This window comes from Micropepsis pineolensis (assembly GCF_055392125.1).
In genome coordinates, this window is sequence record NZ_AP042408.1 from 2,013,442 (window position 1) to 2,071,112 (window position 57,671).

Genomic DNA, 57,671 nt, shown 5'->3' on the forward strand with positions numbered 1-57,671 from the left:
CATCAGCTTGCGCAGGCTACCTAGCGCACGGTCAGCCATCACCGGCCCGCCGATTAGTCGCCCATCTTTGGTTTTGAAGCGCTTTTCCTCAATGTCATCCATCATTTTTGCGATGTCGCGGCGCTTGATCTCAGCTATCGGTCGGGGGCCGAAGCGGGGAATCAGATACTGCTGGACAATGCGTTCGGCCTCTGGGCTGCGCGCGTTCTTGCGAACATAGCGCTCCAGAAAATTTTCGGCGATTGTCTCGAATGTATCCGAGGTGGTGCCCAATGCTCGGGCGGCCTCAAGCTGCGCATGCGGGGCGGTGATGATTTCCAGTAATTCTCTCGCACGTTGCCGGGCTTGGGCCAGTGTCATTGCTGGGTAGGTGCCAAGGATGTGGCGTGGGTTGTTGCTGGCGTGTTTATCTTGTCGCTTGCGAACTAAAAATGTTTTGGTTCCCCGATCTGTAATACGTACGCCAAAATTCGGCAGCAGCGCATCCCAGACCATGATACGTTTCCCTGCTGGGGCGTTTTTGAGGCCTTTAATCACTCTATCGTTGAGAAGTGTTTTTTCTGACATTTGTCGATTAATGTTTTGGGGCCCCGGTAGGGCCCCAAAATAAGCTGCTTAATAGGTGTTGCCAAGCGTTATCTCATGAAAACTAAAATTGGCATAATATGTTGATTATAAATGATATTATTTGGGCGTGGTGTTGTCTCTGGTAGTCGTTTGTATTTTGTTTGAACAAAACTTCTAAGCAGGTTGTTGCGTGTTCGAGCCACGCCGGGGTCACCAATAAAATCAATGGGTTGCATTATATTTAGTGCAATGGTCTCCCCACCAGTTTACGTTTGGGGCACCTGAAAACGCCTCCCCCTGCCGCGCCAGCACTTTTGAGGCACGCCCTATGAAACGCACCCTTATGATTCTGACGGCTATTCTTGCCGTGCTCATGTCGTCCTGCAGCTGGGCCGACAGTCAGTACAGGGTGTTGGTGCTGGCCGTGCCGAGCAAGTATCACTACGAATTTGTTCCGGTTGCACATGACAGCATGGCCCGTCTGGCGAAGCTGCATGCGTTCGATATGATCTGGGCCACATCGACCAAGGCGCTGGATCAGGATCTGCACCCATATGCTGCCATTGTGCTGCTGAACACCCCGACCGAGGAGATGAGCCCGTCGCAGCGGGCCAATTTCGAGGCCTATATGCGCAGCGGCGGCAATGCGGTGGTGGTGCATCGTGCGGCGATCCTGTTACCTGTGGGCAGTTGGCCCTGGTACGAAAAGCTGGTCGGGCGAACCGTCGGCACGCATCCGATGCTACAGACCGGAGTGGTGACGGTGGTGGACACGGATTTTCCCGCCACCTTTGGTGTTCCCCCCCGTTGGGTGTGGAGCGATGAATTCTATCCCTTATCCAACCCGTATAGCATCCGCATTACCCCGGTGCTGAATGTCGACGAGACGAGCTATGATCCGACCAAAATCTGGCCCGGTCAGGTCACCAAAGGGATGGGCAAGGATCATCCGGTTGCCTGGTATCATCGCGTTGAGAAGGGGCGGGTCTTTGTCACCACGCTTGGGCATACCGACGAGATGTATCGTGACCCGCATTATCTGGATCACCTCATGGGCGCTATCTATTGGGCCGCGACGGGCAGGGGGCTGCAGTGAACCGGTAAGCGTGATGGGGTGCGCCGGGGGGGGCTTAGAAATCCGGTGTTTGTGGGTTACGCTACGGCCTTTCAAGGAACGGGTGCCCTGATGGGGCTTAAATGGGAAATGTTATGAAATTAATCATATGCGTTGGTACCGCGTTGGTGTTCGCGTCCACATGCCTTGCTGCCACACTTCCATCGCCGCCGCCAGCACCGGTCGAAAACACCGTAGATGTTGTGCAGGGTGTCAAAATCGCCGATCCCTATCGCTGGCTGGAAAACTGGTCCGACGCCAAGGTGCAGGCGTGGAGCGCGGCACAGAACAGCCGCACCCGCGCGTACCTTGATGCCCTGCCCAGCCTGACGCCGGTCAAGGCCGAACTGACCAAACTGGTCTCGGCTTCCTCGCCCTCGTTCTATGGCTTTCAGCCGCGCGGGGTTGTGGTGTTCGCGACCTATTCCGATCCGAAGCTGCAACAGCCGGTGATCGTGACGCTGAACGCCAAGGCCGAACCGGCATCGAAGAAAATTCTGCTCGATCCCAACACGCTGGACCCCAGCGGCCATACCGCGATCGACTGGTACGAACCCTCGGCCGATGGCAGCAAGATCGCCGTATCGCTGTCGCAGAATGGCAGCGAGGCCGGCACCCTGCACATCTATGACGTGGCCACCGGCAAAGAAATTGAAACGCCGATCCCGCATGTGCAGTACCCCACCGCCGGGGGCAGCATGGCATGGGCCGCCGATGGCAAAGGATATTGGTATACCCGCTATCCCGGTGCCGAAGCCCCCGCCGAAGAACAGCATTTCAATATGCAGGTCTATTTCCACGAGATCGGTGCCGATGCGGCCAAAGACCCGCTGGTGCTGGGATCAAAGGACGGGCTGGAACGGATTTCCGAAATCTTCCTCGACAACACACAGAATCTGAACCGCATTCTGGTGCGGGTGCAGAAGGGCGATGGCGGGATCTGGTCTTATTACGTGCTGGAAAAGCATAAACCAGCCCTGCGTATCGGTAAGCCGGAAGACCAGATCGTCTATGCCGCCTTTGGGCCGGATGGCGGGGTCTATGGCATTTCGCGCAAAGGCACATCGAATGGCCACGTCGTCAAACTCGACACACCGGTGGCCGATGGTCTGGCCACGGCCAAAGTGCTGGTGCCGGAATCCGATGTCGCCATTGAATCGTCGGGCGGTTTGGACCTTGCCTTCTCGAAAGACCGGCTGTTCGTGCGCGACATCGTTGGCGGCCCCAATCAGGTGCGCATCTTCACCCTCGACGGCAAACTGGTGGGCAAGCTGCCACTGCCGGAAATTTCGTCGAACGGCGATATCGTCGAACTGGCCGACGGGCAGATTCTGTTCTCGGTCAGCAGCTTTCTGCGCCCGGTATATTACGATGCGTGGAACCCGAAAACCGGCGCGGTCAGCGAGACCGAACTGAAGGTCGATACCCCGGTGCATTTCGATGATGCCGAAGTAACGCGCGTTTTCGCCACCATCGAAAGATGGCACCAAAGTTCCGCTCAACATCATCATGAAGAAGGGCACCAAACTCGACGGCACCAACCCGACATTACTCTATGGCTATGGCGGCTATGGCGTGAATATGAAGCCGGGCTTTCTGGGTGCGTTCCGGCGGCTGTGGCTGGATGCCGGTGGCATCTATGTGCTGGCCAATATCCGTGGCGGCGCCGAATATGGTGAGACGTGGCATACGCAGGGCATGCTGACCAGAAAGCAGAATGTCTTCGATGATTTCCACGCTGCGGCGGCGTATCTGGCCGAACAGAAATACACCAGCCCGGCCAAACTGGCGCTGATGGGCGGTTCCAATGGCGGGCTGCTGATGGGCTCGCAGATTACCCAGCATCCGGCTTCGGCCCGCGCGGTGATCGCATCGGTCGGGATTTACGACATGATCCGGGTCGAGCTGGACCCCAACGGTGCCTTTAACACCACCGAATTCGGTACGGTGAAAAATCCGGAAGACTTCAAGGTGCTCTATGGCTATTCGCCCTATCACCATGTCGTCGCCAAAACCGCCTATCCGGCGGTGCTGATGACGACCGGGGCGACCGACGGGCGCGTCAACCCGATGCAGTCGCGCAAATTCACCGCCGCGCTGCAGGCCGCCACCAGCTCAGGCCATCCGATCCTGCTACGCACCAATATGCATGCGGGCCATGGCATCGGATCATCGATGGAAGACCGCATCGCGGAACAGACCGATATGCTGTGCTTCCTGTTCGAGCAGCTTGGCATGACATGGCATAAATAATCCAGCCGATGGGGCAGGTCTTAGGCCCGCCCCATTCGGTGGCTTTGTGCTTCAACTCATCGGCACGCTCGGAGTGAGGGATTTGAATAAGGGAGCCATCACGTAAAATTTGACCGGTCGTCGGTATTTTCGGCTAAGGTCTGGGCGCTTTATTTCCTCGTACCCGGATTATGCCTTTGCCCCCATTCACGCTGCCTCAGTTGCCCGTCACCGAATGTCTGCCGCACCTGCTTACGTCGCTGCGCGCACATCCCAACGCCGTGTTGGTCGCTCCGCCCGGCGCGGGCAAGACAACCTGCGTACCGCTTGCGCTGCTCGAGGCCGCGGGTAAAGCAAGCGGCCGCATCGTCATGCTCGAACCGCGTCGGTTGGCCACGCGGGCCGCCGCCAGCCGCATGGCCAGCCTGATTGGCGAGAAGGTGGGCCAGAGGGTTGGTTTTCGTACCCGGCTTGAAAGCGCGGTTTCAGCCGTCACTCGGATCGAGGTGGTAACAACCGGTCTGTTCCTGCGTCGCCTTGCCGGCGATCCCGGGCTGGAGGGCGTGTCTGCCGTTATCCTCGACGAAATTCACGAGCGCTCGCTGGAGGCCGATCTGGCGTTGGCGCTCAGTCTGGATGCGCAGGCAATGCTGCGACCGGATTTGCAGTTGATTGCTATGTCTGCCACGCTGGACGGTGCGCGGCTGTCCGCCATCATGAAGGCCCCCATCATCGAAAGCGCCGGGCGTATCCACCCGGTCGAGGTCCGCCATGCCCTGCGCGACATTGCCAGCCCGCGCGATCTGCCCGAAGCGATGGCACGCGCGATTATCGCCAGTCTGGCCAATGCGCCTGGCGATATCCTTGCTTTTCTGCCGGGGATGGGCGAGATACGCCGCACAGAAAGTGCATTGGATGGCATTGATGCCACGGTGTTGCCGCTGCATGGTGATTTGCCGCCCGCAGCACAGGAACTGGCGCTGACGCCAGCACAAGGCCGCCGCGTGGTGTTGGCCACCGCGATTGCCGAAACCTCGCTCACCGTACCGGGGGTGCGGATAGTTATCGACGGCGGTTTTCGTCGCGCCCCGCGGTTCGATCCGGCCAGTGGTCTGACACTGCTGACGACCGAGCGGGTCAGCCGCGCTGTGGCGGATCAGCGGACTGGCCGCGCCGGGCGCGAGGCCCCCGGTATCGCCATCCGGCTGTGGACCGCGGCGGCCGAGCGGGGCTTTCGTCCCTTTGACCGGCCGGAAATTCTGGATGCCGAACTGTCGGGGCTGGTGCTGGATTGCGCTGCCTGGGGCACGCCGCCAGGCGGTCTGGCTTTTCTTGATGCGCCACCCGAGGGCGCGCTGGCTGCGGCCCGCGCATTGCTTTGCGAGTTGGGTGCGATGGACGAGGGCGGCATCACCCCGCTTGGCGTGCGGATGAACCGCCTTGGTGCCCATCCGCGCCTTGCCGCCATGATGCTGGCGGAGGCAGAGCCATCACTGGCCGCCCGCGCCTGTGATATCGCCGCGCTTTTGGAAGGACGTGATCCGCTTAAAGCCGGACTGGATACGCCCGCTGACATCATGACGCGACTGGAAGCGATGGATGATCCTTCTGCCGCGGTGGCGCTGGGGGCCGACCGGGGTGCGCTGCACGGCATTCTTCAGGCCGCCCGGCAATATCGCACGCGGCTGGGGCTGGGCTCCACGCGTAAAGGGGCGGGCAATCCGGCCCCGCTGATTGCCGCTGCGTTTCCCGACCGGCTGGCGCAGCGCCGCAGCGAGGTGGGCAGTTTCCGCCTTTCGGGCGGCGGCGGGGCCAGGCTGGCGGTGACGGATGCGCTGGCCAAAGAAGAGTTTCTTGCCGTGGCGGCGCTTGAAATGAAAAAGACTCCACTTATTCATATGGCCGCCCCGCTCGATATCACGGCGCTGCCGCAAGCCCTTACCACGCGGATACAGCAGACGGTGGAAACCAGTCTCGATCCGGTCACCGGCAGCGTGTTGGCGCGCCGTCGTAAATGTCTGGGCGCGTTGGTGCTGGAGGAACGTTCTGCCCCGCCCGATGCAGACGAAGCTGCCGCCGCATTGCTGGCCGCCGTGGCCAGCGATCCGTCACGCCTTAACTGGACGGATGACGCGCGCAATCTGCAGGCGCGTCTGTCCCTGATGCATGGGGTAGAGGCGGATGTCTGGCCTGCTTCGGATGATGCGACCCTGATTGCAGATCTTGAGACGTGGCTGGGGCCGCATCTGCGGGGCCTGACGCGGCTTGGCGATGTTGCGGGCCTTGATATTTGTGCACTTTTGCTTGGGCGGTTGGATTGGTCGTTGCGCGCCCGGCTCGACAAGGAACTGCCGACGCATATCACGCTTACCGGCGGGCGGGCCGCGGTGGATTACACCCAGCCGGTTCCCGTCGCATCGGCACGCGCGCAAGCCTTTTATGGTTTGGCAGAAACGCCCAAGCTTGCAGGGGGGCGGGTGCCTTTACGGCTGGCGCTGCTTTCCCCGGCGGGGCGGCCGATTGCGCTTACCGCCGATATCGCAGGTTTCTGGAAGGGGGCTTGGGCAGACGCGCGCCGCGATATGCGTGGCCGCTATCCCAAACACAACTGGCCCGAGAACCCGCTGCTGCCCTGGCGGGGGGCTTGATGCTGTTTGGAGGACGGTTCTCTGGCCGTGGGGGGCATCGCAGATCGGCCCCAATTCATTCTTTGCAAAAATGTATGTTGGCATTGGCATATTGTCCCAGTCTGCACGGGTGTTGTGCCCTTTAATGCCCGAATTCCCGGGGTGGTGCCGGGTTTCCCAGATAGTGGGTTTTAGCGCTTATTGCTGTTGGTGCGGCCTAAGCCCAAATAATGTTTCGAGTTTTACCTAACTGGGCATATCTTTATACTTTCCCGGCGGCAGGGCAGGCAGATGCCGCCATCCCGCCGGCGGGGTGGGTGGGTGGCGTCTGCGGCGCGTCTTTCGTGAAACAGAAACCAAAACGCGATTGACGAAGCCGTAAAACGCTGCTTCAACCCGCCACCCATGGAGTGGGTGTCATGATTATCGGTTGCGATAGATGGTCGAATTGGTCTGGCAGCGTTGTCTGCAAGCCCAAGAAGCTGTTGTCCCCGAGGGACGAGGTCGAAGTGGCGGCAGGGCTACGCTGCGCCTGCACCGATGTGCGCGTGGCTGGCAGCGGTATGTCGTCGTCACCTTTATGCGAAACCAACGGGCTGATGCTCGACCTGGCCGCCTTTGATGGTCTGTATGGGTTTGATTTCGATGCCTCGGTGGCGACCATCGGGGCGGGCACACCGCTGTGGGATATTGCCAGTCTTCTTCACCGCGAGGGTTATGCGCTTAACAATATGGGCGATAGCGATCGTGGCACACTAGGCGGTCAGATCGCGGTTGGCTCGCATGGTTCGGGCTGGAATTTGCGTTCGCTGTCGGCCGATGTCGATAGTTTTACCCTGGTGCTGACCAGTGGTGAGGTGCTGCATTGCTCCGCCTCGGAAAATAGCAAGATTTTTACCGCTGGCCGGGTTGCGCTGGGGCTGCTCGGGGTGATGACCGAGATCGGCATGAAGGTCCGTCCGCGTTACAAGCTGGTCAAGAGCTATTTCGTGCACTCGGTGGACGAAACCTTCCGCCAGCTCGACGGTTTGGCGCAGGCTAACCGGCATTTCGAATTTTTCTGGTTTCCCCATAACGAAACCATTGTCTGCAAATCGCTCAACGAAACCACCGCACGCGCGCCTGAGCCGCGCAGCTCTGCCGCTATGCGGGCCCGTGGCGAACGGCCCAATATGAAATCCTTTGCGGTGACGGCGATCAACGAGCTGATGCGCCTTTCCCCGGTGGTTGTTAAACCTGCCCACCGCATTTTGCCGATCTTGCGTAAAAGTTTTGGCCGCGTGCGCTGGAGCAATGAAACCTTTCCCAGCCCGCGCGTTATGCGGTTCAACGAAATGGAATATGCGGTACCTTATGAAAAGGGGCCGGCCGCGGTGCGTGAAATCGCCGAGGCCATCCGCAAGAAAAAGATCGTCACCGGTCTGCCGCTGATCTACCGCATTGTCGAAGCCGACGATATCTGGATGAGCCCGTTTTACGGTCGTAAATCAGCGGTGATTTCTGTCCCGCAATATTACCGCCATGCCTCGCGTCAGCTGTTTGAGACCTGTGAAGAAATTTTCCGTCGTTATGACGGCCGTCCGCATTGGGGTAAGATCCACAGCATGACGGCTGCGGAAGCTGCCAGGCTCTATCCGCACTATGATGATTTCCGGGCGATGCGGGCCGAGCTTGATCCGGCTGGCAAGTTTCTGAACCGCCATTTGCGCGAGATTCTGCCGGTCTGAGAATCTCGGACACGACCGGTTCGGGATATTTTCTGTGTGCGGATAATCATTGAACGATTATTTCTGAGCGCCCCAGGTGGGAAGCGGCGTTTTTAGACGGTGTACGAAAATATCCGGACTTGCGACCTCTGCGCCGCTTGGTGGATACTTGTCATCATGTCTCGTTTTATGTCATTAGAGTAAAGAAGTTCGTTTTGCTCAACAGTTAATTGAGAAGTGTGCGCCGTGGCCAGACACCGTGAAAAAGATGCAGCGGCTTTTCGTGACAAGGTTTGCCTTGCTGCTATTCATCTTTTTGCCGAGCGTGGAATTGCCGGGGTGACCATGCGGGCGCTGGCCCAGGCCATGGGCACCAGCACGATGAAGACCTATCATTATTTCCAGGATAAGGATGAAATCCTGGCCGAGGTGTTGACACGCACTTTTAACCGTTTCGCGGATGTGCTGGATGGCGCTGGCGCGATCGAGGGCAGTGCCTATGAGCGGGCGCGTGCCAAACGCTACGCCTACGTCCAGTTTGCCCTGACTGAGCCGGAAAGCTACCGACTGATGTTTGAAATGCCCCATCCGCATGAACATGCGTATCCGCAGATGGCGGCGGCAATGGATCGTACACGTCAGAGTATGCGTAAAAGTATGGAAGAGCTTTTGGTTGCGGGCCTGGTGCAGGGCAATCCGGATTTCCTCGGTCACACCTTCTGGAGTTCGATGCACGGGGCCATCAGCCTTTATCTGGCGGGTAAAATGTCGCCCGGCATCAATCCGGATGATGTTGTTGATGTCGGCATTCTGGGGCTGTTCGGTTTTTTGTCGCCGCAAAATCCTCTGGCGGCGGAATATACCGAGAAATATCCAACCGCATAACTGTAAGCGCGCCATAGCCCACGTTTCAGGTTCTGCGCAGGCGCACGCCGGGCGAAGGGCGTTCGCGCAGGACTTCGCGACGAAAGCGGAACAGCTCGGCCGGGCGCCCGCGTAACGAGACGGCATATTGCCCGGTGCCTTCCACCAGGCCCTGATCTTCGACCAGCCGGCGGAAATTCTGTTTGTGCAGGCGCACGCCCGAAATAGCCTCGACCGTGCGTTGCAGATCAAGCAGGCTAAAGCAGGCGGGCATCAATTCAAATACCACCGGGCGATATTTCATCTTGCCACGCAGCCGGGCGATGGCGGTGGCCAGAATCCGGCGATGGTCAAACATCATCGGTGCCCCAAGTGGCAGGGTCCCTTGCGGTTCGGCCCGTCCGTCACGAGCGCTTTCGCGGATCAGTCCGGCCTCATAGAGCAGTTCATAGCGCTCCAGTACCTTTTCCTCGTCCCAGGCGGTGCCGTCATCGCGGCCAAAGCACAGGCGTACGCGGTCGGTGCGCAGATCCCGGCTTTGCCTGTCACCTCCTTCGGCGCACCACGCTGCCAGCCCCGGAACAATGGTGCGTTCGATAATGGCCGGTTTTTCGCCCCGCCAGTCTTCCCAGGGGAAATAGCGGTACCAGTCCTGCCACACCGTATCGGGGGCTTTGAGCGGACTGGAGCGGCGGGTCAGCGCCAGATAGCCCACCGACACGACGCGCGGGCCTTCACCCAAATTCAACGTGTGGCGACCCCGGTCGCCAAAGGTATAAAGCTGTTCGACATAACCGAGATCAAGGAAGGTCTGCTCTCCCACCCAGCCGCGTAGGCCGCTTTCCAGCGTGCGATGCTGGATCGGGTCAAATGGGCCGAAGGGCAGCGAATCCTCGCCGCTCGGCTGGCTCGATACCACCAGCACGCAGGGCCTTTCCTCGGCAACCGAAACCACGGCAGCTGACAGGCCAATCGCAACCGTAGGGGCGCTTTCGCTCATTTTCCCATTTTATCCAGTGGCAGTTCCACCCGGACTCCTTGCTCGACAAATTTCGGGCGGCCCATATCGGCCACCGCGTCGATCATCACGCCATCACGACCCAGCGCCGCGTCGGCCAGGCGGATCAGAAGGCGGTTCGGATTGGCGTGGGCGGCGCGGGCGCGTAAGTTGCGTGCGATGGCGTATTCTGCGCCTGTTCCCAGTTTCATACATAATAAAATATAGGCGGCGGCCATCGAACGGCTCACTCCGGCCCAGCAATGCACCAGAATCGGGGCGGTGCCATCCCAGTCGCGGCCAAAATCGAGCAACCGTTCAACATGTTCGATCGAGGGCACCACGCGCCCCTCTGCCGCTACGGTGATGTCCGACAGGGCAATGCGCAGATGGCGTTCGGCGGCAACACCGGCCGGGGTCTCGGGCTGGTAGGTTTCCGACAATATCGAGACCAGATGCGACGGGCGGTAGGTTTCGACCGTATCGGCCACGGCGGAAAGAGGGGTGACGAGAATCATACTCATAGAGCTATTCTTTCTGGCTGACAGTCTTTTGTCAGTATGGTGTCAGTTGACCAAAACTGTCGAGGAATGCTTGCTGCGCTGACGCGGTGGGCAGTGGTAACAGTTGCGGGGCCGTCAGGTCCCTGGGGGGGGCACCAAAAATGCTCCGGGCTTCGGCCGCGGCGAATCCCGCCAGCTGTACCGCCTCGAAATAGGCGGAGAGCCCGTCGGCCTTCTTAATCAGTCGGTGCAATTCCCCCGACACAGTAGGGGGTAAGCCAAAGCGGATATGAATTGCGGCCTGCAACTTTGCCTCGAGGCTTTTGTAATTGAACCCCACGGCGGCCTTGAACGGGCTGATCAGGTCGCCAATGACATATTCCGGCGCATCGTGCAGCAGCGCGGCAAGGCGGGCCTTATGGCCAATGCCTGGGCTAAGCGCTGCCACCAGCTGGCACACCAGTACCGAGTGTTGGGCCACAGAAAAGGCATGGTCGCCATGGGTTTGTCCGTTCCAGCGCGCCACGCGGGCCAAACCATGCGCAATATCTTCGATTTCGATATCGAGCGGTGAGGGGTCCAGTAAATCGAGCCGACGTCCGCTTAACATGCGTTGCCATGCGCGCGGTGGCTTGTTGGTCAAGATGTTCCCCCTCGTTGAAGGTTGCGTAATTTTTGTGCACGATATATAAGCGGGCACGGTCTGTGACGTAGTCATGACAGTGTCTAATTGATACTGTTGTGCAACACGGATAAGATCATTTACATCATATTAAGTGCTAATGAACGGGTAAGCTGTCCCTTATGCTGAAAAAAGTACTGAGTAAAAGCGGGGGCGTTGCCGTGCCTGTTGGTGGGCAATTGTGGCGTTTCGGGGCGGGATGCTTTGTTGCCGGTATGGCGACATCCTTCATCTTTCATCATTTAAAATTTCCGATCGCCTTTGGCTGCGTTGCTCTGGTCGTGGTGATGTTTTGGCTTGCGCCAATGTTCGGTCGCCGCGTGCTGCAGACCGATTTGCGCCTGCTGAACCGCGAGAAGAATTATCGCGATTTCTTCGCGCACGCCATTGAAGGCATTTTCCGCACCACGCCGGACGGTCACTATATTGCCGTCAACGATGCGCTGGCCCGCATCTATGGCTATGACACGCCGGATGATCTGTTGCGGGCGCTGACCAATATCGCCACGCAGCTCTATATCGACCCCTCGCGGCGCGAAGCATTCATGCGCCTGATGGCTGAAAACGATCAGGTGACCGATTTTATTTCCGAAGTCCGCCGGGCTGATGGCGCGCGGATCTGGATCACCGAAAATGCCCGCGCTGTGCGCGACTGGGCCGGTCATATCATCTGCTACGAGGGAACGGTCGAGGATATTACCGCCAAATTTGAAACAGAGCGCCGGATGCAGGAAGCCCTGCACGAGGCCGAGGCTGCCAACCGCTCCAAACGTGCCTTTCTGGCGACGATGAGCCACGAGTTGCGTACGCCGCTTAATGCCATTATCGGTTTCTCCGAAATCCTTAAGGACGAGATGCTGGGGCGCATCGCCCCGCCGTCATACCGCGATTACGCCAGCGATATTCATGTTTCGGGCGTGCGTCTTCTGGCCATCATCAACGATATTCTGGATGCCTCGCGGCTGGAAGGCGGCACGATCCAGATTGATCCGGCCCCTCATGCGGTTGCTCCGATTATTCAGGACGCGATTATTGTGGCGCGTAATCTGGCTGGTGATTGCCGGAATGTCGGCATTGAAATGGCTGACGGGGTGCCCGGCATCAATGTCGACGGCAAGCGCCTGTGCCAGTGCATTGCCAAGATCCTGACCAACGCGTTCAAATTCACCCCGGAGGACGGCGAGGTGTCGGTGCGCGCGGTGCTGGATACGGACGGGGGCTTGCGTCTTTCGGTCATTGATACCGGTATTGGCATGGACCCGAGCAAGATTGCTGCCGCGCTGCAGCCTTTCCGCCAACTTGATGGTACACTGGCGCGACGCTTTGGTGGTACCGGCTTGGGGCTGTCGATTACCAAGACCCTGGTCGAGCTGCATGGCGGTCAATTATTAATCGACAGCGCAGTGGGGTATGGCACCACAGTGACTATCGCGTTGCCTGCGGCACGCACGATATTGCCACAAGCCTGACCTCGCGCTTAAAATAGCCGAGATTTAACCGGAACCTCATTAACGCGGTTCCTTGGGATTAGGGGTATGACCACACAGTCTGCTTTGGTACTTTTTTCCGGGGGGCAGGATTCAACCACCTGTCTGGCGTGGGCGCTTAACAAATTCGGACATGTCGAAACCGTTGGTTTTGATTATGGCCAGCGCCATCGCGTTGAACTTGAGGCGCGCAACAAGATTCTGGCGAAGTTTCGCGAAGGTTTTCCCACCTGGGCGCCTAGGCTGGGCGAGGATCATATGCTGAACCTGGATCTGCTTAAGCAGATCGGTGGCAGTGCGCTGACGGACGAAGTCAAGATCGAGATGGGCGCCGATGGTCTGCCCACCAGCTTCGTGCCGGGGCGCAATGTTTTGTTCCTGACTGCGGCTGCAGCGCTGGGCTATCGCCGGGGCATTAGTGATCTGGTCGGTGGCATGTGCGAAACCGATTATTCCGGTTATCCCGACTGTCGTCTGAAGACCATCGAGGCTACTGCCAAGGCGCTTTCTCTGGCGCTCGACAAGTCTATTTATGTTCTGACGCCCCTGATGTTCATTGACAAGGCGGCAACCTGGAAGCTGGCTCAGCAGCTGGGCGGCGATAAGTTGATCAAGCTCATCGTTGAGGAAACCGTGACCTGTTATGAAGGGGATCGCGAACACAAGCATGACTGGGGCTATGGTTGCGGCGCGTGTCCGGCCTGTGATTTGCGGGCCCATGGTTATGAGCAGTATCAGAAAGAGCTGTACGGTTGAGCTATAAGATCAAAGAGATCTTTTGCACCTTGCAGGGCGAGGGCGCTCAGTCGGGCCGCGTCGCCGTATTCTTGCGCTTTTCCGGTTGCAATTTGTGGAGCGGACGCGAGCAGGACCGGACCAAAGCCACCTGCCGCTTCTGCGATACCGATTTCGTCGGGACCGATGGCACTGACGGCGGCACCTATCCGGATGCCGAAACGCTGGCCGCCAAAGTGGCGTCATTCTGGCCAAAGTCGGAGCGGGCGCAGCCCTATGTTGTCTGCACCGGGGGGGAGCCGTTGCTGCAACTGGATCCGGCGTTGATCCGTGCCTTGCATGAGCGTAGTTTTGAGATTGCCATTGAAAGCAATGGCACGCTGGCGGCCCCGGCGGAAATTGACTGGATCTGTATCAGCCCCAAGGCGGGCGCAATGCTGAAACAGACCATAGGCAACGAGCTAAAGCTGGTTTTTCCACAAGCAGATGCCATGCCGGAAAAATTCGAAACCCTGTTATTTGATCGGTTTTATATACAGCCCATGGATGGGCCAGAGTGCGAGGCGAACACCGCCGCCGCCATCGCATACTGTATGGCCCACCCGCAGTGGCGCCTCAGCCTGCAAAATCACAAGATGATCGGTATTCGCTGACATTTCGGCCTGATGCCGGATGACTGCTTTGACGCACCGCGACACCGTGGCAAGGATTTAGCTGCCTGCGGCCCTTTCGTTCCAGCGTTTCTGATGCAAGATGGAATTGTAGTAATTCAGAACGACTTTGCGCTCGTTGCTCTTGTTGAGGATAGCCGCCGTGCCCGACAGCCAGCCCACTACAGACCGTTATGTCAGTTTCAATGCGATTGATTTTGAGGGCAATGTGCACGCTGTGCTTGGCCATTTGTTCCGCTACATTGATGACCCGGCCAAGACCAATCCGTTCTGGGAACGCTTTAAGCAAAGGCTGGCCAAGGCCGAGGCCGACGCCGTTCCGGTAGCCGACCGCCTGCTGCTGCTGCATTCCCATGTCTATTACATGGTCGAGCTGTTCGAGGAGGAGGAGGACGAAGTCGCCCTTGCCGCCTTGCGTAAGCTGGAAGAGGAATGTTTTTAGGCCTGTCCCATTACCGAGGGCGTGGCATCGGCGGTGCGTTGGCTGCCAAAATTCGCCAGTACAAATTCAATAAAGCTGCGCAGTTTCGGCGTCATGCGCCGGTCCGGGGCATACAGAATATGCATGGGCCGGGTCGGGATAGCGTAGTCGGGTAACAGTGGCACCAGACGCCCGTCTGCGATTTCATTTTCTACCAGTTCGGTGGGTTGCAACATGATGCCGACACCGGCCAGCGCGGCGGGCAGCAATCCCTCGCCATTATCCATCATCAGTCGGCTGTGTATCGGGATCGTGATAAGCCCGTCCGGCCCCTCGAACGACCAGTGGGTGCGCAGTGAGGTATGTGAGAAGCCAAGACATTCATGTGCCTGCAAATCCTGCGGGGTATGGATGACCGGATGGCTGGCCAGATAGGCCGGTGATGCGCATAGCACCAGTTGATAGGGCCGCAAGGGGCGGGCAATCAGGCCGCTGTCAGTCAGATCGCCAACACGGAACACGGCATCATAACCTTCCTCAATCACATCGACATAGCGGTTGGCCATGGTCATATCGATGGTCACGTCGGGATAGGCCGCCATGTAATCGTGCAGTTTCGGGGCCAGTGCATGAATACCAAAGGTGACAGGCGCGTTGATGCGCAGATGGCCCCGTGGCACCGCACGGGTTTCGGCGGCAAGGGCTTCTGCCGCCTCGACCTCGGCCAGGATAATCCGTGCCCGTTCATAAAAGTTACGGCCGATTTCTGTCAGGCTTTGGCGACGGGTGGTGCGGTTCAACAGCTTCACGCCCAGCCGCTGCTCCAGAAGCTGAACATGTTTGCCCACCAGCTGGGGCGAGGTTCTGAGCGCCTCGGCGGCGGCGGAGAATGATCCTGTCTCTACTGCTTTGACAAAGAAGCTCAGGCTTTCCAGACGGTCCATTTACAACATCCTGTTGCGAGTGTTGCTATAAATTACTAATTTATCATGTTATGATGATGATTGTATAGCTCCCATCGTTCAAACGCAGTTCGCTTGAGGAGCAAAATAATGTCCATCGCAGTTATCGGTACAGGCAATATGGGGGCGGGGCTGGCCCGGCTTCTGGCAAGCCGTGGGCAGGATGTGGTCATCGGTGCCCGCGATCCGGCCAAGGCCGCCGCACTGGCCACAGAAATTGGCCATAACGTGCAGGGCGGTGGTATCGCAGCGGCGTTCCGTCTGGCCGACACCGTAATCCTGGCCCTGCCGTTCGTCAGCGCGGCCGACATTTTTAAAGCGGCTGGCGACGTGACCGGCAAGATTTTGATCGACATCAGCAACCCGCTGAATGCCGACTTCCAGAGCCTGTCCATCGGTCATACCACGTCGGCGGCCGAGCAGATCCAGGGCCTTGCCCCCACGGCTAACGTCGTCAAAGCGTTCAACACGATTTTCGCCCAATTGCTGCCACTTGAGGCCCGCAACGGCAAGACGCTGCAGGTGTTCGTGGCGGCTGATGATGCCGATGCCAAGGCAAAAGTCAGCACACTGATCGGGCAGCTTGGTTTTGAAGCCGTTGATGCTGGTGCGCTGGTCAGCAGTCGCGAACTGGAGCCGATTGGTATGATGAACATACGCTTCGGTTTCTTCCTCGGTAAGGGGCCGACGGTTGCCCCGATGTGGGGAAATGTCTGATCTGAAAACGCCTGAGGGGATTGGTCCCCTCAGGCAACCTGGGCTGCCATTATGCGAAAAATTCTTTTATGGGCATGTTGCCTGTTCGGCTTAGTCAGCGGTGTTGCCATGGCGACACCGGCATTGGATGTTCTTGGTAAAGATTATGTCTTTCCCAACAGGATTGATGGTCTGCCTGCGAAATTGTCGGATTTCAAAGATCTGCAGATCAACAGCTTTATCACCAGTGATGGCGTTAAAATCGCTTATTGGGAGGCTGGTAAAGGTAAGCCGCTAATCTTCATTCCCGGGTGGTCGGCCGACGGTACCGAATATATCAATGTCATGTATTTGCTGGAAAAGCATTACCGTGTCATTGTTATGGACCCGCGTAATCAGGGCCTGTCGCAGAATGTCGATTATGGCTATCGCATCGCACGGTTTTCCATGGATCTGAAAGAGCTGCAGGATCATCTTGGCATTTCGTCGGCGGATTATTGCGGCTGGTCGATGGGTGCATCAGTGCTGTGGAGCTATATTGATCTGTTCGGTACAAAAGGTATCCACAAAGCAGTATTTGTCGATGAACCGATTACCATCGTTGGGCATGCTGACTGGAGTGCCGATGAACGCCGTGATGCGGGGGCTATTGCCACCTCTCCAGATGATCTGACCACTGCGTTGCAAGCCCCATTGCCGACAAAACTTGATCCATCATCAACGAATTTTCTGGTCCGTTCCCAGCTGCAAGATTCCCCATACTATGTCAATTCGGAATCCTTCGCCCACACTTTTGTGCACAGTGATATGCGGTATATGGCGTTGGTTGTGTACAATCATGGTGTCAGTGACTGGCGTGACGTTTTGAAAAATCGGGTCAATGTTCCGGTGGCGTTTTTTACCGGTGAATACAGTGCCAACGTGCCCAGCCAACACTGGGCACAGTCCGTGGTCAAAAAATCTAAACTCTATGTTTATACTAAGGCGGAACAGGGCGATCACTTCCTGATGTTCAAGAACCCGTTCAAATTCACATCTGATTTGCAGGTATTCCTAAATCAGTAAGGAGAAAATACGCGATGAAATATTCCATGATGGCGGCTACAGCGCTGCTTGCCGCAACATGTGGTCTGGCAAATGCCGCTGATACGGCCACTTCCGAGCATACAGTAAAAGTTGAGACACTGGTGCAGAGTGATAAGGCGTGGAATGGAACGCCGTATGAGCGCTATGGTGCGGGTCATCCCGAGCTTACCGTACTGAAAATGCATATCCCGGCGCACACCACGTTACCGTGGCACACGCACCCTATGCCCAATGCCGCCTACATCATCTCTGGCCATCTGACTATTGAAGACAAGGCCACTGGTCAGAAGAAACGGTACAGTGCAGGCGAGGCGCTACCTGAGTCCGTTGATACGGTTCACCGCGGTATGACAGATTCGGAAGATACGGTTGTCGTGGTTACCTATGCCGGCACGCCCGGTACGCCGATTTCGGTTCCGGTTGCTGGCGGTAAGCCGGAATATTGATGCGCATCGTGTGATTAACTGACCGCCCCCCCCCTCCAACAAGAAGCAGGAGATCCCTATGCCCGTCGTTCGTGTTAGCTGGTTTGAAGGAAAAAGTGCAGCTGCCAAAAAGGCCGTTGCCGCCGAAATCACCGATAGCATCGTGCGTAATACCGGCACAGATCCGAAATATATCTACGTTATCTTTGAAGATGTTGCACCGTCCAACTGGGCCGGTGGCGGTAAGCTCTATGGCGAAGAACCCCCAACGTCGTAATAGTACTCTGTTATGACGTTTTCTCCCCGGTATGTGTATCTATCCGCATGCTGGGGAGAAGTTTTTTGCAAATAGAGCGGTTTAGCCGATCCACAAGCCTTCAAGGCGCACCTGCAACCCCTTGGGCGTGCGGTTGATGAAATTTACCAGCCCGCTATGGCGCCACTGCAGCATGCACATGCGCGGCTGGAAAAAATAGCGTCGGCCGATTTCGATTGTCACATTGCTTTCGGTAATCATGCCTTCATAGCCTTCGGCAATGTAATAGCCGATATCCTTGAAACCATGCTGGCGTGGACCTAACGGGCCGGTGACGCACCAAACCATCACGCCGGTGCGTTGATCGACTTCACGCACGATACCGCAATGGGTGATCGGGCAACCGCAGGACATGCCAAGCGGGCGGCCGATCATGATGTCGCCGACTTTTACATCCATTTCGCGGGTCAGCATCGGGTTATGCGGCAGCACGATCTCGCGCGGGCCGGGATCTTCGGGAAAATGTTCGAGATAGAAATCGAAATCCCGTCCCAGACTGTCCTTAAAGGTACGGATATGATCTGATACGGTGTGACACTCCCCGTAACAACGTGAATTTTGTTCCGGCTTTGCCGTGTCAGGAACCGAAATGGCGGCCTGTACAGGTGGCTGAGCCGGTGCCGCTTGAACTGGTTCGGCATAACGGTTTTCGGATATCTGGATGCAGCGGCGGATCATCTCTGGCTCGTTTTCCAGCCGTTCGGCCAGCCCGGCGCAGGAGCGGAAACCGCATGCGCCACAGTTTTTACCCGGCAGATCCTGAAGCCCTAGGCCCGGTGTGGTAATCATAATGGTTCTCCCGAAATTTTAAGCGCGGATGGAGGTGATCGAGCGTAGGCCCGCCACCGCATCAATCAGCACGTCGGTAAAGCGTTCGATTTCTGCCTCGGTATTGAATCTGCCCAGCGTGATGCGCAAAGCCCCGCGGGCGCGAAAGGCATCAAAACCAAGCGCGGTCAGAATATAGGATGGTTCGGCGGCATGGCTGGCGCTGCAGGCGCTGCCGGTCGAGACCGCAAAACCGGCTTCATCAAGGGCGAGCAGCAGCTTGATTGCTTCGCCTTCCTGACCGGAAAAGCCCAGCGCAACATGGCCGGGCAGGCGGCGATAGCGATGGCCGATCAGATAGGCGTTGCCGATATGTTTTTGTACGCCATCGATCAACTGATCGCGTAAGGCGACAATGCGTGCGGCATCCTTGGCCATTTCGGCGCCGGCAATTTCGGCAGCTTTCCCCAGACCGACAATGCCGGCGACGTTTTCGGTGGCCGAGCGCACGCCATATTCCTGCCCTCCGCCGAAGATGAAGGGCCGGAGTGTGACCCCACCGCGAACATAGAGCGCGCCAACCCCCTTGGGGCCGTACAGTTTGTGCGCAGAAATCGACAGCAGATCAATGGTTCCGTCTGAGAGGTCGAACGGAATCTTGCCCACCGCCTGCACCGCATCGCTGTGGAACAGCGCGCCTGCGGCATGGGTGATTTCGGCGAGTTCCTGAATGGGCTGAATGGTGCCGAGTACATTATTGGCCGCCATAATCGAAACCAGACGGGTTTCGGGGCGCAGCGCGGCGCGTAACGCTGCCGGATCAACCAACCCGTCGGGCGTTACCGGCAGCAGCGTAACCGCAATCCCTGTGCTGGCCAGATTCCGTAAGGTGGCAAGTACGGCCGGATGCTCGATGGCACTGGCGATGATGTGGTACTCGCCTATGGGCAGTGTCTTGGCAAAGCCGGTCAGGGCCAGATTGTCGGCCTCTGTTCCGCTGGCGGTAAAAATAATCTCGCTTGGATCGGCATGGATCAGCGCCGCCAGTTGCGCACGGGCGTGATCGAGCGCCGCGCGCGCTTCGCGCCCGATGGCGTGCAAGCTGGAGGGATTGCCGTATACCCCGGCCAAAAACGGTTGCATTGCGTCACGCACCCGTGGGTCAATCGGGGTAGTGGCGGCATTATCAAAATAGACCATTGCCATGGCTATTCTCCGCGATAGAACGTCTGATTTTCCAATGAGCGCACAACGCCAAAATGCGATTGCCAGCCGATTTCTTTCTTGCCGACGCAAATCGTGCAGGTGCCGACCGGCGGATTACCGCGCAGGCTCATGTGATCGGTGGCGTCCGGTGTGGCGGCAATCATGCCAACCAGCGGATCAATACCGATACCGCGCAGGGCGTCAGCCTCGCGCACCTTAACGGCTGGGGCAACATCCTGAATGCGGGCGCGAAAGACCTCGCGTTCGGCCTGTGAAATACGGTCGATCTTGGTCATTACTGCAACATCGGCCAGCGACAGCATCGGCCCGACCTTCAGCGGTAAATTAATGCCCGATGTTGCTTCCAGTACTATGATGCCGAGCGCTCCTTCAACATAGGGGGAGCAGCGCAGGCACAGCCCGGCGGTTTCAACCAGCAGAACATCAGCCATTTGTTTGTTCGCCCATCCCATCACGTCGGCCAACACCATGACGTTGCAATGGTCGGGGCACAGCTCGCCGGAATAGGTTTTGCGGGCCGGAATGTCGAACTCGGCAGCAATCTGTTCGTCTTCTTCGGCATATTGCACATCAAGCTTGAAAAAGGCGGGTTTCATGCCGCGTTGTAGCAGCTTACGGATGACGTGGCGTAAGACCGATGTCTTGCCGGTGGTGGCCGGTCCGGCACAAATAACCAGTTTCATAGCAACCCCTCTAACTCTTTTTCGGTGACGCGTTCACCACGACGGATCTTTTCGCGCAGGGCGGTCAGCATATCGTCAAGGCGGTTGACCGCCGGGGTCAGCGCCCGTTCGGTTGCACTGGTCGGCAGCACATCGGCGATGCGACCCTCGCGCATGATGATGCGGTAATCCGATAACAGCGCAATGCGCGGATCGTGAGTAACGAAGATGAAAATCTTGCGGTAGCCGCGCAGTAACTCGATGGCGCGGCTGCGATGAATGCCTGCGTTCTCAACCTCGTCCAGCAGCACAATCGGTGTGTTGCAGATGATAGTAGCATCGGCAATCAGGATCGATCGGGTCTGACCGCCCGACAATTCCGTCATGCGGATGTCGGGCTGAATCGGCTCGCCAGTCAGCTCGTTGGCAAATGAAAGAGTGCGGGCGATGGCCTCGGCAATCTCTTCCTTCGATGTACGGCGGATACGGGCGTGGGCAGTGAGAAATTCGCCCACCGGCAGATCGGACAAGAAGCTGGTGTGCTGGGTAATCAGCGCAATCGGGTTATGGGCCGGATCATCGCGATAGCTTTCGGGAGCCGGTTCATCGTCGATCAGCACTCGTCGTCCGGTCGGGGTGTCGGCATTGGCGAACAGCTCGATATCATTGATCAGCGTGGTTTTGCCCGAGCCGGTATGGCCGACAATACTGACCACATCGCCCATATTGAGATCAAGGCGGGGCAGGGCGTCGGTCGCGCCGTCGCGGCCATGCCCGGCCAGAAGCGAGATACGTGAAATCACAAAGACCTCCCTTTTTTGTGGGTTTAGTATATAATCCCTATAAAGTAAATAGACATTATAGATATGTGTCAAAACTGTGCGCCTGACCTATGGATTGGCTGGGGCTTATGGGCCGCTGGCAGAGGGGCTGCCTATCAATTGCAATAGAGGATGACAGGTATTTTATCATCCCCATCTTTAGTAAATAGTAACCAGTTTAAACGATCACGCAGTCTCATTTCTCAGGATTAAAGGTCGTAAACTAATCACGTGTATTTTCTCCGTTGGTGCACACGATCTGAGGGAATGATGCGGATACAGGATTGGCCAGTGAGCCGAAAAATCGTCATCGCCTTTTCTGTAATTCTGGCGGTCACAATCGGGCTTGGTGTGTTTGCCACCTATAATTTGGGGGTGGTGAACAGCAAGTCCGAGGATATTCGTACCAACTGGCTACCCTCGGTGAAGGCCATTGGCGAATTCCAATTCTACTGGACCCGTTTTCGCGCCAGCGAAGCCTCTGCCGGGTTGGAGAGGAATGAAGTCCAGCGCCAGGCTAATGTGAAGTTGCGCGAGCAATATAAGGCCCAGGCGGATGCAGCCTGGAAAATATATAAGCCGATGGTCACCCCTGGCGAGGAAGAAAAACTTGCGGCCAGAATTGAACAATTGCAGGCCGTTTATCTGCAGAAGCATGAGATATTTAAAGGCCTGATGGCAACGGACCCGGTAAAAGCCAGTTCTTTTTATCAGTTAGAGGGCCGTACATCGTTCGGCAATTTTAGCAAGGCCATTACAGATGACGTCGATTTTAATGCGGCTGGTGCCAGCCGGGTCGCTGAGGAAGGCAGTGCGGCCTATCACTCTGCTCGTACGCTGATTTACAGCGCCCTTGGTTTGGCGGCACTAATCTGTGTGGGATTTGGTCTGATCCTGGTGCGGAGTATTTCCCGACCACTTGGCATCATAACCGGGCAGATGGGCTTTCTGGCCAACGGTAAGCTCGATATCGACGTGCCCTATGCCGACCAGCAGGACGAAATCGGTCAACTTGCCGGTACGATGGCGACGTTTAAAGACAAGCTGATCACCGCGAAAAAAGAGCGAGAAAAAGCCGAGGCTGACCGTATCAAATCTGCCGAGGAACAAAAGCTGGCAGAGGCGGACGCTCAGCGCCACAGCGAGCAGCTGGTGGTCGATACCTTTGGTTCAGGCCTCAAGGCGCTGGCCGAGGAAAGGCTGGAATATCGTCTGACCGCGGATGTGCCCAATGCCTATGTCGGTCTGAAAGATGACTTTAACCGGGCGATGCAAACCGCCGAGAACAACCGCCGTCAGCGTGAAGAAGATGCCAAGCAGCGCGAACGGGATCGCATCACTGCCGAAGCCGCGCAAAAGGAAGCTGAAGAAGCCGCCCGTCAGCGTGGCATCGAACTGGTGGTCTCCAGCTTTGGTGAAGGGTTGAAGGCCTTGGCGGCCCGGAATTTGACCTATCGCCTGAACAAGGAATTACCAGTCGAATATCGTATCCTGCAGAAAGATTTTAACGATGCAATGTCGCTGATGGATACGGCGATGCAGGAAATTCACAAAAGCGCAGGCGAGATCGCCAATAATTGTCAGGAAATCAGCCAGGGTGCACGTGAGATGGCGATGCGGACTGAGCGGCAGGCTGCCAGTCTGGAAGAAACCGCAGCTGCCGTGAACGAAATCACCGCCACGGTGGCCAAATCGTCGGAAGGTGCAACACAGGCTAATACCAAAGCCAACACCGCCAGAACCGGCGCCGAGCACGGCAATGGTATTGCCGCAAAAGCCGTGGGGGCGATGCGCGAGATTGCCAAGTCGTCGGGCGAAATCACCAACATTATCAGCGTTATTGACGAGATTGCCTTCCAGACCAATCTCTTGGCGCTCAATGCTGGTGTTGAGGCCGCGCGCGCCGGAGAGGCGGGACGGGGTTTTGCCGTTGTCGCCACGGAGGTGCGTTCGCTGGCAGGGCGCTCTGCCGAGGCGGCCAAGGAAATCAAGGCACTGATCAAGAACAGCGAAACTCAAGTCGAAAACGGGGTCAAGCTGGTCGAGGAAAGCGGTACGGCGTTACAGCAGATTGTTACGGATATCACGTCGATCAGTCAGCTGGTTGGTGACATTGCCCATTCGCAACACGAACAGGCCAACGCCCTGGGGGAAATCGATTCCGCCGTCAGCGATATGGACAAATCCACCCAGCAGAATGCTGCAATGGCTGAAGAAAGTAATGCCGCTTCGGAAGCGTTGGCGGGCTTTGCGCGTGAAATGGAAAATCTGGTGGCGCGGTTCGAAATTACGGCCAGCAAAACAAGCACTGGCGGGGCCAAGTCTGCCCCCAAGTCCGTCGTGGTGCAAAAGCCCATTCCAACCGCCAGACCTGCGCAATCAAGACCCACGCCCCCCGCTGCGGCAAGGTCCGTTGGCAATACGGCACTTGCCCAACAGTCCAAAGCCGCACCAAAGGAACACGAAGAGGAGTGGAACGAATTCTAGCCCGCCCGTAAATATTTGATGGCCTGATCGCAGCCGAACAGATAAAGCAGGGTGCGTAGGGCTATGCCGCGCGGGGTTTTAAGGCCGGGATCCCGCGATAAAATCAGCTTGGCATCATCGCGCGCCGCTGCCAGCAGTTCGGCGTGGGCGGCAAGGTCGGCCATGCGGAAGACCAGTTGACCGCTCTGGCGCGTGCCGAGCATTTCGCCGGGGCCCCGTAGTTTTAAATCGGCTTCGGCAATGACAAAGCCATCGTCGGTCTCGCGTAAGGTCTTTAGTCGTTCGCGCGCGGTCTCACCCAGTGGCGGCTGATAGACCAACAGGCAATGCGACGCCGCCGTGCCGCGCCCGACGCGGCCCCGTAACTGATGCAACTGCGCCAGTCCAAAGCGTTCGGCATGCTCGACCACCATGATGGTGGCTTCGGGCACATCAACGCCGACCTCGATCACGGTAGTGGCCACCAGCAGCGAGGTTTCCCCGGCTTTGAAGCGTGCCATAGCGGCATCGCGTTCAGGGGCCTTCATCTGGCCATGGACCAGCCCCACCATCGGCCCCAAGGCTGCGGTCAGTTCCTGTGCGCGATCCTCGGCGGCGGCGAGGTCCACCTTTTCGGATTCCGCCACCAGCGGGCAGACCCAATAGGCCCGTGCCCCCCTGGCAAGCGCGCCACGCAGATGTTCGACCACCTCGCCAAGGCGTTCGGCCGAGATCACGCTGGTTGCCACCGGCTGGCGCCCCGGCGGGCGGCCGGTCAGGCGCGAAACTTCCATATCTCCATAAGCGGTCAATGCCAGCGTGCGCGGAATTGGTGTGGCGGTCATCACCAGCACGTCGCCACCCTTTTCCTGCAGGCTTAAACGTTGATGCACTCCGAAGCGATGCTGTTCATCAACTACCGCTAACCCGAGATCCTTAAACGTGACATCGCCGGTGAACAAGGCGTGGGTACCGATCAGAATATCGATTTCGCCTGCTGCCAAGGGCTCCAATATCGCGCTGCGGTTGGTCCGGTCGCGCCCGGTGAGTAGCCCCAGACACACCCCGGCTGCCTCGGCCAGCGGCGTCAGCGCCGCCAGATGCTGGCGGGCAAGGATTTCGGTCGGGGCCATCAGCGCGCCCTGCGCGCCTGCCTCGACCGCGTTCAACAGGGCCAGGAATGCCACAATGGTTTTGCCCGAACCGACATCGCCCTGTAACAGCCGCAACATGCGGGTGGGGGTAGCCATATCGGTTTCAATCTCGGCCAGCGCGTTGTGCTGTCCTTCGGTCAGACTGAAGGGCAGGGCGGCCAGCGCTTTGGCCTTAAGATGTCCGTCGCCTTTCAGAACGCGGCCCGGGACCTCGCGCATTTTTTCGCGTGTCAGCATCAGGGCAAGCTGCCCCGCCAGCAATTCGTCATAGGCCAGCCGTTGGCGCACCGGCATGTCGGGTGACAGATCGGCCTCGGTCGCGGGGGCGTGGGCTGCAATCAGGGCATCGTTAAAGCCGGGCCAGCGCTGCACCTTCTGATAGGCCGGGTCGAGCCATTCGGGCATTGCCGGCAGCTTGGCCAGCGCCCCGCGCACCGCCTTGGCCATCACTTTGCCGGGCAACCCGGCGGTTAAGGGATAGACCGCCTCGCGCGCTGGCAGCTCACTCTCCCGCTCGGGGGGCAGCACATAATCAGGGTGGGCCAGTTGCAGGCGGTTATTAAAGCGTTCGATCCGCCCGCTCACCAGCCGTTTGGCCCCCTCGGGCAGCAGCTCTTTCAGGTAATCGGCCTTGGCGTGAAAGAAGACCAGCTCGATCACCGCCGTGTCGTCAGAACAGCGCACGCGATAGGGTTGCGATTTATTGCGCCCCTGCTGATGGTCGAGCACGTTGACCAATGCGGTGGCGATGCGCCCGGCCTCGGCCTCGATCAGTTTGGGCCGATAGGAGCGGTCGATCACCCCGGTGGGCAGGTCAAAAATCAGGTCTACCAACCGGGGGCCGGCCAGCTGGGCAATCAGCTTCTCCAGCCTGGGGCCAATGCCCGGCAGGCTGCGGATTTCAGCAAACAGTGGAAACAGAATCGCGGGCCGCATGCCGGGCAGCATAATCGGCTTTTTTCGCCTGCTCAAAGCCCCTTGATGTTCCGCTGTGCACTTTTTGTTCCTGCCTCTGGTTTCCCGGTTCCGGTCGGGCTATACCGTGGTTATGATGGATCAGACTGCGGACCAGCCCGAAGATGCCGAGCTTATCCAGCGCCGCAAAAAGGCGCTGTTTCGGTCGCGTAATCGTGGTTTCAAGGAGGTCGATCTGATTTTCGGCACCTTTGCAACCCACGAGGCGATGACGCTGGCGCCGGAGGAACTTGATGCCTTCGAAGCGTTGCTCGACGCCCCCGATGTAGATGTCTATTCCTGGTTCACTGGTTTTGCCCCAGTCCCTCTGGCGTTCGACACACCGGTCTTTGCCCGGATGAAAACGCTGTGCAACCGTAAAGATCCGACGTGGAACGTATAGATTATATTGCCCGCCACAATGGCACGTTGGCCGTATCCGGCGCGCCTTATGGCTTCGATGCTTCTCTGGCTGCTACGGCTGCGCAACGCGTAACGACCCCGGTGTTGTTCGTCGCCATCGACGATGTACGGGCCGCTTCGGCGGCGGCGGCGATTCAATTCTTCGCCCCTAATGCCGATGTGCTGTCGTTTCCCGCCTGGGACTGTCTGCCCTATGATCGGGTTTCACCCAAATCGGATATTGTCAGCCAGCGGCTGGTAACGCTGGCCACCCTGGCGCGCCGACCGGAAAAGGGCGCAAAGCCCACCGTGGTGGTGACGACGCTGAACGCGCTGATGCAGCGCGTGCCGACCCGCAAGGCCATTATGGCGGCCAGTTTCGCCGCCAAGCCGGGCGACAAGATCGATCGTGAGAAACTAGCACTTTACCTCGCCGGGAACGGTTATATGCGCACCGGCACCGTGCGCGAACCGGGCGATTTTGCTTTGCGCGGCTCCATCGTTGATCTGTGGGCCCCGGGGGCTGATCCGGTGCGGCTCGATTTCTTCGGCGACACGCTGGAAAGCATCCGCCAGTTTGATGCCGCCAGTCAGTTATCATCGGGCAAGGTGGCGCGGCTTACCCTGTTACCGGCCAGCGAGGTGCCGCTGGATCCGGCCTCGGTCAGCCGTTTTCGCACCGGTTACATCGCAGCTTTCGGCCCGGCCGGGGATGACCCGCTGTATGAATCGATCAGTGCTGGGCACAAAGCGCCGGGCATGGAACATTGGCTGCCTTTGTTCCATGAAGAGCTGGAAACACTGTTCGATTATCTGCCTCATACTTTGGTGATGTTGTGCCATCAGGATGTGGAATCGCGCACCGCCCGCTTCGAGCTGATCCGCGATTATTATGAAACCCGTCGCCAGTTCCTTAAAGACGGCGATACACGGGCGGTGAAGGCGCCGCCCTATAAGCCCTTAGCACCGCAAAAACTCTACATCACCGAAGACGAATGGGATGCGGCGCTTTCCCGCCATCGGGTGCGCCGTTTGTCGCCCTTTACCGCGCCGGAAAGTGCGGTTTCGGTCGATGCGGGCGGTAAACTGATGCGTGACTTTGCTCCTGAACGTCAGTCGGGTGCCAATGTGTTTGCCGCGGCGGTCGATCATGTCCGCGCGCTGCAGACGGCGGGTAAGCGCGTGCTGGTCGGGGCGTGGACGGCCGGGTCCGCCGAACGTCTGGGTGCGGTCTTGTCCGACCACGGATTGGTGGCGCTGAAGCCGGTAAAGAACTGGACTGAAGCGTCGAAGATGGATGCTAAGGCGTGCGGGCTGGCAGTGCTGGGGCTGGAGCATGGCTTTGATGCGCCCGACTTCGCCGTACTGGCCGAGCAGGATATTTTGGGCGAGCGCATGGCGCGCACTAATAAACCGCGCCGGGCACAGAACTTCCTGACCGAAGCTTCGGCGCTGGCCCCCGGTGATCTGGTCACCCATATCGATCATGGTGTCGGCCGTTATGTCGGGCTTAAAACCATCGACGTGACCGGCGCGCCGCATGATTGCCTGGAACTGCAATATGACGGCGGCAAGCTGTTTCTGCCGGTTGAGAATATCGAACTTTTAACCCGCTATGGCTCGGCGGAAGATACCGCGGCGCTGGACCGTTTAGGTTCCGGCGGCTGGCAGCTGCGCAAGGCTAAGGCCAAGGCGCGGGTGCGCGAGATTGCCGCCGATCTGATCCGTATCGCTGCGGCGCGCGAGCTGAAGCATCTTCCGTCTACGGAAGTCCCCAGCGGTTTATATGACGAGTTCTGTGCCCGCTTCCCCTATGCCGAGACCGAGGATCAGGATCGGGCCATCGCCGATGCCATCGAAGATCTTGCCAAGGGGCGGCCGATGGACCGGCTGGTGTGCGGCGATGTCGGTTTTGGCAAAACCGAAGTGGCTTTACGCGCCGCCTTTGTTGCCGCCATGGCGGGGTATCAGGTGGCGGTGGTGGTACCGACAACGCTGCTGGCCCGCCAGCATGCCCGGAATTTCATCGACCGCTTCGCAGGATTTCCGATCAAGGTGCGTCAGCTATCGCGTTTTGTAACGGCTGCTGAGGCCAAGGAGACCAAAGCGGGGCTGGCCACCGGTGATGTCAATATCGTGGTTGGTACCCATGCGCTGCTGGCCAAGTCGATCAGTTTCAGCAATCTTGGGTTGGTCATCGTTGACGAGGAACAGCATTTCGGCGTCAATCACAAAGAACAGCTTAAATCCCTCAAAGCCGATGTGCATGTGCTAACCCTGTCGGCGACGCCGATCCCGCGCACGTTGCAACTGGCGCTGTCGGGGGTGCGGGACTTATCGCTGATCACCACGCCGCCGGTTGACCGTTTGGCGGTGCGCACCTTTGTGACGCCGTTTGATCCGCTGGTGATCCGCGAGGCGTTGCTGCGCGAGCATTATCGTGGCGGCCAGAGTTTCTATGTTGCCCCACGCATTTCGGACCTGGCCGACGCGATGGCGTTTTTGAAAGAGGCTGTACCGGAATTGAAACCGGTATTGGCCCATGGCCAGATGTCACCGACGCATCTTGAAGACGTTATGACGGCGTTTTACGAGCGCAAAGTCGATGTGCTGGTGTCAACCAACATCGTTGAATCCGGTCTGGATATTCCCACCGCCAATACACTGGTGGTGCATCGGGCCGATCGGTTCGGCTTGTCGCAGCTCTATCAGCTGCGCGGGCGCATCGGGCGGGCCAAGCAGCGCGCTTATGCTTATCTGACCACCCCTGCCAATCAGAAACTGTCGGATACCTCGGAACGGCGGTTGCAGGTGCTGCAATCACTCGACCAGCTGGGGGCGGGATTCTCGATTGCCAGTCACGATATGGATATTCGCGGCGCCGGCAATCTGCTGGGCGAGGAACAGTCCGGTCACGTCAAAGAAGTCGGTATCGAGCTTTATCAGGAAATGCTCGAAGAAGCCGTTTCGCAGATGCGTTCCGGTGATTCGGAAGCTGAGATCGCCGATCAATGGTCGCCGCTGATCAATATCGGGGCTGCCGTGCTGATACCGGAAGGGTATGTGCCCGATCTGACGGTACGCATGTCGCTTTATCGCCGCCTGTCGACGATTGATACCGGGGCGGATATCGATGCCTTTGCCGCCGAACTGGTCGATCGTTTCGGCCCGAGCCCGAAAGAGGTCAAGCATCTGCTCGAAGTAATGACGATCAAGCAATTGTGCCGTGCTGCCAATGTCGAAAAAATCGAGGCTGGGCCTAAGGGCGCGGTGATTGGATTCCGGGGCAGCATGTTCGCCAATCCGGCCGGTTTGGTCGGCCTGATCACGGCGGCGCGCGGTTCGATCAAGGTGCGCCCGGATCAGAAGATTGTCGTGACGCGTGACTGGCCCGAACCGGAAGACCGGTTAAAGGGCGTCAAAGCGGTGCTGACCCAGTTGGCGAAACTGGCGAAGGGGTAGTAATATAAACGCCTAATTCTTGAGGATTGTTCTCTGGCTGAGAGTGAATGGGTATGCAGTATAGAATAAAAATAGCTGCCTTATTTGGTCTATTCCTTTGCTCTACATCTGTGCAAGCCGCGGATGAATGGGTTTGTAAGATAAACTATGATAATGATCCCAAACACAAAATTGAAGGCCCAGTAGGTATTGAAAGCGGAGAACAGCTCGTTTATTCCGGAGATTTTACATCCGAGCCTAATCGGTATGATATTATTGAAAATACTGATGCGTACGTAGTGGCGGTTAGTCGTAAATCCCCAATAGTGCTTATAGCGATTATGGATCGTGAGAGAAATATTATAAAACTATACGCACGATCCGCCGATGGAAGTTATGAAGAGAGTATGTCCGGCATCTGTCATTCTCGCCAACCAGATTAAAAATGTAATTGGTTACCAAAACTCATCATGGCCGGATTAGGGACAGCCATAGTGATGTGGCAGCCTTCTATGGCATTTCGTTCCGGTAAGGGTGTGCCGGATAAATGCCGATGACGGTGACTTTGGAGGAGAAGAATTGTAGCTCCTCCAGCGCCAGACGGACATTATGGGAATCCGGGTGGCCTTCAATATCGGCATAGAATTCGGTGGCGTTAAACGAACCGCCAAGCTGGTAGCTTTCCAGCTTAGTGACGTTGACGCCGTTGGTAGCAAAGCCGCCGAGTGTTTTATACAGTGCCGCCGGAACGTTACGTACACGGAATAATATTGTGGTGATCACGCCGCGCCCATCATTGGGTGGATCATCCGGCTCGCGTCCGACGATCAGAAAGCGCGTCATGTTATTGGCGGCATCCTCGACATTGGCGCGCAGGGTTTCAAGGCCATAGATCTCGCCCGCCAGTGACGAGGCAATCGCTGCACAGCTTGGGTCTTTGAGTTCGGCGACATGGCAGGCAGAACCAGCGGTGTCGTACCACTGCTTTTCGGTCAGCCCCAATTCTTTGATGACCTTGCGGCACTGACCCAGCGCCGGGGCCTGACTGAACACCGTTTTGATATCTTCAATTTTTGCCCCGGGCAGGCCCAGAATCTGGTGGCGCACGCGGAAGAAATGTTCGCCCAATATGAACAGATTGTGCGAGCCTTCCGGCGGGACATAGCCCTTCACCGCGCGGCCGAAAAAGCGCACCAGCTGATGCACGTCGGCAATGCGGCCGTAGAGCGAGTTCTCCACCGGGATGACGGCCAGATCGGTCTGGCCGTTACGCACGGCATCCACTGCAGCCTCGAACGTTGGTTGGGCCACTGCCTCAGCCTGGGGCACCGCCTCACGCGCGGCGAGGTTGGCATAGGCGCCGGGTTCCCCCTGAAACGCAATGGTACGGGCACGTGAAACGGCGGTGTCGGTCATGCGGCTTCTTCTTTGGCAATGGCCGCACGGGCGGCGTCGAGATCTTCCTGCGTGTCGATGCTTAAAGGTATGGCCGGAACCCTGGCCACGCCAATGGTCAAGCCCGCTTCCAAAGCGCGCAGTTGTTCGAGCTTCTCGCGTTTTTCCAGCGCCGAGGGCGGCAGCGAGACAAAGCGTTTCAGCGCCTCGCGCTTATAGATGTAGAGCCCGACATGGAAATAGACCGGCCCCTTGCCATAGGGGGCGCGGGCGCGGGTGAAGTAGAGCGCCTTACCGAAATGTTCGGCCCCGTCCCAGGCCACGACCGCCTTGGTGGCGTTGGGGTTGGCGGCGAGGGGATCATTCTCGTCGATCTCTGCGGCCAGTGTGGCGATATCGGATCCGGTGGCGGCCAGCGCATCCAGCCCGGCCTTGAGATAGGCCGGATCAATTGCGGGCAGATCGCCCTGCAGGTTGATGACTGTGTCGAATTCAAATTTACGGTCCACCGCATTCAGCGCGGCAAAAATCCGGTCCGAGCCGGAGGGCAGGCCCGGATCGGTCATCACCGCTTTGCCACCCGCCGCATTGACCGCATCAGTGACTTCTTTTTCAGAGGCGGCAACCACCACCGGCCCCAGGTCCGCTGCCATAGCACGGCGCCACACCCGCACAATCATCGGCACGCCACAAATGTCAGCCAGCGGTTTGCCCGGCAGGCGGGTGGAGGCCATGCGGGCGGGGATCAGAATGATGGGTTTCATGATGATGCCTTGAATTTTCTTATGGGAATTTTCTTATAGTGCCGGAAAACGCGCCTTGGGTATATAATCCGACAGATGGCGCGATAACAGAGGCTTTCGTGATGGATGCTTGGGAATGGAATAAAATTGCGGCGGCGATCCTGTGCGCTTTGGCGTTGGTGATTGCCCTGCGTTTTGGTGCCGATGCCGCGTTTAACGTGGTACCGCTGGCCAGACCCGCTTATGTGCCCCCTGTTCCGCCACCACCAGCCCCGCCCGCGGCAACCCCGGCCAGCGCCCAGAGCAATGGCGATGGTGCGGTGGCCACGCCGGATGCGGCTGGTGGATCGGTTTCTGGTGGGGCGGCGCAGGCCAAACCGGGCAGTAAGAGTACCAAATTGTGATTCCTACACTGCTGACGGTTCTGCCAAGGGCCTGGGATGACCTGTGGCAGACCAGGCTGGCTGATGGCCGTTTGCGCCTGATCAAGCAGGGCATCGATAGCTATGCGCCGGACGAAATCGATTATGTGCTGAGTTTCCGCCCGCCGCCGGGGCTGCTGGCCAGCCTGCCCAGGCTTAAGGCCGTGTTTTCGATGGGGGCGGGCATCGATGGTTTTCTGCATGGCGGTGATTATCCGGTTCGGGTGCCGCTGTACCGTTTCTGCGATCCAACTCTGACCGTGGAAATGGCGCAATATGTGCTGATGTATGCGCTGATGCACCATCGCCGGGTGGCGCATTTCGCCGAAGGACAGAAACAGGTCGAGTGGCGTCAGGCGATAATGCCGCGCCAGACCCAGCAGACCCGGATCGGTGTGATGGGGTTAGGCGAAATCGGCGGCTTTGTTGCACGGCGTTTCGTCGAACTGGGCTTTAGGGTGGCGGGCTGGTCGCGTACTCGTAAAACTTTGCCGGGGATCACCAGCTTTGCTGGTGCGGGGGAGCTGGATGCCTTTTTCGCGGCATCCGACATTACGATCTGTCTGTTGCCGCTGACGGATGCGACCCGGGGTATTTTGAACGCGGCCGCTTTCACGGCCATGCCCCGTGGTGGCTATGTCATCAATGTGGCGCGCGGTGCCCATCTGGTGCCGGAAGATCTGATCGCGGCGCTGGATCGTGGCCATTTGGCCGGGGCGGTGTTGGATGTGTTCGAGACCGAGCCGCTGCCCAAGGATAGCCCGCTGTGGCATCATCCCAAAATCATTGTCACCCCACATATTGCCTCAATTTCGCAGCCACTTGTGGCCGCCGATTATGTCTGGGCCGGGATCGAGGCGATTGAGCAGGGCCGCATGCCTGATGGTGCCGTGGACATCGCCCGGCAATACTGAGCCATCGCAGATGGGGCTTTGAGGCTTTACGCGGCGCGGGCGGTTGATGCGGATCGGGTCGCACTGCTGACGATAAAGCCACTCACCAGTGTGTTCAGCTTCTCGGTTTCGGACGCCAGACTGACCGACGCGGCGTTGCTTTGTTCCACCATGGCGGCGTTTTGCTGGGTGGTGCGATCCATCTGACCAACCGCCTGGTTGACCTCCTGAACGCTGTACAATTGTGCCCCGGCCGCTTCTGCGATGCTGCTGATCAAGGTATCGATACGGTTGATCTCGGCAATAATTTCTTTCAGCGCCGTGCCGGTTTCACCGACATGTTTGACGCCGAAGGCAACATGCTCCCCGGATTCCCGGATTAGCATCTTGATGTTTTGCGCCGCTTCGCGGGACCGGCCTGCCAATGCGCGGACTTCCTGTGCCACCACGGCGAAGCCGCGTCCGGCATCCCCGGCGCGGGCGGCTTCGATCCCGGCGTTGAGGGCAAGCAGATTGGTCTGAAACGCGATTTCGTCGATGACGCCGGTAATATCGGAAATCTGCCGCGACGAATTTTCAATCCGTGCCATGGCTTCAACCGCAGTATCGACGACTTTATCACCGGTTTCCGCAGCTTTCTTAACAATGATGGTGTTATTTGCCGCGTCTTTGACGTTTTGGTTGGTTGCCTTGACGGTATTGGTGATTTCTTCCATCGCCGCAGAGGTTTGTTCCAGCCCGGCAGCCTGCTGTTCGGTCCTGCGCGCCAAATCACCCGAGGCGTTGGCGATTTCGCCCGCCCCTGATTTGATGCTGGCGGTGGAGTCGGTGACGGTCTGCATGGCGTGATCGATATTCTTGACAGCCAGATTAAAGTCGTCGGCGATTTTGCTCAGGGCACCCTCGAAATTTTCGGTAATGCGACAGGTCAGATCGCCCGCTGCCAGTGCGGACAGGGCCTTGCTCATCGATGCAACACAGGTGTTGATGATGCGGTCCTGAGCCGCCTTCTCCTGTTCGATGGCATCGCGATAGGCCCATATCGCCATATCCATATCGAGCATGACGGCGATATTGATGGCATCGATCACGGACTTCAGTCTGTCAGGATCATCATTGTAGGCGTCAATCGCCAGCCCATGCAGCATGCCGAGTACAAACTGATATCCGGCGATATACCAGCGCGGTTCCAGGCCGATTTTCTTATGTGCCATACCAATGCGGTAAACCGCCTGCATATGATCTTCGTCGATCATATGGTTGAATAAACGCTCCCAATGCTGGCTTTGAGCGGATTTCAGCCGGTCCGTCTGATTGCCGATAATGGTCGCCAGTGCGGGCTCAGCCTGCACGTGGTCGTAAAACTTATCCAGAACGTCTTTCAGCTGGGGTTTCACTACGCCCCAGAATTCCTGCAAAAGCCCGAGCTTTTGTTGGTCCATCCGGGCGTAGCGCAACCGTTCTGCAATCCGGAAGCGTTCAGACACGTCCTGCATGCTGGTCTCCTGGCTTTCTCACGCGAGATGGGGGCGCAGCGTGGGTGTAAGCAATGCGTGAATAGTGCCTGCCAAACATTAATAGAATTATACTGATGCGGGAAATCTGTTTTTATTAACGCATCAATGCTTGGTTGGTGTAATAAAAAAGCGGTTTCCGTTAAAAATACAAAATAAAATAATGTTAATGACTACAGCGTCAACCCATTAAATATTGATGATAGAACGTGACATTGTAGTGTCAGGCATCAAATACCGTCGTTAATCAAAGCGCTGTCGCCACGATGGTTCCGGCGCTTTGTGCGGCGGTCAAGCTGCGGGCGACATCGCCAAAGACCGGGCCCCAATCCCCATTATATTGCTGGCGGAACAGTCGGGCGCTGGGGTACCACGGGCTGTCGGCCCGATCCATCAGCCAGCGCCAGTCGGGAACCGCTGGCAGCAGGAGCCAAAGCGGTTTGCCCAGCGCCCCGGCAACATGGGCAATCGCAGTATCAACTGAGATCACCAGATCCATTTCGGCAATTAGGGCGGCAGTATCGGAAAAATCGTGCAAAACATCGCTATGACACTGAACAAAAGGCAATGCGGTCAGGATGGCGGCATCTTCCGAACGAATTTCCTTTTGCAGGCAGTGGAATGCGCATGGCAATCCCAAAAGGGGGGCGAACTGCGCCACGGAGATCGAGCGTTTTCGATCCGGCGCAGTGCCCTGTTTGCCAGCCCATGTCAGGCCGACGCGTAGCTCTTTGCGGGCGCCTAACTGTTGCTGCCACCAAAGGCGTTTGCCGGGATCGGCGGACAGATAAGGCGTAGTGCCCGGTATGGTGCCCAGCCGGGTTTTAAACGCACGCGGCAGGCTCATGGTGGGGCAATGCAGGTCGAAGTCAGGCAGTGTGCTACCTGCCTGGATCAGGGTAAGCTGTCCCGGCGCTGCGGTTTTGCCCAAACTGGCCAGCAGTGCAAGCAAGGTCCCGGGCACTTCAAATAGCACACGGGCGCCCTGAGCCAGTACCAGCGGGATATAGCGGGAAAACTGTACCGTGTCGCCCAAGCCCTGTTCGGCATGGATCAATATGGTCTTCCCGGAAATATCTTCCTCGCCCGTCCATAAGGGTTGTGTGAACGGACGCACCGCATGGGCCAGCGATGGGCTGTGCCAACGCCATTCATAGCCGTCCCAGCCATTGGCCATGTCACCACGCAGCAGGTCGATGATCGCCACATCCCAATGGGCATCGGCATCCTGGGGGCAAATTTCCGCCGCATGGGCATAACTGGCACGAGCTTCGTCAAAGCGCTTGAGTTCACGCAGGACATTCCCGCGGTTGATCCAGATATTGGTGTTGTGTGGGTCCAGTGTTACCGCGATCTCGAGATCGGCCAGCGCATCTTCAAAACGATACAGGTCTCTCAGTGTGTTGCCGCGATTGCCGTAAAGTATGGCTGCCTGCGGGTAAAGTCTGATGGCGTGGTCGAATGCGGTGAGGGCTTCTTCCAGCCGGCCTAGCTGGCGTAGGGCGTTGCCGCAGCTGCAATAGGCTTCGGGGAGGTTGGCATCGAGCGCCAGCGCGTGCTCGCCACTGATGATGGCATCTTCGTAGCGCTGCAGTTCATTCAGCACATTGCTACGGTTGCAATAGGCTTTGGCGTAATTTGGCGCCATGGCAATGGCATTATCAAAACAGAGCAGCGCTTCATTCAGTCGCCCGATTTTTTCCAGCCCGATACCAAGATTAGAGGCGGTTTGCGGCTGCGCTGGCGATAACTGCAACGACTGCGCCAGCAAGGCAACGCACGTATCGCTATGGCCCTGTTGCAGCTCTAATATACCGTACAGATTGAGTAATTTTATACTGGTGGGAAATCGCGGCTGATATTGCCGACAAAGCGCAACCGCCTGGCCAATATCGCCAGACTGCATCAACTGCATCGCCTGCTGAAAAATCGCTGTGGCACCAGTATCGGAAAGAGCATCCATTAAGGTGGCATCGCCTGAAGTATGCGATGCATTTAAAACAAAATGACGTCACGCTTCAATGATGTCTGACGCCATTTTGTGTAAAATACTGTGTTAATCTGACCATTGTGCCGGGGTGCGGTCCCAGCGGTGGGCGCGCAGGGCCGTGATCAGATCGGCGGGCAGGGGCCCCTTGGCGGCATAAGACTGGTTGGCCGCGACATGTTCGGGCTTGCGCATACCGGGGATCAACGTGGTCACTGTCGGCTCGCTTAAGATAAAGCGGATGGCCAGTTCAGGCAGGCTCATGTCTTCAGGCAAAACGGCCTTCAGCGCATCAACATGTTCGATGGTGCGCTTTAAGTTTTTCGGATTGAAATAACGGGCCCGCCAGTCCCCCGCTGGGAAGGTGGTTTCAAGGGTCATCTTGCCGCCCAAGCTGCCTTCATCAAGTGGCACACGGGCGATGACGCCGACATTATGGGTGCGGCAGGTCGGGAACAGTACATCTTCAGGGGCTTGATCGAAGACGTTGTAGATGACCTGAACGCTTTCGACCAAACCGGTTTCAATCGCTTTTATGCCGTTATTGGGCTGCCAACGGTTCAGGCTGAGACCAAAGGCGTTGATAATGTTGCGGGCCTTCAGTTCTGCCACGGTGTCCTGCCACTCGCCATCCTCTGCCCAGGCATCTTCCCAGACATGAAATTGTAACAGATCAACCGGGCGGCCAAAGGCGGCCTTGATCTTCTCGGCGTGGACGACAACGTGATCGTGCGGAAAAATATCGTGTAACGGCTTTTCCGGGTTGCTCGGCCATTTGCCGTCCGCCGGGGGGATCTTCGAGGCCAGCACCAGCGGTTTTTCGGAAAATTCACGGGCGATCTGCCCCAGCAGAGCATCACTGTGGCCTGCGCCATAGGCAAAGGCGCTGTCAAAAAACGTGCAATCGTTTTGTACCGAATGGCGTAAGGCGGTCAGGCTTTCATCGTCTTCCGAACCCGTCCAGCCGCTCATCCCCCAAAGACCGTGGCCCAGTTCACCAACGGAAAATCCACTCTTACCTAAAATGCGTTTGCGCATATTTCTTCCCCTCTAATCCCAATACCAATGCTGTTTGTTATTTTGTCAGTCATTTTCGGCATATTTCGGCGGCTATTGCAATCTCTGCGGGGGATCTGCGTACGCAAGGCTGCTATGCATAAAAAATCCCGGTCAACAAAATGTGAGCGGCTGTGCAAAATATGAAACATACGTAATGGGTAAAAAAAGCCCCCGCATGTGCATCACATGCGGGGGGTAGGTTAGTTGCTACAGCTACGAAGCAAAAATTACTTCTTGGCAGTCTTGGCTGGCGCCGGCGCTTCGACTTCGGCTTCGTCTTCGTCGCGTTCATAGGCTTCGACGAAGGGGCGGCCATAATAGCTGTCGAGCAGGAGCTGCTTGAGCTCGCTCATCAGCGGGAAGCGCGGGTTTGCACCAGTGCACTGGTCGTCAAAGGCCGCCACGGCGATTTCGTCAACCTTGGCCAGGAAGTCAGCCTCGGCAACACCAGCCGCTTGAATGGACATGGGGATGTCCAGTTCCTTTTTCAAGGCGTCAACCCAGGCAATCAGGTTGTCGACCTTGTTCGCTGTGCGAGCGCCACCGAGCTTCAGGCTGTCGGCGATTTCCGCATAACGGGCGCGGGCCTTCGGGCGGTCATACTGCGAGAACGCCGTCTGCTTCACCGGGTTGTTATTGGCGTTGTAGCGGATGACGTTGGTGATCAACAACGCGTTGGCCAGGCCGTGCGGAATATGGAACGCCGCGCCGATCTTGTGCGCCATCGAGTGGCAAACACCGAGGAAGGCGTTGGCGAAAGCCATACCGGCAATGGTGGCACCGTTGTGGACCTTTTCGCGGGCGATCGGATCCTTGGCACCGTTCTTGTAGGAAGACGGCAGGTAATCCTTCAAGAGCTTCAGGGCCGTCAGGGCGTGGCTGTCCGAATATTCGGTGGCCATGACCGAGACATAGGCTTCCAGAGCGTGGGTCACCGCGTCGATACCGCCGAATGCGGTCAGCGACTTCGGCATGTTCATCACCAGGTTGGCGTCGATGATCGCCATGTCCGGGGTCAGAGCATAGTCAGCCAGCGGGTACTTCATGCCGGTGGCGTCGTCGGTCACAACCGCGAACGGGGTGACTTCCGAACCCGTGCCCGAGGTGGTGGTGATCGCAACCATTTCGGCTTTGATGCCCATCTTCGGGAACTTGTAGATGCGCTTGCGGATGTCCATGAAGCGCAGCGCCAGGTCTTCGAAGTGCACTTCGGGGTGCTCGTACATGACCCAGATGACCTTGGCCGCGTCCATCGCCGAACCACCGCCAACGGCGATGATCACATCAGGCTTGAAGACATTCGCCTTGGCCACGCCCTTGCGGACGGTGGTCAGGGTCGGATCGGCCTGCACATCGCTGAAGACATCGACTTCAATGCCCTGCGCCTTGAGCAAGCTGACCGGTTCGTCAATGAAGCCACTGGTGAACAGGAAGCTGTCGGTGATGACCAGTGCGCGCTTCTTGTCAGCCAAATCCTTGAAGGCTTCTTTCAGGCAGCCGCGCCGGAAATAAATCGATTTCGGCACTTTATGCCAGAGCATGTTTTCCTCGCGTTTCGCAACGGTTTTCTTGTTGATCAGATGCTTCGGACCGACGTTCTCGGAGATGGAGTTACCACCCCACGAGCCGCAGCCCAGCGTCAACGAGGGCGCAATGTTGAAGTTGTACAGATCGCCGATGCCGCCATGCGACGACGGCATGTTGACCAGAATACGGGCCGTCTTCATGCGTTCGCCAAAGGTGGTAACGCGTTCCGGATGGCCGTCCTGATCGGTATAGAGCACCGAGGTATGCCCTATACCACCCAGCGCAACCAGCTCGGCTGATGTGTCGAGGGCCGCCTTGAAGTCCTTGCGGTGATATAGGGCCAGGGTCGGCGACAGCTTTTCATGGGCGAAGGCTTCGTCCTGAACGTTGTCAACCTCGGCGATCAGCACCTTGGTGTTCGGCGGGACCGTGATGCCAGCCATTTCGGCGATCTTGATCGCCGACTGACCGACAACCTTCGGGCTCAACGCGCCTTCGGGGAACACGGTCTGACGCACGGCGCCGATTTCGTTACTCGACAGGACATAACCGCCATGGGTGATGAAGCGTTCACGCACCTGCGGATAGACCGCGTCAACCACAACCACAGCCTGCTCGGAGGCGCAGATCATACCGTTGTCGAAGGTCTTCGACATCAGGATCGAGGCGATGGCGCGCTTAATGTCGGCGTGCTCGTCGATCAGAACCGGGGCGTTACCCGCACCGACGCCGATGGCCGGCTTGCCCGAAGAATAGGCCGCCTTCACCATGCCGGGGCCGCCGGTGGCGAGGATGAGGTTGATGCCTTTGTGGCGCATCAGGGCGTTGGACAGATCCAGCGTCGGCTCGTCGATCCAGCCGATGATGTCGGCGGGAGCGCCAGCGGCAACTGCGGCGTCGAGCACCAGCTTGGCAGCGGCGCAAGTCGACTTGCGGGCGCGCGGATGCGGGCTGAAGATGATGCCGTTGCGGGTCTTCAGGCTGATCAGCGACTTGAAGATCGCGGTCGAGGTCGGGTTGGTTGTCGGCACAATACCGCAGATCACCCCGATCGGCTCGGCGATCGTCATCGTGCCGCCTTCCTCGTCATTGTCGAGGATGCCGCAGGTTTTGGTGTCTTTGTACTTGTTGTAGATGTATTCCGACGCGAAGTGGTTCTTCGTCACCTTATCTTCGGCGACGCCCATGCCGGTTTCTTCTGCGGCCATGATGGCCAGCGGAATACGGGCATCAGCAGCAGCGAAAGCGGCGTTGCGGAAAATCTTGTCAACCTGCTCTTGGGAGAAGGTGGCGAAAACGCGCTGTGCCGCCGTTACGCGGGCAACCAGTGCGTCCAATTCGTCAGCATTCGTTACGGACATAAAAAAACTCCTGTCTTCCTGATGCGGCACCTTTGCCATAGGCATGCCGCGTTTTCATGACGGTGTCACACGCCGATACATTTCGGTGTCGCGTGCCTGGAAATTTGGGGGGGCAGAAGAATATGGCATCCCCAAATCGAGGGTTTCTCCTTTTCAATGCGAACATTTATTGTTTTTTCGCAGTTGCACCAACGCAATCGCAGCAACCGAAGCCATACGACTGCTTAATGCCTTAGATGCGGCTGAGATATATAGATTTTCTGGATTGCTGCAATGCCGCAAAGTGTGACATTCTATCCCGTGAATTTCACAAAATACTACAGTGGTGTAATGCCCAAGTGAAAGGCTAAGGATCGACATAGTGTCGATTGTGTTACCGTTGCAAAGGCTTGCGTCGGAAACGTAAATGGTGACCCTTGAATGGGCTGGCGCGGCAAGTGGATTTGGGTTGGTTGGCAGTCATGGCAGATGTGAGAGTGATTCTGGTATCGGCGGTGGCGCTGGTCGATGATGTGGGGCGGGTTTTGCTGGCTCAACGTCCGGCCGGTAAAAACCTTGCAGGCTACTGGGAGTTTCCCGGCGGCAAGCTGGAAGCCGGTGAGGCGCCGGAAGATGCGCTGATCCGCGAGCTGAACGAGGAGCTGGGAATCACTGTGGCGCGGGATGATCTCGAGCCGCTGACATTTGCCTCGCATCCTTACGATAAATTTCATCTGCTGATGCCGCTTTTTCTGTGTTGGCGCTGGCAGGGGCTGGTTGTGGCGCGCGAGCATAGTGCACTCGAATGGGTGGCGCCGGATCGGCTGATGGATTACGCACTGGCCCCGGCGGATATTCCCCTGGTGCCGCAGTTGCGGGCGCGACTTTAACAGACGACACCCATTAAATCATAAAATATCTGTAAAATATAAAATACTGTTGCCTGTGTGTGGGAAATACGCTGTTATGCCGCCCCATGAGCCATAATCCGTCCCATCTGCCATCCGCTGCCGCCCCATCGGGGGCGGGCCGGCGCATTAATGTCCACTATCGCGTGGTCGGCGATGCCGCCACCATCGAAGCGCGCGCCAAGGCCATTGCAGTTGAGCAGTCGGTCGAAATGCCGGTTGCTGCCATTGATGCGCCTGATGTCCTCGACAATATCGTTGGGCAGGTTGGCGGGATTACCGACCGCGGCGATGGCAGCTTTGACGTTCATATTGGGCTGGCGTTGGAAACCACCGGTTTACGGGCGGGGCAGCTTCTTAACATGCTGTTTGGCAACAGTTCACTGCAGACCGATGTCACCCTGATCGATGCCGATTTGCCAAACACGCTGGCGCAGGCTTTGGGTGGTCCGAATGTCGGTTTGAAGGGGGTGCGGGCCCGTGTTGGTGCCGTTGGTCGTGCGCTGACCTGCTCGGCATTGAAGCCGCAGGGCTTACCCGTCGCTGATCTGGCCCGTCTGGCCGCGCAAATGGCCGAAGGTGGCCTTGATTTCATCAAGGACGATCACGGCCTGGCCGATCAGGCCTACAGTCCCTTTGCCGAGCGGGTGCCCGCCATTGCCGAGGCTGTGGCCAAGGTGGTCGCCCATACCGGGGTGACGACATCTTATCTGCCGTCCCTGAACGGCACGCTGGATGATCTGCGCCAGCAGGTTGCGCTGGCGCGGGACAGCGGGCTGGAAGGGGCGCTGATTGCACCGATGATTGTCGGCGTTGACAGTTTCGTGGCCATTAAGCAGGAAAACCCGGACTTTGCCTTTATGACCCATCCGGCCTTTGCCGGGGTGGCGCGGATTGCCCCGGCGTTTCAGTTCGGTAAGCTGTTCCGCTTGTTGGGCGCCGACGCGGTGGTGTTTCCCAATTTCGGTGGCCGTTTCGGCTATACCCCCGAGGAGTGTCTCGAACTGGCACAAAATGCGGTGGCTGGTGATACCGTCCGTTCGGCGGTGCCGGTGCCAGCCGGTGGCATGACGCTGGAGCGCGTGCCCGAGATGCTGGATTTCTATGGCCCGGATGTGATGGTGCTGATCGGTGGTGCGCTGCTGATGGCGCGTAAGGATATTGCGCGTGAAGCGGCCCGCATTGTCGATATCGTGCGTTCAAAGGAAATAAAATGAGTGAATCCGTCCGCCGTTTCGAGGATTTTCGTTGGCAGGCCACCGATTTGCTGGCCTATAAGGAGGAGGGCACGGCCCCCTTCAAAGCGATCACCCGGCAGGTGCTGTTCAAGCAGCCTGAGCTGAAATCGGAGTTACGCTATTTCGAGGTGGCACCGCACGGTTTCTCGACGCTGGAGCGTCACGAGCATATGCATGGCGTGCTGATCCTGCGCGGGCGTGGCCGCTGCCTGAACGGGGATTTCGTCGGCCCGATCAACACCTATGATCTGGTCACCATTGCGCCGCAGACCTGGCACCAGTTCCGCGCCGATGACGAGCCGCTGGGTTTTTTGTGTATGGTCAATGTCGAGCGTGATAAACCGCAACTGCCCAGCGCTGAAGATCTTGCGGCACTGAAGAAAAATCCCGCCATTGCGGCATTTCTGGAAGATCGCTAACGCAACGAGCGCAAAAGTGGGAACCGGTTTTGCGCGCAAAGTTGCGTCAAAAAAGAATCCCAATAAACGAGCGCAAAAGTGGGAACCGGTTTTGCGCGTACAGTTGCGACATAGAAAAAGCGCGCCGGTGATGCCGACGCGCTTTTGATATTTTTTGTCGTGTGTCTTATTTCGCTTTGATGCGTGCTTCGGCCAGTTCGTCGGCTTCAACATGCGGGGGGCGGCCACTTTTGGCCGACTGGGCGAAAACATTGGCGATGGTGTCGGCAATCGCATCCACGCGGGGGGCGACTTCCTTCTCCGACCAGTTGAGGCATTCCGAGGCGACCGAGATGATGCCGCCACCATTGGCGACGTAATCCGGCGCATACAGAATATTCTTCTTCTGCAATTCATAGCCCATGGCGTCTGACGCCAGCTGGTTATTGGCCGCACCACACACCACCGGCGCTTTAAGCCGCGGCAGGGTTTCCGGATTGATCGCCAGACCAAGCGCGCAAGGGGCGTAAACATCGCACGACACGCCTGCAATTTCGTGCACGGAAACCGCGTGGGCCCCGAAATCCTGGACGGCCTGTTCGACCGCGACTTCATTGGTGTCGGCAACGATCAGTTTGGCACCGGCTTCGTTGAGAAAGCCGCACAGCGCATGGCCAACATGGCCGACGCCTTGCACCGCCACGGTCAGACCGTGCAGATCATTCCAGCCCAGACGTTCCTTCACCGCAACCTTCAGCGACAGAAACACGCCTTTGGCGGTCCAGGGCGAGGGATCGCCACTGGTGATACCCGAAACGTATTTTGTGGTGCTGGCGACGTCCTGCATATCGGCGACCGAGGTGCCGACATCTTCCGCCGTGATGTACTGACCATCAAGCTGTTCGACCATCGCGCCATAGGCCTTGAACAGTGCGGTGCGCGCGGCGGCATTGGCAAAGCTGGCGGGCGCCATAATGACGGCCTTTGCCCCGCCCAGCGGCAGGTCGGCGGTGGCGTTCTTGTACGACATACCGCGAGCAAGACGCATCGCGTCGGCCAGGGCATCTTCGTCTTTTTCATACTGCCAGACGCGGCAGCCGCCAGCGGCCGGGCCGCGTGCCGTCGAATGAATGGCAACAAATCCGCGTAAATTCACGCTTTCGTCAGCAAAGGCGCAAACCCGCTCGTAACCGTCTTTAGGGATGGTAGTAAGTGTCAGCATCAAGGTCTCCTGTGACGGCTGTGAGGCTACACCGTGTTGTTAAGAAATGTCCTTCCTATATTGCAGGAAATCCCTGTTGTAAGGTATAGTTCATCCCCATATTCGGCAATATTAGGGTACGAAAATGCATGAAGGGCTGGATGCGACCGATTTGAAGCTGCTTGGGCTGATGCAGAATGATGCCGCCTTGTCGGTCGCCGATCTGGCGGAAAAGGTCGGCATGTCGCAGTCACCCTGCTGGCGGCGGGTGCAGCGCTTAAAGGATGAAGGCTATATCACCCGTCAGGTGACGCTGCTCGACCGGCGCAAGCTTGGCCTCAACACACAGGTTTTCGCCCGCATCAAATTATCCGCCCATGGTCGTGCCAATCTGACCGATTTTTCCAAAGCCGTGGCAGCTTTCAGCGAAGTGATGGAATGTTACGTACTGATGGGCGGTGACGATTTCCTGTTGCGTATCGTCACCAAAGATGTCGAAGCCTATGAGCGGTTTTTCTATGACCGTCTTTCGCAATTACCCGGCGTACAGGAAATCAATTCTGCCATTGCGTTATCGGATGTTAAGGCGACCACGGCTTTGCCGCTGGAGCCGCTGGCCGTGGAAAAGCCGCGGCGCAAGGGAACGGCAAAAAACGAACACCGCGAATAAAGCGGCACAATACTCTGTGATCGGATTTTGCCTGCGTGGCGTTTGGGGCTGGCCCGCCCGCAGGCTTATGCTGACAACGATTCGGATTTGATTGGACTGGCATCATGCGTTTATGGCGGTTTGCAGCGGTTTTCCTTGCCCTGCTGGCAGTGGGACTGGCTTCGGGCCTGACGTCACCTGCCTTTGCACGCGGGGCGCCGGATTCCTTTGCGGATCTTTCCGGCCGGCTTTTGCCCACCGTGGTGGGCATTTCCACCACCCAGACCGTGCGCGGTGTGCAGAAGAACGCTGATTTCTCGACGCGTCTGCAGGATATTTTTAAGAAATCGCCGGGGACCAAGGCTTCGGTGCACCATATCACCTCGGTCGGTTCGGGGTTCATCATTGATGCGTCGGGTTTCATCGTCACCAACAACCACGTTGTTGAAGGGGCCGACAAGATAGAGGTTTCGCTTAACAATGGCGAAACTCTGGCGGCCAAACTGGTCGGCCGTGATGAAAAGACCGATCTGGCGCTGATCAAAGTGCAGCCCAAAAAGCCCTTACCGTACGCCCATTTTGGCGATTCCAACCGGGCGCGTATCGGCGAATGGGTTATCGCCATCGGCAACCCCTTCGGGCTTGGCTCAACCGTGACGGCGGGGATCATTTCGGCGCGCAACCGCAATATCGAAATCGGCGATTATGACGATTTCATCCAGACCGATGCCCCGATCAACAAGGGCAATTCCGGTGGTCCGTTGTTTGACATGGATGGCGCGGTGATCGGGGTCAATTCGGCGATCTTTTCCCCTTCCGGTGGTTCGGTCGGCATCGGCTTTGCCATCCCCTCCAATATGGTGCGCGATGTCGTTGCGCAGCTGCGCCAGTTTGGGGCGGTGCATCGCGGCTGGGTCGGCATGAATGTGCGTCAGGCCGAAAATGGCGGGGCGCTGGTGACCGGGGCCGCGTCGGGTGGTCCGGCGGCACTGGCGGGTTTGCGCAGTGGCGATGTCGTCATCGGTTATGACGGCAAAAAGGTCTCGGATTCGCGCGATCTGGCCCGCATGGTGGCGATGACGGCGGCGGGGCGCAGTGTGATGGTCGAAGTCCTGCGCGGCAAGGCGCGGATGAATCTGCGCCTGACGATACAGCCCTACAAGACCGCGCCCAAAGCGCCGCCGGCTAAGTTACGGCATTAGCCAATGATGTCCGCGTCGGTATAGCCCTGAAGATAGAGCAGGGCGCAAAGATCGCCATGGTCGATGCGGGCCCCGGCTGCGGCGGCGACCACCGGCTTGGCATGAAACGCCACGCCAAGGCCGCCCGCTTCACTGGCCCGGCCAATCATCGCCAGATCATTGGCGCCATCGCCCACCGCGAGCGTCTGGGCCAATGACAGACCAAGACGGGCGGCTTCGTCTTCCAGCGCGGCAAGCTTCGCCTCCTTGCCCAGGATCGGTTCGCCGACGGCACCGGTCAGCGTCTCGCCATCGTCGATCAGGTGGTTGGCACGGTCTTCATCAAACCCGGCGGCGGCGGCCACGCGGGAGGTGAAATAGCCAAAGCCACCGGAAACCAGCAAGGCACGGGCGCCGTGGGCCTTCATTGTCGTGAGCAGGCTTTTGGCACCGGGGGTAAGGTGGATGCGTTCGTCCCACACCGATTGTAAGGCGGCGAGCGGCAGACCTTTGAGCAGGCCGACGCGTTCGCGTAACGCGCCGGCAAATTCGATCTCGCCACGCATCGCCCGTTCGGTAATGGCGGCGATATGGCTTTTCAGACCAGCGAAATCGGCCAGCTCGTCCAGACATTCGGCGGTGATGATGGTCGAATCCATATCCGCAATCAGAAGTTTCTTGCGACGCTCGGCTGTGGCCACCAGATTGATGTCGGCCTTGACGTTTACGGCGTGTTCGCGGGCCTGGGTCAGGATGGTTTGGGGCTGGATTTCGGCGCGCGCGTCCGTCAGGGCAATATCGAACGCTTTTGCTGGCGACAACCAGTGTAAATCGCCGTATGAACGGAAAATATCCGCCAGCTTTTCCGCTTCGTTTCCAGCTTTTTGGGCCACCACGTTCAGAACATGCGCGACAGTCACTTTCCTTACCCCCATGATTGCGATGCGGTGCTTATCGCAGGCCCAACCGCCAGCGGCAAGTCGGCGCTGGCCCTTTCCTGGGCCCGGGCCATGGGCGGGGCGATCATCAACACCGATTCCATGCAGGTCTATGCCGAGCTGCGTATTCTGTCGGCCCGGCCCAGTGTCGCAGACGAAGCCGCCGCACCGCATCTGCTCTATGGCCATGTTCCGGTCAGTGAATGCTATTCCCTTGGCCGTTTCCGGTGCGAGGCGGCGCAAGCCCTGGCACAGGTTCGGGCCGAAGGTTTGATACCGATCTTTACCGGTGGGACCGGGATGTATTTTGCCGCCCTGACCGAGGGGCTGGCCGCCGTGCCGCCAACGCCGGACATGGTGCGGGCCGCGGCACGCAAAAAGCTTGAGAATATTGGTGTTGCCGCACTGCATGCCGAGCTTGATCGCCTTGATCCGCTGACGGCGGCCGGGCTGCGCCCCAGTGATCCGCAGCGGGTCTTGCGTGCCTATGAAGTGTTCATGGCGACGGGCACGCCGCTGGCCGAATGGCAAAAGCAAAATCAGCCGCCGGTGCTGGCGGGGCTGAAGTTGGCAAAGTTCGTGGTTGATCTGCCGCGCCCGGTATTGCGGGACCGTATTGCGCTGCGCTTTCGTCAGATGTTGGCCATGGGGGCGGGGGGCGAGGCGGAAGCCTTGCGCGGGCTGGACCCGGCTTTGCCCGCCGCAAAGGTGCTGGGTTTGCGCGAAATTCTGGCGATGGCCGACGGCACCATGGCCGAGGGGGAGGCGGTCGAAAAGGCCATCACCGCCACCCGTCAGTTTGCCAAGCGTCAGGCGACATGGAATCGCAACCGCATGGCCGACTGGCAGCGAATAGCGTTAAGCGCGTAGCTTAAGGTGGATTAACCTTTTGCGTGTTTTTGGTACGGGGTTGTATCAGATCTATCGGCTTCGGCCCCTCACGGGTTTTTTTATTACCCGGTTATGGCAGGTCAGCGCAGTTTATTTCTTGACGGCCCGGAACGGGGCGGTTATGGTCGGCCATCTTCTTTAAGGGTAACAGCATTGCTGATTGAGATCGTACTTATTAGGCCGCTTGACCGACTGGGATAACCCAGCTTTCGGAACAGCGGCTTGTACGAAAAAAGGGGCGGTAACGCCCCTTTCGCTTTTTCAAAATCCCAAAACACCAAAAATCCTAAACGTAAAAATCCGAGGATCGTCCCAAATGGACATGGCAGACAAAAGCGCATCCCAAGCTGAAGGCAAGATGCCAGAGAACCGAATGACTGGCGCACAGATGGTCATTCAAGCCCTCCGGGATCATAACGTTAGCCATATTTTTGGCTATCCGGGCGGGGCGGTACTTCCGATTTATGATGCCCTTTATGCTGCCAACGATATTACCCATGTGCTGGTCCGCCACGAACAGGGCGCAACCCACGCGGCCGAGGGCTATGCCCGCTCCACCGGCAAGCCCGGTGTGGTGCTGGTGACCTCGGGCCCCGGTGCGACCAATGCGGTGACCGGCATTGCCGATGCGCTGCTGGATTCCATTCCGCTGGTGGTGATCACCGGTCAGGTCGCGACACCCCTGATCGGCACCGATGCGTTTCAGGAATGTGATACCGTCGGCGTGACGCGGCCCTGCACCAAGCACAACTGGTTGGTTAAGGATATCAACGACTTACCGCGCATTCTGCATGAGGCGTTTCAGGTTGCCACCACGGGCCGCCCCGGTCCGGTGGTGATTGATCTGCCCAAGGATGTTCAGTTCAATACAGGGCACTATTTCGGTCCGGAAAAGGTCGCCCACCGCACCTATAAGCCGCAGACCGAGCCGGATATGACCGCGATCGCCAGGGCGGTGGAATGGATGGCAACCGCCAAACGCCCGGTGTTCTATACCGGTGGTGGCATCATCAACTCTGGCGAGGTTGCGGTGAAGGCGCTGCGTGAGCTGGTGGCGGCAACGGGCTTTCCGATCACCTCGACGCTGATGGGGTTGGGCTCGTACCCGGCGGCGGGGCCGAACTGGCTCGGCATGGTCGGTATGCACGGCACCTATGAAGCCAACAACGCCATGCATGATTGCGATCTGATGATCTGTCTGGGGGCGCGGTTCGATGACCGGGTCACCGGGCGGCTGTCGGCCTTTGCCCCCTATGCCCGCAAAATCCATCTCGATATCGACGCTTCGCAGATCAACAAGAATGTCCGGGTCGATCTGCCGATTGTTGCCGATGCCGGTAAGGCCATCACCGCGATGGTCAAGCTGTGGAAAGACCAGAAATGTAAGGCCGATCCCCATGCCATGGCCGACTGGTGGCGCAGCATTGATCGCTGGCGCGAAAAACATTGTCTGGGTTTCAAGAATTCCAAAACCACGATCAAGCCGCAGCATGCCATCGACCGGCTGTATGAGCTGACCAAAAGCCACGATACCTACATCACCACCGAGGTCGGGCAGCATCAGATGTGGGCGGCGCAGCGCTATCACTTTGAAGAGCCCAATCGTCTGATGACCTCGGGTGGCCTGGGCACCATGGGCTATGGTCTGCCCGCCGCGCTGGGGGTGCAGATCGCCCATCCTGACAGTCTGGTGATTGATATCGCCGGTGAAGGGTCGGTGCAGATGACCATGCAGGAAATTGTCACGGCCACGCAGTATAATCTGCCGATCAAGATTTTCATCTTAAACAATTCCTATCTCGGCATGGTGCGCCAGTGGCAGCAGTTGATGCATGGCGAGCGTTATTCCCATTCGAGTAACGAGGTGCAGCCCGATTTCGTCAAACTGGCCGAAGCCATGGGGGCGACCGGTTTGCGCGTTGATAAGCCGGAAGATCTCGATGCGGCGATTGAAAAAATGATTGCCGTCAAAGGTCCGGTCATTCTGGACGTTCATGTCGATAAGTTTGAGAATTGCTATCCGATGATCCCCTCGGGCGCGGCCCATAACGAGATGATCCTGTCGGATGCCGACGAAGAAGCCACCGAAGTGAGCGACGAAGGAAAGATCCTGGTCTGATGCTTAAAAACCAAAAAATCGAACGGCATACCATTGCCGTGCTCGTGGATAACGAGGCAGGGGTGCTTGCCCGCGTGGTGGGGCTTTTTTCCGGCCGTGGTTACAACATCGAAAGCCTGACCGTGGCCGAAATCGACCCGGCCTCGCATACCTCGCGTATCACCGTGGTGACTTCGGGCACGCCCGAGGTGCTGGAACAGATCCGCGCCCAGATCGCCCGCATTGTCCCGGTGCACCGGGTGATCGACTGGACACTGGATAAGCCCGGCGTCGAGCGCGAAATGGCGCTGATCAAGGTGGCCGGCACTGGCGAGAAGCGGGTGGAGGCGTTGCGCATTGCCGATTCCTTCCGTGCCCGCCCGGTTGATACCACCCACACCAGTTTTGTGTTCGAGATCACCGGTTCGCCGAACAAGCTGGACAGCTTTGTCGATCTGATGCGGCCGCTGGGGCTGGTCGAGGTTTCGCGCACCGGTGTTGCCGCCATCTCGCGCGGGCCGGATGCGATGTAACTCTATGAACGTGTTTGGGTAATGGCGCGAGCGAAGGCGTTGCCCTTCGCCATGGTGTGGCAATAAACATCTCGCGAATTGCTGCCTGCCGGAATAAAGTTGCTGCCGACGCCGTGACGGCAACAGAATGTGTATCGAACAAGGAGATATCATGCGTGTTTATTATGATCGGGATGCCGATCTGAACCTGATCAAGAACAAGAAGGTCGCCGTCATCGGCTTTGGCAGCCAGGGCCATGCCCATGCCATGAACATGCGCGATTCCGGGGTTAAGGAAGTGGTCATCGCGGCCCGTCCCGGCAAGTCCGCCAAGAAGGCGGAAGCCGCGGGCTTCAAGGTCATGTCGGTGGCCGATGCGGCCAAGTGGGCCGATGTGATGATGATGGTCACGCCGGACGAATTGCAGGCCGACATCTATAAGGACGAACTGGCCCCCAATATGAAGCAGGGTGCGGCGCTGTTCTTTGCCCACGGCTTCAACATTCATTTCAATCTGATTGTGCCGCGCGCTGATCTCGACATTCTGATGGTCGCGCCCAAGGGCCCCGGCCATACCGTGCGTGGCGAATTCGTCAAGGGTGGCGGCGTGCCGTGCCTGATCGCTGTGGCGCAGGATGCTTCGGGCAATGCCAAGGAACTTGGGTTGGCCTATGCGTCGGCCATCGGCGGCGGTCGTTCGGGCGTGATCGAAACCTCGTTCCGCGAAGAAACCGAAACCGATTTGTTCGGCGAGCAGAACGTGCTGTGCGGCGGCGTTGCCGACCTGATCCGCGCCGGGTTCGAAACCCTGGTCGAAGCCGGTTATGCGCCGGAAATGGCCTATTTCGAATGCCAGCATGAACTGAAGCTGATCGTCGATCTGATCTATGAAGGCGGCATCAGCAACATGAACTATTCGATCTCGAACACCGCGGAATATGGCGAATATGTCTCCGGCCCGCGTATCGTGACCGAAGACACCAAGAAGGCGATGAAGGCGGTGTTGACCGATATTCAGTCCGGCAAGTTTGCCCGCGACTGGGTGCTGGAATGCAAGGCCGGTCAGCCGTCCTTCAAGGCGATGCGCGCCCGCGCCCAGAACCATCAGATCGAGCAGGTTGGTAAGAAGCTGCGCGATATGATGCCCTGGATCGCCAAGAACAAGCTGGTCGATCAGGATAAGAACTGATTTTCCGGCTACGGAAGAAAATCGGCGGGTGGACCAGTTCCGCCCGCCTTTTTCTTGCCTTGTTTGATCGCTTGACTTAAAGGCCCGCAGCCCTGATAAGGGTGCCTGCCTGCTGATCGCGAGGTTGCACGACGCGCCGTTTGGCGCAGTCATCGCAGCAGGCCTGTTTAACCCATCCGTTTATTCCATCCGTGCAAGGGAAACGGCAACACGCTGGTTCCCGTGCGCCTTGAACGCGCGCGTCTTACGGCGTTTAAGGATATTTGTGACTGATACGACTTTTAACGATTTCGGGCTTGGCGAGCCGATCCTGCGTGCATTGGTTAAGGCTGGCTATGAAACGCCGACGCCGATCCAGGCCAGCGCGATTCCGGCGCTGATTCAGGGTCGTGATTTGCTGGGCCTGGCCCAGACCGGTTCGGGCAAGACCGCCGCTTTCTGTTTGCCGCTGATGCAGCGTTTGTGTGCCGCCCATGATGCCCGGACGCCGAAATCGGTCCGTGCGCTGATTTTGGCGCCGACGCGCGAGCTCGCCATCCAGATTGACGATTGCATTCGCACCTATGGTCAGTTCCTTCATCTGCGCCACACTGTGGTTGTTGGTGGGGTGGGGCAGAACCCGCAGATTCAGGCCCTGTCAAAGGGTATCGACATTCTGGTCGCCACGCCGGGCCGCCTGCTTGACCATATGGCACAGGGCAATGTCCGCCTTGATCAGGTCAGCGAGCTGGTGCTCGATGAAGCCGACCGCATGTTCGACATGGGCTTTGTCAAAGACATTCGCCGTATTGTCGCGACCTTGCCGAAAAACCGCCATTCGATGCTGTTTTCCGCCACTATGGCGCCGGACATCGAGGCGCTGGCCCGCGCGCTGCTGCACGATCCGATGCGGATCGACATCACGCCACCCAAGCGCACCGCGGAAAAGATCGCACAGCAGGTGATGTTTGTGCCGACCGCGGAAAAGCGCACCCGTCTGGTCAAACTTTTTGCCGATCCGGCTTTGGAACGCGTGCTGGTGTTCACCCGCACCAAACATGCCGCCAACCGCGTGTCGGAACATCTGGAAAAGGCTGGTATTCCGGCCTCGGCGATTCACGGCAACAAATCGCAGAACGCCCGTCAGAAGGCGCTGGCGACCTTCCGCGCCGGTGAAACCCGCGTGCTGGTGGCGACCGATATTGCCGCCCGTGGTATCGACATTGATGACGTCACCCACGTCATCAATTTTGAACTGCCGAACGAACCGGAAAGCTATGTGCATCGCATTGGCCGCACCGCGCGCGCCGGTCGTGAAGGCATTGCGATTTCGTTGTGTGATGCCACCGAAAATCAGTATCTGCGCGATATTGAACGGCTGACCCGCACCAAGATCATCGTGGCCGATGGCAGCGTGATGGCCGCCGATCAGCCGCCGCCAGCCCGTGGTGGTGTGGCCAACTATGTCCGCTCCAGCAAGCCGGCCGGTGGCAAACCCTTCGGTCATAATGGTCGCGGCAATGGTGGTGGCCATAACGGTGCCGGTAAGCCCAGCCGTGATGGTCAGCCCGCCCGTGTCCGCAGCGATGCGCCTAAGAAAGCCCATCGTGGTCAGGGCCCGCGCCGCAATGGTTCGGCCAGCGCCTGATACGGTTTAGTCTATAAAAAGGGCCGCACATCGTAACCGGTGTGCGGCCTTTTTTGTTTATGGCTTATTGTTTGTCTGTATTAGAGATTTACTACGTCACCATTTCTAGTGTTTAAGATTCGAATGCAGCAAAACAAAAGTTATGGTCGCTACCACTGCCGCCTTCATTTCCTGTTTTTATGTATGCTGTTCCGTCACAAATGCTATTTACTGGGTTTGCATTGTGATACGTTTGAATTTCTTTTGGTATTGAATCGAATGAATTCCAATCACCTGGTATCTCAGAAGAGAAACAGATTGAGTTTTGTGGAATTGTGTTTGATATATCAATACTAAAATAGCCGTTATCTACCCTTTCAACATCTAATTTTGATCCAGAATACATTGTTTTGTCTGAATTTATATCTCTTGCGACAACATTTTTTGTTGCGGCGTCTGTTTCTGCGTTATATGTTTGTAATGGGTCTACAGCAATAAAATTAAAGCCAAGATTATCAGTTTTTTCTCCATTCTTATTTCCGACTTCGATTAGTGCCGCATATCTTGTTGTTGATATTGTAATTGCATTGCATGTTGTTTTGTCATCTTTATTGTTGAGTGATGCGTCTGCAATAACTACTGGTGTATTTTTAAATGGTTTTGAAAAAACTATAATATAACAACCTTCGTCTATTTTAATTACTAGGAAGTCTGTGTATTTTTTATTTATATCTGTAGAGTTAACGTGCCCTACAATAATGTAGTTATTTGAATTATCTTCGTAATTCGTAACTGGTATTGATGATATGCTTGGATCAATTGCAATAATTGAAAAGTTTTTATTACATAAATTACCTTTGCCAGAATCATTTCCAGTAGCTATGCGGCATGAGTTTTTACTAACTGCGAGTACTAAGCAGTTTTGACGCGTATCTTCTCTTGCATTAAAACTATTCCAATTATCACTGTTTTCTTTTGCAAGTATAATAGGTGTGTCACTGAAATCTTGATTAAAATTAATATCATATATTCCGGTCTGAACGAGGCTGCAGCTTAGCATATTACCGTTTTTTACTGTACCATCAGCTTTTATTAGTGCACTAACAATTAAGCTGTTGTTTGTTTCTGTAGACATTTTTTCCTCCAAGTATGAATTATACTTATGTACATATAATTCACACTAAATGGTTGTATCAAGCCATTTCGCTCTTTCGATACAACTTGTGACAAGCGTTACTTTTGCCATTAAATTCTGCAATAATATTACGGATGCTGCTATTTTTTGTGATCATAAATTGCGCAGAGCCTTGAAATGGCGCCTGCTCGGCGTTATGGCATGCGTAATTTGTATCAATCCGGAGAAGTCCTATGCCCGCTTATCGTTCTCGCCTGTCCACCCATGGTCGCAATATGGCGGGGGCCCGCGGGCTGTGGCGTGCCACCGGGGTAAAGGACGGTGATTTCGGCAAGCCGATCATCGCCATTGCCAATTCCTTCACCCAGTTTGTGCCCGGCCATGTCCATCTGAAGGATGTTGGCCAGCTGGTGGCGCGCGAGATCGAGAAGGCGGGCGGCATCGCCAAGGAATTCAACACCATTGCGGTCGATGACGGCATCGCCATGGGCCATGGCGGCATGCTGTATTCGCTGCCGTCACGCGATCTGATTTCCGACAGCGTCGAGTATATGGTCAACGCCCATACGGCGGATGCGCTGGTCTGTATCTCCAATTGCGACAAGATCACCCCCGGCATGATGATGGCGGCGTTGCGCCTTAACATTCCGACCATCTTCGTTTCGGGCGGGCCGATGGAAGCGGGCAAGGTGACCTTGCATGGCAAGGCGCTGTCGGTCGATCTGATCGATGCCATGATCGCGGCGGGCGACGAAAAAGTGTCGGACGCTGATGTTGATGCGCTGGAAAAGAACATCTGCCCGACCTGCGGTTCCTGCTCGGGCATGTTCACCGCCAATTCGATGAACTGCCTGACCGAGGCGTTGGGCCTTTCCCTGCCGGGCAACGGCACGCTGGTGGCCACCCATGCCGACCGCAAAGAACTGTTTCTGGAAGCGGCGCGGCGCATCGTGACGATGACCAAAGCCTATTACGAAAACGACGATGAAACCGTGCTGCCGCGTTCGATTGCGACGTTCGATGCGTTTGAAAATGCCATCATGCTCGACATCGCCATGGGCGGTTCGACCAATACGGTGCTGCATCTGCTCGCCGCCGCCCAGTCGGCCGAGGTGCCGTTTACCATGCATGATATCGACCGGCTGTCGCGCCATGTGCCGCATTTGTGCAAGGTGGCACCGTCGATTTCGACCGTGCATGTCGAGGATGTGCATCGTGCTGGCGGTGTGATGGGGATTTTGGGCGAGCTGGAGGCGGCGGGCCTGCTGCACACCGACACCCGCACCGTGCACAGCGCCACGATGAAAGATGCGCTGGATGCGTGGGACATTATGCGCCAGCCGTCCGACGCGGTGAAAACGCTCTATCGCGCGGGCCCCGGCGGCGTGCGCACCACCGAGGCTTTCAGCCAGGCCAAACGGTTTGACGAACTGGATATGGACCGTGAAACCGGTGCGATCCGTGATCTCGACCATGCCTATTCCAAGGATGGCGGGCTGGCGGTGCTCTACGGCAATCTCGCGGTGGATGGTGCCATCGTGAAGACGGCGGGGGTTGATGCCTCGATCCTGAAATTCACCGGCCCGGCCAAGGTCTATGAAAGTCAGGAGGAAGTCTCGGACGCCATTCTGAACAACAAGGTCGTGGCGGGAGATGTGGTGATTGTGCGCTATGAAGGGCCGCGCGGCGGCCCCGGCATGCAGGAAATGCTCTATCCGACCAGCTATCTGAAATCGCGCGGGCTGGGCAAGAAATGCGCGCTGATCACCGATGGCCGTTTCTCTGGCGGCACCTCGGGGTTGTCCATCGGCCATGTTTCGCCGGAAGCGGCCGAAGGCGGCCTGATCGGTCTGGTGGAGGATGGCGATGTCATCGAGATCGACATCCCAAACCGTGTGCTGAAGCTCAATGTCGCTGAGGATGTGCTCGCCACCCGCCGCAAGAAGATGGAAAGCACCGGCTGGAATCCGAAGTCGCGCAACCGCGTCATCTCGCAGGCCTTGGAGGCTTATGCGCTGATGACCACCTCTGCCGACAAGGGCGCGGTGCGCTCGCTGGAACGGTTTAAGAAATAGCCCGAAGGATTATGCAGAAAAAAAAGCCCCGCGATGGTTTCCCTCGCGGGGCTTTTTGTTGGTCACAATTATTGCGCCGCTTTACTTTTCAGGGTGCGGTCGAAGAATTCCATCACCCGTTCGCTTTCACCGGCTTTCAGCGCCGGGTCGGCCAGCATATGGGTGCCGGGCAGCACGATCTGTTCGTACATCTTGCCCGCCTTGAGCAATGCGCCGGTCAGCTTCATGGTATTCTGGAAATAGACATTGTCGTCGGTTGCACCGCTGACGATCAGCAGCGGAATTTTCAGATCCTTCGCATAGCTCGTCACCGCGCTGGCGCGATAGCCTTGCGGGTTCTCCTGCGGCAGACCCATATACCGCTCGGTGTAATAGGTGTCGTAATCTTCCCATTCCACCGGCGGTGCGCCCGCCACTGCAGCGGCATAAACATCAGGCCGCCGCATCGCCGCGATGGCCGCGAAATAGCCGCCATGCGACCAGCCGATCACACCGGTATGGGCGATGTCCATCTGTGGCACTTTTTCGGCCAGCGCCTTGAGGCCGTCGGCCTGATCTGCCAGCGGCACGTCGATGAAATTGCCCTTGATGGCGCGCAGCCAGTCGCGGCCATGGCCGGGTACGCCGCGATTATCGAGCGTGACCACGATATAACCACGATCCGCCATGCACTGGCGTTCAAACGACTGGCGCGGGCTGGCCAGCACCATTTTCGCCGCCGGGCCGGTATATTCGGACACGATGACCGGATATTTCCTGCTGGCATCGAAATCGCGCGGCCGCACC

The 57,671-nt window shown here is 57.7% G+C and carries 51 protein-coding genes (2 of these 51 only partly in view); 31 read left to right on the forward strand and 20 right to left on the reverse strand.

Annotated features, from left to right (window positions below; genetic code table 11):
- On the reverse strand, positions 1–567 hold the 5' portion of the coding sequence (locus ACZ5RI_RS08960; RefSeq protein ID WP_464511442.1) for a tyrosine-type recombinase/integrase. It extends 825 nt beyond the left edge of the window; 567 of the gene's 1,392 nt are visible here — the first part of the coding sequence; the start codon lies at positions 565–567; its stop codon lies beyond the left edge, outside the window.
- A gap of 328 nt (positions 568–895) precedes the next feature.
- Here ACZ5RI_RS08960 and ACZ5RI_RS08965 point away from each other — a divergent pair, with 328 nt between their 5' ends.
- The 6 genes from ACZ5RI_RS08965 to ACZ5RI_RS08990 all read left to right on the forward strand — a co-directional run bounded on the left by ACZ5RI_RS08965 (position 896) and on the right by ACZ5RI_RS08990 (position 9,131).
- Positions 896–1,663: a ThuA domain-containing protein gene (locus ACZ5RI_RS08965; RefSeq protein ID WP_464511445.1), complete on the forward strand. Its 768-nt coding sequence runs from the start codon at positions 896–898 to the stop codon at positions 1,661–1,663.
- A 113-nt stretch (positions 1,664–1,776) separates the two neighbouring features.
- Entirely contained in the window at positions 1,777–3,360 is a 1,584-nt protein-coding gene (locus ACZ5RI_RS08970; RefSeq protein ID WP_464511448.1) for a prolyl oligopeptidase family protein, read from the forward strand.
- Positions 3,263–3,934, forward strand: a complete 672-nt coding sequence (locus ACZ5RI_RS08975; protein WP_464511452.1) for a prolyl oligopeptidase family serine peptidase — start codon at positions 3,263–3,265, stop codon at positions 3,932–3,934. The genes ACZ5RI_RS08970 and ACZ5RI_RS08975 overlap by 98 nt, the downstream gene beginning before the upstream one ends.
- A gap of 170 nt (positions 3,935–4,104) precedes the next feature.
- Positions 4,105–6,561, forward strand: coding sequence for an ATP-dependent helicase HrpB (gene hrpB / locus ACZ5RI_RS08980; RefSeq protein WP_464511456.1), 2,457 nt, complete (start codon positions 4,105–4,107; stop codon positions 6,559–6,561).
- A 398-nt stretch (positions 6,562–6,959) separates the two neighbouring features.
- The gene (locus ACZ5RI_RS08985) at positions 6,960–8,267 is read left to right on the forward strand and encodes a D-arabinono-1,4-lactone oxidase (protein ID WP_464511460.1); all 1,308 of its coding nucleotides are present in this window, start codon (positions 6,960–6,962) and stop codon (positions 8,265–8,267) included.
- Positions 8,268–8,492: 225 nt separating this feature from the next.
- Positions 8,493–9,131, forward strand: a complete 639-nt coding sequence (locus ACZ5RI_RS08990; RefSeq protein WP_464511464.1) for a TetR/AcrR family transcriptional regulator — start codon at positions 8,493–8,495, stop codon at positions 9,129–9,131.
- A gap of 25 nt (positions 9,132–9,156) precedes the next feature.
- On the opposite strand, the gene ACZ5RI_RS08995 is transcribed toward ACZ5RI_RS08990, so the two are convergent.
- Genes ACZ5RI_RS08995 through ACZ5RI_RS09005 form a run of 3 tightly spaced genes read right to left on the reverse strand, consistent with a single transcriptional unit; the run spans position 9,157 to position 11,220 of the window.
- Entirely contained in the window at positions 9,157–10,110 is a 954-nt protein-coding gene (locus tag ACZ5RI_RS08995; protein ID WP_464511468.1) for an NUDIX hydrolase, read from the reverse strand.
- Positions 10,107–10,631, reverse strand: coding sequence for a tyrosine phosphatase family protein (locus ACZ5RI_RS09000; RefSeq protein ID WP_464511471.1), 525 nt, complete (start codon positions 10,629–10,631; stop codon positions 10,107–10,109). Before ACZ5RI_RS09000 ends, ACZ5RI_RS08995 begins: the two co-directional genes overlap by 4 nt.
- A gap of 31 nt (positions 10,632–10,662) precedes the next feature.
- Positions 10,663–11,220, reverse strand: a complete 558-nt coding sequence (locus ACZ5RI_RS09005; RefSeq protein ID WP_464515579.1) for a YfbR-like 5'-deoxynucleotidase — start codon at positions 11,218–11,220, stop codon at positions 10,663–10,665.
- A 194-nt stretch (positions 11,221–11,414) separates the two neighbouring features.
- Between ACZ5RI_RS09005 and ACZ5RI_RS09010 the strand changes: the two genes are divergently transcribed.
- The 4 genes from ACZ5RI_RS09010 to cowN all read left to right on the forward strand — a co-directional run bounded on the left by ACZ5RI_RS09010 (position 11,415) and on the right by cowN (position 14,627).
- Positions 11,415–12,761: a PAS domain-containing sensor histidine kinase gene (locus ACZ5RI_RS09010; protein ID WP_464511474.1), complete on the forward strand. Its 1,347-nt coding sequence runs from the start codon at positions 11,415–11,417 to the stop codon at positions 12,759–12,761.
- Between the two features lie 66 nt (positions 12,762–12,827).
- The gene (gene queC, locus ACZ5RI_RS09015; protein ID WP_464511477.1) at positions 12,828–13,535 is read left to right on the forward strand and encodes a 7-cyano-7-deazaguanine synthase QueC; all 708 of its coding nucleotides are present in this window, start codon (positions 12,828–12,830) and stop codon (positions 13,533–13,535) included.
- Complete coding sequence (gene queE, locus ACZ5RI_RS09020; protein ID WP_464511481.1) at positions 13,532–14,167, forward strand: 7-carboxy-7-deazaguanine synthase; 636 nt, start codon at positions 13,532–13,534, stop codon at positions 14,165–14,167. Before queC ends, queE begins: the two co-directional genes overlap by 4 nt.
- A gap of 160 nt (positions 14,168–14,327) precedes the next feature.
- Positions 14,328–14,627 carry a N(2)-fixation sustaining protein CowN gene (gene cowN / locus ACZ5RI_RS09025; RefSeq protein WP_464511485.1) on the forward strand — a complete coding sequence of 100 codons (300 nt, stop codon included), beginning with the start codon at positions 14,328–14,330 and terminating at the stop codon, positions 14,625–14,627.
- Here the strand turns inward: cowN and ACZ5RI_RS09030 are convergent.
- The gene (locus tag ACZ5RI_RS09030; RefSeq protein WP_464511487.1) at positions 14,624–15,550 is read right to left on the reverse strand and encodes a LysR family transcriptional regulator; all 927 of its coding nucleotides are present in this window, start codon (positions 15,548–15,550) and stop codon (positions 14,624–14,626) included. The genes cowN and ACZ5RI_RS09030 overlap by 4 nt on opposite strands.
- A gap of 108 nt (positions 15,551–15,658) precedes the next feature.
- On the opposite strand from ACZ5RI_RS09030, the gene ACZ5RI_RS09035 reads away from it, so the two are divergent.
- Genes ACZ5RI_RS09035 through ACZ5RI_RS09050 form a run of 4 tightly spaced genes read left to right on the forward strand, consistent with a single transcriptional unit; the run spans position 15,659 to position 18,052 of the window.
- Positions 15,659–16,285, forward strand: coding sequence for an NADPH-dependent F420 reductase (locus ACZ5RI_RS09035; protein ID WP_464511491.1), 627 nt, complete (start codon positions 15,659–15,661; stop codon positions 16,283–16,285).
- 51 nt (positions 16,286–16,336) lie between these two features.
- Positions 16,337–17,329, forward strand: coding sequence for an alpha/beta fold hydrolase (locus ACZ5RI_RS09040; protein WP_464511494.1), 993 nt, complete (start codon positions 16,337–16,339; stop codon positions 17,327–17,329).
- Positions 17,330–17,343: 14 nt separating this feature from the next.
- A complete protein-coding gene (locus ACZ5RI_RS09045) occupies positions 17,344–17,796 on the forward strand; it encodes a cupin domain-containing protein (protein WP_464511497.1) in 453 nt (150 codons plus the stop codon).
- Between the two features lie 58 nt (positions 17,797–17,854).
- Complete coding sequence (locus ACZ5RI_RS09050; RefSeq protein ID WP_464511501.1) at positions 17,855–18,052, forward strand: tautomerase family protein; 198 nt, start codon at positions 17,855–17,857, stop codon at positions 18,050–18,052.
- Between the two features lie 81 nt (positions 18,053–18,133).
- Here ACZ5RI_RS09050 and ACZ5RI_RS09055 read toward each other — a convergent pair whose 3' ends face one another.
- The 4 genes from ACZ5RI_RS09055 to ACZ5RI_RS09070 are packed head-to-tail and all read right to left on the reverse strand — an operon-like array spanning position 18,134 to position 21,551.
- Positions 18,134–18,880: a (Fe-S)-binding protein gene (locus ACZ5RI_RS09055; protein ID WP_464511506.1), complete on the reverse strand. Its 747-nt coding sequence runs from the start codon at positions 18,878–18,880 to the stop codon at positions 18,134–18,136.
- 18 nt (positions 18,881–18,898) lie between these two features.
- A complete protein-coding gene (locus ACZ5RI_RS09060) occupies positions 18,899–20,065 on the reverse strand; it encodes a cysteine desulfurase family protein (protein WP_464511510.1) in 1,167 nt (388 codons plus the stop codon).
- Between the two features lie 2 nt (positions 20,066–20,067).
- A complete protein-coding gene (locus ACZ5RI_RS09065) occupies positions 20,068–20,769 on the reverse strand; it encodes a GTP-binding protein (protein ID WP_464511514.1) in 702 nt (233 codons plus the stop codon).
- Positions 20,766–21,551 carry an ATP-binding cassette domain-containing protein gene (locus tag ACZ5RI_RS09070; RefSeq protein ID WP_464511518.1) on the reverse strand — a complete coding sequence of 262 codons (786 nt, stop codon included), beginning with the start codon at positions 21,549–21,551 and terminating at the stop codon, positions 20,766–20,768. Before ACZ5RI_RS09070 ends, ACZ5RI_RS09065 begins: the two co-directional genes overlap by 4 nt.
- A gap of 309 nt (positions 21,552–21,860) precedes the next feature.
- Between ACZ5RI_RS09070 and ACZ5RI_RS09075 the strand changes: the two genes are divergently transcribed.
- Positions 21,861–24,056, forward strand: coding sequence for a HAMP domain-containing methyl-accepting chemotaxis protein (locus ACZ5RI_RS09075; RefSeq protein WP_464511522.1), 2,196 nt, complete (start codon positions 21,861–21,863; stop codon positions 24,054–24,056).
- On the opposite strand, the gene recG is transcribed toward ACZ5RI_RS09075, so the two are convergent.
- Complete coding sequence (gene recG / locus ACZ5RI_RS09080) at positions 24,053–26,125, reverse strand: ATP-dependent DNA helicase RecG (RefSeq protein WP_464511526.1); 2,073 nt, start codon at positions 26,123–26,125, stop codon at positions 24,053–24,055. The genes ACZ5RI_RS09075 and recG overlap by 4 nt on opposite strands.
- Positions 26,126–26,180: 55 nt before the next feature.
- On the opposite strand from recG, the gene ACZ5RI_RS09085 reads away from it, so the two are divergent.
- From ACZ5RI_RS09085 to ACZ5RI_RS09095, 3 genes are read left to right on the forward strand one after another with little or no spacing between them, the layout of a single operon-like run.
- On the forward strand, positions 26,181–26,546 hold the full coding sequence (locus ACZ5RI_RS09085; protein WP_464511529.1) for an FAD assembly factor SdhE: 366 nt from the start codon (positions 26,181–26,183) through the stop codon (positions 26,544–26,546).
- On the forward strand, positions 26,534–30,007 hold the full coding sequence (mfd, locus tag ACZ5RI_RS09090) for a transcription-repair coupling factor (RefSeq protein WP_464511533.1): 3,474 nt from the start codon (positions 26,534–26,536) through the stop codon (positions 30,005–30,007). The genes ACZ5RI_RS09085 and mfd overlap by 13 nt, the downstream gene beginning before the upstream one ends.
- 47 nt (positions 30,008–30,054) lie before the next feature.
- Positions 30,055–30,429: a hypothetical protein gene (locus ACZ5RI_RS09095; RefSeq protein WP_464511538.1), complete on the forward strand. Its 375-nt coding sequence runs from the start codon at positions 30,055–30,057 to the stop codon at positions 30,427–30,429.
- A gap of 67 nt (positions 30,430–30,496) precedes the next feature.
- Here the strand turns inward: ACZ5RI_RS09095 and ACZ5RI_RS09100 are convergent, their stop codons facing one another.
- Complete coding sequence (locus ACZ5RI_RS09100; protein ID WP_464511541.1) at positions 30,497–31,402, reverse strand: prephenate dehydratase; 906 nt, start codon at positions 31,400–31,402, stop codon at positions 30,497–30,499.
- Positions 31,399–32,145, reverse strand: a complete 747-nt coding sequence (locus ACZ5RI_RS09105) for a 3-deoxy-manno-octulosonate cytidylyltransferase (RefSeq protein ID WP_464511545.1) — start codon at positions 32,143–32,145, stop codon at positions 31,399–31,401. Before ACZ5RI_RS09105 ends, ACZ5RI_RS09100 begins: the two co-directional genes overlap by 4 nt.
- 101 nt (positions 32,146–32,246) lie before the next feature.
- Here ACZ5RI_RS09105 and ACZ5RI_RS09110 point away from each other — a divergent pair, with 101 nt between their 5' ends.
- Both ACZ5RI_RS09110 and ACZ5RI_RS09115 read left to right on the forward strand, forming a co-directional pair.
- Entirely contained in the window at positions 32,247–32,528 is a 282-nt protein-coding gene (locus ACZ5RI_RS09110) for a hypothetical protein (protein WP_464511548.1), read from the forward strand.
- Positions 32,525–33,460: a 2-hydroxyacid dehydrogenase gene (locus tag ACZ5RI_RS09115; RefSeq protein ID WP_464511552.1), complete on the forward strand. Its 936-nt coding sequence runs from the start codon at positions 32,525–32,527 to the stop codon at positions 33,458–33,460. Before ACZ5RI_RS09110 ends, ACZ5RI_RS09115 begins: the two co-directional genes overlap by 4 nt.
- A gap of 26 nt (positions 33,461–33,486) precedes the next feature.
- Here ACZ5RI_RS09115 and ACZ5RI_RS09120 read toward each other — a convergent pair whose 3' ends face one another.
- The 4 genes from ACZ5RI_RS09120 to adhE all read right to left on the reverse strand — a co-directional run bounded on the left by ACZ5RI_RS09120 (position 33,487) and on the right by adhE (position 40,887).
- Positions 33,487–34,935, reverse strand: a complete 1,449-nt coding sequence (locus ACZ5RI_RS09120) for a methyl-accepting chemotaxis protein (RefSeq protein WP_464511556.1) — start codon at positions 34,933–34,935, stop codon at positions 33,487–33,489.
- Positions 34,936–35,200: 265 nt separating this feature from the next.
- The gene (locus ACZ5RI_RS09125) at positions 35,201–36,916 is read right to left on the reverse strand and encodes a tetratricopeptide repeat protein (RefSeq protein WP_464511560.1); all 1,716 of its coding nucleotides are present in this window, start codon (positions 36,914–36,916) and stop codon (positions 35,201–35,203) included.
- 93 nt (positions 36,917–37,009) lie between these two features.
- Complete coding sequence (locus ACZ5RI_RS09130; protein WP_464511566.1) at positions 37,010–37,978, reverse strand: aldo/keto reductase; 969 nt, start codon at positions 37,976–37,978, stop codon at positions 37,010–37,012.
- A 248-nt stretch (positions 37,979–38,226) separates the two neighbouring features.
- Positions 38,227–40,887: a bifunctional acetaldehyde-CoA/alcohol dehydrogenase gene (gene adhE / locus ACZ5RI_RS09135; RefSeq protein ID WP_464511570.1), complete on the reverse strand. Its 2,661-nt coding sequence runs from the start codon at positions 40,885–40,887 to the stop codon at positions 38,227–38,229.
- 461 nt (positions 40,888–41,348) lie between these two features.
- Between adhE and ACZ5RI_RS09140 the strand changes: the two genes are divergently transcribed.
- From ACZ5RI_RS09140 to ACZ5RI_RS09150, 3 genes are all read left to right on the forward strand, one after another.
- Positions 41,349–41,756 carry a (deoxy)nucleoside triphosphate pyrophosphohydrolase gene (locus tag ACZ5RI_RS09140; protein ID WP_464511574.1) on the forward strand — a complete coding sequence of 136 codons (408 nt, stop codon included), beginning with the start codon at positions 41,349–41,351 and terminating at the stop codon, positions 41,754–41,756.
- A gap of 86 nt (positions 41,757–41,842) precedes the next feature.
- Positions 41,843–42,991, forward strand: a complete 1,149-nt coding sequence (locus ACZ5RI_RS09145; protein WP_464511578.1) for a RuBisCO large subunit C-terminal-like domain-containing protein — start codon at positions 41,843–41,845, stop codon at positions 42,989–42,991.
- Positions 42,988–43,431: a cupin domain-containing protein gene (locus ACZ5RI_RS09150; RefSeq protein ID WP_464511583.1), complete on the forward strand. Its 444-nt coding sequence runs from the start codon at positions 42,988–42,990 to the stop codon at positions 43,429–43,431. Before ACZ5RI_RS09145 ends, ACZ5RI_RS09150 begins: the two co-directional genes overlap by 4 nt.
- A 166-nt stretch (positions 43,432–43,597) precedes the next feature.
- On the opposite strand, the gene ACZ5RI_RS09155 is transcribed toward ACZ5RI_RS09150, so the two are convergent.
- Positions 43,598–44,632 (reverse strand): Leu/Phe/Val dehydrogenase, encoded by a 1,035-nt coding sequence (locus tag ACZ5RI_RS09155; RefSeq protein WP_464511588.1) that lies wholly within the window; start codon positions 44,630–44,632, stop codon positions 43,598–43,600.
- Between the two features lie 124 nt (positions 44,633–44,756).
- Here ACZ5RI_RS09155 and ACZ5RI_RS09160 point away from each other — a divergent pair, with 124 nt between their 5' ends.
- Positions 44,757–45,281 (forward strand): Lrp/AsnC family transcriptional regulator, encoded by a 525-nt coding sequence (locus ACZ5RI_RS09160; protein WP_464511593.1) that lies wholly within the window; start codon positions 44,757–44,759, stop codon positions 45,279–45,281.
- 104 nt (positions 45,282–45,385) lie between these two features.
- Positions 45,386–46,462, forward strand: a complete 1,077-nt coding sequence (locus tag ACZ5RI_RS09165; RefSeq protein WP_464511597.1) for a S1C family serine protease — start codon at positions 45,386–45,388, stop codon at positions 46,460–46,462.
- On the opposite strand, the gene serB is transcribed toward ACZ5RI_RS09165, so the two are convergent.
- Complete coding sequence (gene serB / locus ACZ5RI_RS09170) at positions 46,459–47,376, reverse strand: phosphoserine phosphatase SerB (RefSeq protein WP_464511602.1); 918 nt, start codon at positions 47,374–47,376, stop codon at positions 46,459–46,461. The genes ACZ5RI_RS09165 and serB overlap by 4 nt on opposite strands.
- Before the next feature lie 12 nt (positions 47,377–47,388).
- On the opposite strand from serB, the gene miaA reads away from it, so the two are divergent.
- The 5 genes from miaA to ACZ5RI_RS09195 all read left to right on the forward strand — a co-directional run bounded on the left by miaA (position 47,389) and on the right by ACZ5RI_RS09195 (position 53,696).
- On the forward strand, positions 47,389–48,249 hold the full coding sequence (miaA, locus tag ACZ5RI_RS09175) for a tRNA (adenosine(37)-N6)-dimethylallyltransferase MiaA (RefSeq protein WP_464511606.1): 861 nt from the start codon (positions 47,389–47,391) through the stop codon (positions 48,247–48,249).
- A 394-nt stretch (positions 48,250–48,643) separates the two neighbouring features.
- The gene (locus ACZ5RI_RS09180; RefSeq protein WP_464511610.1) at positions 48,644–50,389 is read left to right on the forward strand and encodes an acetolactate synthase 3 large subunit; all 1,746 of its coding nucleotides are present in this window, start codon (positions 48,644–48,646) and stop codon (positions 50,387–50,389) included.
- Positions 50,389–50,901: an acetolactate synthase small subunit gene (gene ilvN, locus ACZ5RI_RS09185; RefSeq protein WP_464511614.1), complete on the forward strand. Its 513-nt coding sequence runs from the start codon at positions 50,389–50,391 to the stop codon at positions 50,899–50,901. The genes ACZ5RI_RS09180 and ilvN overlap by 1 nt, the downstream gene beginning before the upstream one ends.
- Before the next feature lie 151 nt (positions 50,902–51,052).
- The gene (ilvC, locus tag ACZ5RI_RS09190; protein ID WP_464511619.1) at positions 51,053–52,069 is read left to right on the forward strand and encodes a ketol-acid reductoisomerase; all 1,017 of its coding nucleotides are present in this window, start codon (positions 51,053–51,055) and stop codon (positions 52,067–52,069) included.
- A 265-nt stretch (positions 52,070–52,334) separates the two neighbouring features.
- A complete protein-coding gene (locus ACZ5RI_RS09195; protein WP_464511623.1) occupies positions 52,335–53,696 on the forward strand; it encodes a DEAD/DEAH box helicase in 1,362 nt (453 codons plus the stop codon).
- A gap of 112 nt (positions 53,697–53,808) precedes the next feature.
- Here the strand turns inward: ACZ5RI_RS09195 and ACZ5RI_RS09200 are convergent, their stop codons facing one another.
- Positions 53,809–54,810 carry a hypothetical protein gene (locus ACZ5RI_RS09200; protein WP_464511627.1) on the reverse strand — a complete coding sequence of 334 codons (1,002 nt, stop codon included), beginning with the start codon at positions 54,808–54,810 and terminating at the stop codon, positions 53,809–53,811.
- A 233-nt stretch (positions 54,811–55,043) separates the two neighbouring features.
- Between ACZ5RI_RS09200 and ilvD the strand changes: the two genes are divergently transcribed.
- A complete protein-coding gene (ilvD, locus tag ACZ5RI_RS09205) occupies positions 55,044–56,885 on the forward strand; it encodes a dihydroxy-acid dehydratase (protein WP_464511632.1) in 1,842 nt (613 codons plus the stop codon).
- 68 nt (positions 56,886–56,953) lie between these two features.
- On the opposite strand, the gene ACZ5RI_RS09210 is transcribed toward ilvD, so the two are convergent.
- A protein-coding gene (locus ACZ5RI_RS09210) for a DPP IV N-terminal domain-containing protein (protein ID WP_464511635.1) crosses the window boundary here: on the reverse strand, positions 56,954–57,671 show its 3' end. 1,466 nt of this gene lie beyond the right edge of the window; only the last 718 of its 2,184 coding nucleotides appear in the window; its start codon lies off the right edge, out of view; the stop codon is at positions 56,954–56,956.

Coding starts and splice junctions, on each gene's coding strand:
- hrpB (WP_464511456.1), top strand. CDS start 4,105: ATGCCTTTGCCCCCATTCACGCTGCCTCAGTTGCCCGTCACCGAATGT.
- ACZ5RI_RS09165 (WP_464511597.1), top strand. CDS start 45,386: ATGCGTTTATGGCGGTTTGCAGCGGTTTTCCTTGCCCTGCTGGCAGTG.
- ACZ5RI_RS09180 (WP_464511610.1), top strand. CDS start 48,644: ATGACTGGCGCACAGATGGTCATTCAAGCCCTCCGGGATCATAACGTT.
- recG (WP_464511526.1), bottom strand. CDS start 26,125: ATGCGGCCCGCGATTCTGTTTCCACTGTTTGCTGAAATCCGCAGCCTG.
- ACZ5RI_RS09130 (WP_464511566.1), bottom strand. CDS start 37,978: ATGCGCAAACGCATTTTAGGTAAGAGTGGATTTTCCGTTGGTGAACTG.
- ACZ5RI_RS09035 (WP_464511491.1), top strand. CDS start 15,659: ATGTCCATCGCAGTTATCGGTACAGGCAATATGGGGGCGGGGCTGGCC.
- ACZ5RI_RS09100 (WP_464511541.1), bottom strand. CDS start 31,402: ATGACCGACACCGCCGTTTCACGTGCCCGTACCATTGCGTTTCAGGGG.
- adhE (WP_464511570.1), bottom strand. CDS start 40,887: ATGTCCGTAACGAATGCTGACGAATTGGACGCACTGGTTGCCCGCGTA.
- ACZ5RI_RS09140 (WP_464511574.1), top strand. CDS start 41,349: ATGGCAGATGTGAGAGTGATTCTGGTATCGGCGGTGGCGCTGGTCGAT.
- ACZ5RI_RS08965 (WP_464511445.1), top strand. CDS start 896: ATGAAACGCACCCTTATGATTCTGACGGCTATTCTTGCCGTGCTCATG.
- ACZ5RI_RS09095 (WP_464511538.1), top strand. CDS start 30,055: ATGGGTATGCAGTATAGAATAAAAATAGCTGCCTTATTTGGTCTATTC.
- ACZ5RI_RS09010 (WP_464511474.1), top strand. CDS start 11,415: ATGCTGAAAAAAGTACTGAGTAAAAGCGGGGGCGTTGCCGTGCCTGTT.
- queC (WP_464511477.1), top strand. CDS start 12,828: ATGACCACACAGTCTGCTTTGGTACTTTTTTCCGGGGGGCAGGATTCA.
- ACZ5RI_RS08985 (WP_464511460.1), top strand. CDS start 6,960: ATGATTATCGGTTGCGATAGATGGTCGAATTGGTCTGGCAGCGTTGTC.
- serB (WP_464511602.1), bottom strand. CDS start 47,376: ATGGGGGTAAGGAAAGTGACTGTCGCGCATGTTCTGAACGTGGTGGCC.
- ACZ5RI_RS09065 (WP_464511514.1), bottom strand. CDS start 20,769: ATGAAACTGGTTATTTGTGCCGGACCGGCCACCACCGGCAAGACATCG.
- ACZ5RI_RS09160 (WP_464511593.1), top strand. CDS start 44,757: ATGCATGAAGGGCTGGATGCGACCGATTTGAAGCTGCTTGGGCTGATG.
- ilvD (WP_464511632.1), top strand. CDS start 55,044: ATGCCCGCTTATCGTTCTCGCCTGTCCACCCATGGTCGCAATATGGCG.
- ilvC (WP_464511619.1), top strand. CDS start 51,053: ATGCGTGTTTATTATGATCGGGATGCCGATCTGAACCTGATCAAGAAC.
- ACZ5RI_RS09105 (WP_464511545.1), bottom strand. CDS start 32,145: ATGAAACCCATCATTCTGATCCCCGCCCGCATGGCCTCCACCCGCCTG.
- ACZ5RI_RS08995 (WP_464511468.1), bottom strand. CDS start 10,110: ATGAGCGAAAGCGCCCCTACGGTTGCGATTGGCCTGTCAGCTGCCGTG.
- ACZ5RI_RS09060 (WP_464511510.1), bottom strand. CDS start 20,065: ATGGCAATGGTCTATTTTGATAATGCCGCCACTACCCCGATTGACCCA.
- ACZ5RI_RS09145 (WP_464511578.1), top strand. CDS start 41,843: ATGAGCCATAATCCGTCCCATCTGCCATCCGCTGCCGCCCCATCGGGG.
- ilvN (WP_464511614.1), top strand. CDS start 50,389: ATGCTTAAAAACCAAAAAATCGAACGGCATACCATTGCCGTGCTCGTG.
- ACZ5RI_RS09150 (WP_464511583.1), top strand. CDS start 42,988: ATGAGTGAATCCGTCCGCCGTTTCGAGGATTTTCGTTGGCAGGCCACC.
- ACZ5RI_RS09155 (WP_464511588.1), bottom strand. CDS start 44,632: ATGCTGACACTTACTACCATCCCTAAAGACGGTTACGAGCGGGTTTGC.
- ACZ5RI_RS09005 (WP_464515579.1), bottom strand. CDS start 11,220: ATGTTAAGCGGACGTCGGCTCGATTTACTGGACCCCTCACCGCTCGAT.
- ACZ5RI_RS09000 (WP_464511471.1), bottom strand. CDS start 10,631: ATGAGTATGATTCTCGTCACCCCTCTTTCCGCCGTGGCCGATACGGTC.
- ACZ5RI_RS09110 (WP_464511548.1), top strand. CDS start 32,247: ATGGATGCTTGGGAATGGAATAAAATTGCGGCGGCGATCCTGTGCGCT.
- ACZ5RI_RS09055 (WP_464511506.1), bottom strand. CDS start 18,880: ATGATTACCACACCGGGCCTAGGGCTTCAGGATCTGCCGGGTAAAAAC.
- ACZ5RI_RS09040 (WP_464511494.1), top strand. CDS start 16,337: ATGCGAAAAATTCTTTTATGGGCATGTTGCCTGTTCGGCTTAGTCAGC.
- ACZ5RI_RS09120 (WP_464511556.1), bottom strand. CDS start 34,935: ATGCAGGACGTGTCTGAACGCTTCCGGATTGCAGAACGGTTGCGCTAC.
- ACZ5RI_RS09050 (WP_464511501.1), top strand. CDS start 17,855: ATGCCCGTCGTTCGTGTTAGCTGGTTTGAAGGAAAAAGTGCAGCTGCC.
- ACZ5RI_RS08970 (WP_464511448.1), top strand. CDS start 1,777: ATGAAATTAATCATATGCGTTGGTACCGCGTTGGTGTTCGCGTCCACA.
- ACZ5RI_RS09200 (WP_464511627.1), bottom strand. CDS start 54,810: ATGTCTACAGAAACAAACAACAGCTTAATTGTTAGTGCACTAATAAAA.
- ACZ5RI_RS09030 (WP_464511487.1), bottom strand. CDS start 15,550: ATGGACCGTCTGGAAAGCCTGAGCTTCTTTGTCAAAGCAGTAGAGACA.
- ACZ5RI_RS08975 (WP_464511452.1), top strand. CDS start 3,263: ATGAAGCCGGGCTTTCTGGGTGCGTTCCGGCGGCTGTGGCTGGATGCC.
- ACZ5RI_RS09125 (WP_464511560.1), bottom strand. CDS start 36,916: ATGGATGCTCTTTCCGATACTGGTGCCACAGCGATTTTTCAGCAGGCG.
- ACZ5RI_RS09045 (WP_464511497.1), top strand. CDS start 17,344: ATGAAATATTCCATGATGGCGGCTACAGCGCTGCTTGCCGCAACATGT.